Here is a 56,049-nt window from a genome sequence, read left to right as displayed (position 1 = left end):
CTATGAAGTGTTTATCGTACCAGGAGGACATATTTTTGATCATTTAGAAAATGAACAATTGTTATCTATCGTGAACGAATTACATAAGCAAAATAAATGGATAGCGGGTATTTGTGCAGGAACATCTTTACTACATGCGGCTGGAGTGCTTAATAAGAAGAAATTCTCAACATCATTAACATCTGGTGAAAAACACTTAGCGAATTTACATGAATGGGAATATAAACAAAATAAAGATGTAACTGTTGATGGAAAAATAATAACAGCGGTAGGGTCTGCGTACGTTGAATTTGCTACTGAAATAATGAAGCAACTCAATTTATTTAATGAAGGTGAAGCGAAGGAGAACCTGCAATATTTTAAAAATGTAACAGAGATTTGTGATAAAACTTTAGTATAAGTGAATAGTTTGATTGTTAATACCTAAGCCCAGAAAGTTGTTTATTCTTTCTGAACTTAGGTATTTTGTTTGTTATCATATACATAGAAATAAAAATTAATAATTTTTTACAAAAGTGATAGAAAATGAGAATGAAATGCCAATAGTAAGTAAAAGCAGCTGCTAAAGGGGAACGGAGGAAGGAAGAGGCTTATGATTTTCAATTCTGAAGAGGATTTAATTATAGCTATGAAAAAACATGATCAAGATGCTTTGAAAGAAGTGATTGATCAATATGGAAAATTAATTTTGTACATTATTCATAAATCATTAAGTACCCCTATTGAAAAACAATATGTGGATGATTGTTATAACGATGTATTTACTGTCATTTGGTTTAATATCGACCAATTTGATACAGACAAGGGAAACTTAAAATCTTGGATGAAAGGCATTGGAATATAAAAAGAAAGTATATAAAGAGAATACAATCGATAAAGACGTAGAAATAGATACAGGTGTACAGGATAGGTATGAAATAGAACAAGAAGAAGAGATTATGGAAATAGTTCAAGATTTAAATAAGAAATATCGATATATTTTTTTAAAGAGGTATATTGATGGATATTCCATTGACGATATTGCGAAAGAATTAAAAGTAACGGCGGATTATATATACAATCGAATTTCTCGTGGGAAGAGGAAACTTCAAAAACTGTGGAAAGGGAGTGTGTAATATGGATAAAAGATTATTATCGATGTTAAATGAGCTCCAATATTCAGAGGAAGAAATTACACGTTTAGAGAAAGAAGCAAATGAGTCCATCAATATAGATAAGTATTATGTGAAAAACGGGAAGTTATTGAAGAAATTAACGATGCAAATGTTGGAAGAATTAGTTCGTAAAGAGTTACAAGAAGGAGAAAAAATCGAATGTGAAATATTAGTAGAAGAGGGGAGTCTTGTAAATTCTAAAGTTATACCGAATATATTCACGACAGGTGCTACTTTTTATTATTACATTGTTTTAACGAATACAAGATTACGAATTAAATCGTTAGATTGTTATTTCAAAAAAATAAATGAGTACAATGTGCTAATTAGCTCAATTCAAGCGGTTTCGAGACATAAAAAAATGAAGAATGTATATGGAATTACTATAGATAATAACTATATACAATTAGGAAGTACCGAGCATGAACAAGAATTAAAAAACGTAATTGAGAAGCTAAAACAACGTGGAGTGAAAGAAGAGAGATATAAAGATTTTGAAAAAAGTTGGCTGATTTTTTTCAATATGTTTGTAATAGCGATAGGTGGGCTTCTAGTTTTAAAATATTTAATTTGAAAATAAAAAGCGGCATAATAGCCGCTTTTTATCGTTATCACGTTTAAAAATATAACGATACTTCATTTGAAACCTATCTGTTATGGCACAAACTAAAGCACCTTTTATAACAAATGCAAACTTTCAATAAGAAGATATATACCTGTGCAGCTCAAAAGAATATACGTAAATATTTTAAAAATTCGTTGATTAAGCCATTTGAAAATAATTTGACCTATAAACAAACCTAAAAATACAATTGGAATGGCATAAAAACTTGATTCCCAAATGGTTTTGTTTGTGCCAGTAAAGAGTATTTGAGTTACTAGACTAATGAAATATATAAACAGATAAAAAGCTAATGTAGTTGCTCTTAACTTCTCTTTTTCAGTATTAGTTCCTGTAAAATAAAGTAACAGGGGTGGACCTGGCATACCGATACTTGTCGTTAAAAGACCAGATAATCCGCCAACTATGAAATCTCTAGATTGTGTTGATCTAACCTTAACGTTGCATATTAGCAACAATGTTAATAGTAAGAGTAGGATGCTAACTGCTAATTTAAAAGTGTTTATGTTAACGGAAATGAAAATTAAAATGCCAAAAGGAACACCAACTATACTTCCAAAAATAAACCTTTTCAGTAGAACAAAATCAACGTCCATTCTTATTTTCCAAATAAGTGAAATGGAGATAATTAAAGATAAAATAATGTTTATTTGTATAGCTTCTTGTGGTAGAAATAACATAAGTAAGAAAGGGGTTGCCATTATGGAAAAGCCAAAACCTGTACTTGCTTGCAGAATAGAAGCTACTAATATAATACATATGAAAATGAATGTGATACCCAAAACAGCCCTCCTATTTAATCAAGTTTAACTAGTTAAAGTCTATTATTTAAGTGCAATGTTTCACAAATTTATTTGTATTTTAACATAAATATCTAGTTTTTTCTCAAATAGTGTTGCCATATAAGGCTCTTTAATTAAAAAATCTGACTTGTATTTTTAAACAATTTTATTATGGGGAAACAAATAAGGAATGGGATCAAAATTTATTGATTATCATTAAATTATTCACTGAGATCCCCGCGATAAAACAAGAACAGCCATATAAAACTTACAAAAATACAGCATGTAGCTAATAAACAGCCAATCATTTGAGGAGAAAGAATTTCTAACAGCCCTCCTGTAAAAAACATCGATAACTGAATAAGAGATCCGTAAATGGAATAATGGAATGAAAAAACTTTACCTATCATATTTTCGTGTGTGTAAGTTTGAAGTAATGTCGTATCAAGTGGAACGATGATTCCTCCTGCTATGCGCATACAGAATAAAGTAATGATACCGATAATAAGTTGATCGGATAGAATGAATCCGAGAAAGAAAATTCCTTGTAATAAGTAGGCCCAACCGAATACTTTTTTCATTTTTTCTTTATTATGGGATATATAAAGATTAACGAGAAGGCTTCCTATCATAAGCCCAGCCCCTTGAACCGTATATAAAATCCCAATGTTCGTATGGAAAATTTTTTCGGCATAGATCGTTAGAAGTAGTTGATAAGCGCCTCCAATAATCCCCCATGAAATGCCGACAAGAATTAATGTTAAAATGATTTTTGTTTGTAATATGTATGTATAACCACCTTTTATATCAGTGAAAAATGCTTTGTTCTTGTTACCAGTATCATGAGCAGGAATACTCATGTTATAAATAAAATAGGCTGAAATAAAGTATGATAGGCTATTTACTAAAAAAGCGAACTCAATATGTAAAGATTGTGCAATTACTCCGCCCAAAGAAGCCCCCATAATAGACATAAAACCATTAATTGTACTAGAAAGAGAGTTAGCAGTTACGAAATGATTTTGGTGTACGATATTTTTTAAGGTTGCTTGTTTAGCCGGTTCAAATAAACAAGAAAGTACAGATAAACATATATTAGCAATGAAAATAATCTCAATTTTATAGCCTGCGAGTAAGTATGTAAGGACTAGAATTCCCCGTGTAATATCGGTAAAAATCATAATATTCTTTTTAGAGAAACGATCTACAATTCCGCCTATGAATGGACTAAGAAGAAGCTGTGGTAAACTTTTACTTATAAAAGTAAGTGCGATCATAAACGGCGATTCCGTTATGCTGTAGACAAATGTTAATAAAGCTACCGTATGGAACGAATCCCCAAGTACACTTAATGTTTGCCCATAAAATAGTTTATTGAAGTTTTTATTTGTTTTAAGAAGTGTGGAATAAGAAACTGACATAAATAGATTAATCCTTATGTAATGACGATGTTTGAATTTGTTCTTTCCACTCACTTAAATACACTTTTTCCGCTGTGGGAAGTCCAACAGGTAATTGTGCAATCAATTCTAAACTATTTCCATCAGGGTCGTTAAAGTATACGGCTGCATGTGCTAATTCCGGAAAAACAATCGGTTCAATTGGTTCCATTCCAAAGTCTTTTCTTGCTGAAATTCCTTTTTGATTTAGCCAATGAATCGCATTTTCTAAATCATGTAAACTTACTTGAAAGGCGATATGTCGTAAAGAGGGGTGATAATTCACTTTGTATTCTGTGCCTTCCCAAAGGCCGAGCCAACTCTCATTTTCTTTAATCCAAAAGAAAGCAATATTATCTCCTCTTTTATATAATTTTAGCCCTAGTGATTCATAAAAAGGTATTGATACTTTTAAGTTGCGGACAGGTAAATGTGCTTCGTAAAGACCTCTAATCATTGTAATCCCCCTTAGTAAAAATGTTTCTTATTCCATAGTAAACAATATGTTGCTAGTTGAAATCGCAAATAAGAGGGATATAAATTCATACGAAAGTATGAAAAAAAACAGCTCATATTTGAGCTGTTTTTCTATAGTTTTTCGTTCATTTGTTAAGGATAGGATATATTAATATCCGTATCCGCCGCCACCCCAACAGCTACATCCGATGATGATTAGAAGGATGAATAGTACGATAAGCAAAGCAAATCCACCGCCGAAACCAGCGCAACTTCCACCATAACTCATATGTTTTCCTCCTTTTTAGTAAGTTAATCTATATGGTTCATGGACTACTATATACAGTATGTTTTTTGTATAGAAAACGAGCCAGTCTCATTTATAATTAGACAAATGCCTGTAGATTCATTAGGATTGCATGTTAGTGATTTGTAAATAAACCTTTACGTAATTCATAATTTAGGCATAAAAAATAAAAAATTGTAAAAAAAACCATTTTCTTATTTTTTTATGAGAGAATATGTACTATAATTTTACAAGTAATATTATGGGAAAAGGGAGTTTTAGTATAGAGATGGAGATGGGACAATTAAAAAATAAAATAGAAAACAAAAAGAAAGAGTTAATTCAACTTGTTGCGAGACACGGATTGGATCATGATAAAGTTTTGTTATTTAGTCGTGATTTAGATATACTTATTAATAAGTTTATGAACATAAAAGACAAAGTGCATAAATAAAAAATTTATAGTTTTTTATATTAAGATGTTTCACAGAAAGGAGAGGACAGTAATTGGAACATTTACAGGAAGAATTGTATAAACAAATAAAAGAAGAAAAAGGTACAGTTACAATTTTCTTAAAGAGTGGCGTTAGAATAATAGGAGAAGTTGTTGGAGTGGATAAATTTACAGTTTTAATCTTAGTGGATGGAAAACAACAGCTTATTTATAAGCAGGCTATATCAACAATAATGAAATAAGACACTCTTGTTGAGTGTCTTATTTCATTATTGCTTGCATGCCTCAACATCAATGCCGGCAGCAATTAACTTCTTTTCTCCATCTTGTTCAATAATTTTTTGTAATTTAGATAAGAAAGAATCAAAGTTTGTATGCTTTGCTACTTGGAACGTCATTTTATGTTCAATTGGTAGCCACGTATCAATATCAGCTTCGTTATGCTGGATTTTCACCTCAAGTTTATCGAGTGCATTAGCAACTTTTGCTTCGTACGTTTCTTTCGCTTCAAACTCCATCCATAAGTCATATAATTCCTCGCCGAGAGAACCTGTTAACGTTTGTTTAATATTTAAAATAGCCTCCAGTTCATTTTTTTGTTTTTGTAGCTGTAATTCGTGACTATTCATTGTATCAAAAGCAGGAATATCACCAGCTTCGGCTTCGACTAGGTCGTGAATAATAACCATTTTAAGTAATTTCTCAATACTTACTTTTTGATCCAAATAAGGTTCAACTAAAATAGCCATTAGAGACATCCGCCATGTATGTTCCGCAACACTTTCTTGACGTCCGTTGGAAAGCCAGCTATGTCGCATTTCATATTTTAGTTTTTCTGCTAATGCAATGACTTGTAAAATGTTGTGTTCCATCGTGATCCTCCTCATTTATTCATACCATAATTCTAATATAGAAATGAAATGTGTCAATTTCATGAGTATATTGCGATAAACAGATGATAAGCGTATAATACATGTTATATGTGAAAACGTATTATTAAAATAAAAAAATGTTATATAAAAATGGAAAGGAAAGGGCAGAAATATGGGAGAGAAAAATCAAGTATTAGCTAGACCACAAAGAAGAAAAAGGAAGTTTGATATTTCTAGCCCAGTGGGCATTATAGTAGGTTTCATTATAGTGATAGCGGCAATTATGCTTGGCGGCGGTGGAATAAAAGCTTTCAAAAACTTTTTAGATGTTTCATCTATTTTAATTGTCATAGGGGGAACAACAGCGACAATTGTTGTGGCATATCGATTTGGAGAAATAAAAAAATATACGAAAAGCATTTTTACTGTTTTACATAGAAGAGAAGAAGATTTAGAACAGTTAACGGATTTGTTTGTCGATTTTTCGAAAAAGTCTAAAAAGCACGGCTTGCTCTCTTTAGAGGTAGATGGAGAGCAAGTAGACAATCCTTTTATTCAAAAAGGAATTCGATTAATGTTAAGCGGTTACGATGAAGATGAATTAAAAGAAGTGTTATTGAAAGATATTGAAACGGAAGTGTATGAGTTAAGAAAAGGAGCAGCATTATTAGATAAAATTGGTGATTTTGCTCCAGCTTGGGGAATGATTGGTACGTTAATCGGTCTTATCATTATGCTCCAAAACTTACAAGATACATCGCAAATTGGTACAGGAATGGCAGTTGCGATGTTAACGACATTATATGGGTCTGTACTTGCGAATATGATTGCAATCCCTCTTGCGGAAAAAGTATATCGTGGTATTGAAGATTTATATACAGAGAAGAAGTTTGTAATAGAAGCAATTTCAGAATTGTATCGTGGACAAATCCCTTCTAAATTAAAGTTGAAACTGGATACATACGTATACGAAACAAAGGTAAAAAAGGTAAAAGGAGCAGCCTAATATTTCAAGGAGTGGTATGATGAGTAAAGGACCGCAAAAGGGATCGCCTCGTTGGATGACGACTTTTACAGATTTAACGATGTTATTATTAACTTTCTTTGTATTACTAGTTGCTACATCAAAGCAAGATGCAGTAAAATTGTCAAAGATGCTTGAAAAGTTCAGTGATACGGGGCAAGTAGATGCAAAAGTAATGGAAAATACAATACCGGATATTTCACATGAAAAAAATGATGAAAAAATGATTTCAAAAAAGAGAATGGATGAATTATATAAGAAGTTAAAAGCGTATGTAGATAATAACGGTATTAGTCAAGTGAATGTATATCGAGAGGATACAGGGGTAAGCGTCGTTATAGTAGATAATTTAATATTTGATACAGGCGATGCGAACGTTAAGCCCGAAGCGAAAGGGATAATAAGTCAATTAGTTGGATTTTTTCAATCCGTACCTAACCCAATTGTTGTAGAGGGACATACAGATAGTAGACCTATTCATAACGAGAAATTCCCTTCTAATTGGGAGTTATCTTCAGCACGAGCGGCAAATATGATTCACCATTTAATTGAAGTGTATAATGTGGACGATAAAAGGCTAGCTGCGGTAGGATATGCAGACACAAAGCCAATTGTACCAAATGATTCACCGCAAAACTGGGAAAAAAACCGTCGCGTTGTTATTTATATAAAAGAGTAGTATATTATTATTTTAATAATAAAATAATAAAAACACGAAAATTCTTTTAAAAAAATATTAAATTTTATCATTTTATTTTGTATAATGAGTGAGAATGATAAGGTGAAATATTAAGATATATTTATACATAGAAGGAGAGAATTAAAAAGAATGGCACATAAAATTTTAGTAGTAGACGATGCGATGTTTATGCGAACGATGATTAAAAACTTATTAAAAAGTAATGCTGAATTTGAAGTTATTGGCGAAGCAGAGAATGGGGTAGAAGCAATTCAAAAGTATAAAGAACTTCAACCTGATATTGTAACATTAGATATTACTATGCCAGAAATGGACGGGCTTGAAGCATTAAAAGAAATTATTAAAATTGATTCAAGTGCAAAGGTTGTTATTTGTTCTGCAATGGGACAACAAGGTATGGTATTAGATGCAATTAAGGGCGGGGCAAAAGACTTTATTGTAAAGCCATTCCAAGCGGATCGTGTAATTGAAGCTTTAACAAAAGTAGCAAATAGTTAATATAGAAGGGGTGCCACAAGGAATCAAAACAGTGATAGCGGATCGACGTGTGGCCCCCTTTTTTCTCATTGTAAAACACTAAATTGTTATACATAAATGAAATGTTTGTTAGACAGGTAGGGGATAAAAATGCAAACAGATCTATTAAATATATTTTTCGAAGAGTCAGAAGAACATTTACAGTCGCTAAATGAAAATGTGCTAGTGTTAGAACAAAATCCTGCTGATATGGATGTTGTAGGAGAAATATTCCGATCCGCTCATACATTCAAAGGTATGTCTGCGAGCATGGAATTTACGGAAATGGCTGATTTAACGCATAAGATGGAAAATGTGTTAGATGAAATTCGTCATGGAAATATAGTTGTAAATGCGGATATTATTGATGTGATTTTTGAGTGCATTGATAATTTGGAGAAGATGGTTGCAGATGTGCAACAAGGTGGAATGGGCAATATTGATGTAGCCTCAACTAAACAGAAATTAGAAGCATTATTGAACGGCAATGTAGAAACTCCTAAGGAACATATAGAGCAAAATCATATAGACACCGATGATGGAGTTTCGCATGAAGTGCATATAACAGTTGAACAGCAAGCGATTTTAAAAGCAGTACGTGCCATTATGTGTATTGAAGCATTGCAAAATGTAGGGAATATACAAAAAACAGCTCCGAGTATTGAAGAAATTGAAGCAGATGCTTTCGGATTTGAATTTACAGTATTTATGGATACTGATTGTAGTATAGAAGAATTGAAACAAGTAGTACTTCATGTTTCTGAAATTGAGAAAGTGGAAGTAAAGCAAGGAGAACCTATATCGAAGGAAGTAGCTTCTAAAAAAGTCGTGACACAAGAAGTTGTGCAAGTAGAAGAAAAGCTACAACCTGCTGTGGTTACGCAAGTAAAATCACCGATAGAGGCAACGAATCAACCTTCAAGTACTATGCCAGCTAAAAGTACTACAAAAACGAAAAATGCTAAAGTGGAGAATCGTTCAATTCGTGTTCAATTAGAGAAAATCGAAAGATTAATGAATATGTTTGAAGAAAGTGTAATTGAACGTGGGCGCATTGATGAATTGGCTCAAACGATTCAAAACAAGGAGCTAATTGAACATTTAAATCGATTAGGCGATATTTCAAAAGATATTCAAAATGTACTATTAAATATGCGTATGGTGCCGATTGAAACTGTGTTCAATCGTTTCCCGCGTATGGTACGTATGTTAGCGAAAGATTTAGGGAAAAAAATCGATTTACAAATTACAGGTGAAGATACTGAAGTAGATAAAATTGTTATTGATGAAATCGGTGATCCGCTCGTTCATTTAATTCGAAATGCAATCGATCACGGTGTTGAAACTGTTGAAAAACGACGTGATGCAGGTAAAAATGAGACAGGTACGATTAAATTAGAAGCCTTTCATAGTGGAAATCATGTCGTTATTCAAATTACGGATGATGGAAACGGTATTAATAAAGGGAAAGTATTAGAAAAAGCGATTAAAAATGGCGTTGTAACTGAAGCGGATGCGAATAGATTAACAGATCGTGAAGTGTTTGATCTTATTTTCCAACCGGGATTTAGTACAGCTGAAGTTGTATCAGATCTTTCTGGACGCGGTGTCGGATTAGATGTTGTAAAACATACGATTCATAGTTTAGGTGGACATTTAATTATTGATTCTGAGGAAGGAAAGGGAAGTACATTTAGAATTGAACTTCCATTAACGTTATCTATTATTCAATCTATGCTTGTTCAAACGAATGATAAGCGTTATGCTTTACCTCTTGGAAATATCGTTGAAGCAATTCGAATTAAGAGAGAAGACATCCAATCCTTACAAGGAAAAGATGTATTAAATTATCGTAATCAAATTATTGAAGTGAAACATTTAAGTACTGTATTTGGTGAAAAAACAGTAGATGAGGCGTTTGCGTCATATGATGGTCAAATGGTTCCTGTGTTAATTGTTCGTAACACACATCGCAGCTATGGACTTATTGTAAACACAATTATCGGTCAAAGAGAAATAGTCTTAAAGTCATTAGGTGACTTCTTTGCAGAGAGTTCTAACTATTTCTCTGGTGCGACGATTCTCGGTGATGGACGAGTGGTCCTCATTTTAAACCCAGAAGGTTTATAATAGGAATGAAGGAAAGCTCCCCACTTGTATACAATTGGGGAGCTTTTTGGCTAATCGTTACGAATCTAATAATGGGATACATACATAGTAACGTTTTATACTAATGAGTTTGCTAACATAAAATAAGAGTTTATATTATTTGATAGAAAAACAGAAATGAGGAGGCAGGGAAAATGCCTGAGCAACACACAAAAGGGGATACGAGCACGATTGTGCTAGAAAAAGAAAATGAGCATTTAACGCCCCAAGAATGCGATATTCTTGGCGAAATTGCAAATATATCATTTGGTTCAGCTTCGACTGTATTATCAACAATTTTAAATAGGCAAGTAAGCATTACTGCTCCTCGTATAGAGTTGGTAGATTTATATGATTCAAGAGATGTCGAAGTTCCACATGTTGTATTAAACATTCATTTTACAAAAGGATTAGATATGGAAAACCTTCTTGTTCTTAAGCAAGATGTTGCATTGTCCATTGCTGATTTAATGATGATGGGAACAGGTGAAGTCGAGGACGGAAAAGAACTTGGTGAATTAGAGCTAAGTGCTGTACAAGAAGCGATGAATCAAATGATGGGATTCGCAGCTACATCTATGTCGGAATTCTTCCAAGATACAGTAGATATGTCTCCGCCGACGATTAAAGTTGTAAAGTTATCAGAAGAAATGGAGAAAATCTCTGAAATCGATGGGAATCATACGATTGTTAAAGTATCGTTTGATTTAAAGATAGATAATCTTGTAAACTCTAAACTTGTACAAATTGTTTCAGTTGAGCATGCGAAACAAATGGTAAATAAATTAATGCAATTATCTGGTGGAGTAGAAGAAACAGACGAACCAGCAGAAGTAGTGGAAACTGAGATTGTAGAAGAAGTTGAAAAAGAGCATTTAACACAAGAAGAGAAAGATGTGCTTGGTGAAATTGCAAATATTTCAATTGGCTCCGCTTCAACAGTATTGTCAACGCTTTTAAATCAGCCAGTTACAATTAGTACACCAAATGTGGAAGCAATCAATGTTCGTCATTATGATGGAGTACCAGTACCATTTGTTATTTTAAATGTCGACTTTGTTGAAGGGCTAAAGAATGAGAATGTATTCGTATTTACGAAAGATGTTGCCTTAACAATGGTAGATTTAATGATGATGGGAACAGGGGAAGTTGACCCAGAAAAAGAGCTTACTGAATTAGAACTGAGCGGTATTAAAGAAATTATGAACCAAATGATGGGGCATGCTGCTACGGCGATGTCAGAAATGTTTCAAGAAAAAATGGACATGACGCCGCCAAATGTTAAATTTGTAACGTTAAAAGAAGAAATGGAATATTTGGGAGAGTCAATGGAAGTGGACGAACTCGTTCAAATTACGTTCAATCTTGAAATTGGCGATTTGCTTCAATCGAAGATGTATCAAATTTTGCCAATTTCCGAAGCGAAAGAAATGGTAAGGCGACTTCTGTATCCGATGGTGGAAGAAGAAGAGATTGCCACAGAAGAAATTGAAGAAGAAAAAATTGTAGAACCAGTTGTGCAACCTATTGAATTTAAAGAAGTAAAACAAATCGAACCAGTATATATGGACACGTCCATTCTACAAAATGTAGAAATGAACGTGAAATTTGTATTTGGAAGTACAGTGAAAACGATTCAAGATATATTAAGTTTACAAGAAAATGAAGCAGTTGTACTAGATGAGGATATTGATGAACCGATTCGTATTTATGTAAATGATGTATTAGTGGCGTATGGTGAACTTGTAAATGTAGATGGATTTTTTGGAGTAAAAGTGACGAAATCACTATAAGGCATTGAAATAGGAGTTTGAACTAGTAGATGAAAAACGTAAAGTTTTTTCTAATGAGTTGGCTATGCATACATGTGTGCTTGTTCTTCCCCTTGCAAAGTCAGGCTGAGGAACAAATTGAGTCAGATCAAAAAATAAATGAAGTGAATGTACAAGAAGAAAATAAGGAATCTCAAGAATCGTCAGAACAAGTGGAAACGAAGCAAGATGAAGAGAAACAAAAAGAAGTAGAGCAACAAGAAGTAGCAAATAAACAATCGAATGAAAGAAAGATAGAAACAGAACAGGGAATTATTACAGTAAATAAGCCGGAGCTTAAAGTTGGCGAAGAAGTGCGAATTGCTGTAGAACCAAATGGGAAAAACATTCAAAGCATGAAAGGTATATTGCAGTTACAAAAAAATGGCGAGCAATATGCGCAAGAAAGAATACTATCTTTTGAGTATGATGAAGAAACGAAGAGCTGGGTTGCTAACTATAAAGCAGGGGATTTTGATTTGCAAGGTGATTGGAATCTTCAGCTCGTTCAAAGTTACAAAGAGAATGAGAAAGAAGAGATCGTAAAAAATGAAGTGAAAGTTCCGCTCATTCGTATTAAAAATGAAACGCCAACTATAGATAAAGAATTGCCAAAGTTACAGAAAGTTACTATTGATGAAGTAAAAGAGAACTTAGTTGAACGAAAACAGGGAGATTCTATACATATACGAGTAAAAGCGTCAGATATAGAATCGGTTGTAAAAGAAGTGCGCGTTACATTAAAAGGGAAAGAAAATAAAGAGTTTTCGTTTTTATTAGACTACAACAAGCATGATATGGATTGGCAAAAAGTATTTGAAATAACAGAAGCATTGCCGGCTGGGCCATACGAATTACTTGTAGAGATAATAGATGCAGCAGGTAATAAACTTGTTGAGAAAAGTAAATATACCATTTCTGTTTTGGCACCAAAAAACGAAGATGATAAAAAGATAGAAGAGAAAGAGAAAGAAGATAAATTAGATAATAAACTAGAAAATGAATTAGAAGATAAGAAAGAAAATGAGAAGCAAAAAGATTTGAAAATCAAAAACCCGCTTCCAGAAGAAAAATTGCCAGTTGTTCAAATTCCGAAGCAAGATGAGAAAGTAAATAAGTTTATAAAAGAACCGTTGAAAGAGAAAGAGGAATTTACTTACGTTATAAAAGAGCCGTTCGAAGACAACAAGGAAGTACATAAGGCGAAGGATCAAAAAGAGAAAAATAACAAACAAGTTGCCTCTAAAAAGAAAGAACAAAAAGAAGAAACGAAAGACAAGGAAGAAGAAAAAGGTGAACAGGGAGTACAAGCTTCGGATGTATTTACTATCATGTCAGGTTTGTTCGTACTGTTTTTAGTTTTAAAGAGTAATAAAGAATGGGGCTAATTATTTCATAGTAGTGGAGGCGCTTAAATGGAGATTAAACGTACGACAATTGAAGATAAGACGCTACAACCATTAAAACAGCCTGCAGCTATTTCGGAGCATGAAATCCAGAAAGAACGAAAGCGTAGCAATTTAGTGTTTACTGGACAGTCTAAAATTATTTCGAAAAATAATGAAATAGGTATTTTACTTGCAAGTTTAAGTGATGGAAAGATTATGAAGGAAATGCTTTCTAAAGAGATGGATACAGTGTTACAACTTTTTAAAAAGTTACATACGTTATCTGGAGAAGGAAAGCAATCAGAAAAAGTATTTGAACAAGTAATTAGAAGCCTACAAGGACTTATTAAGCAGGCGCATATAAAAGAACTTCCTTTGTTAGATGGAACATATGATTTCGCTGAAGTACAACTATCATTTGGTAGAAAAGTACATATTCCTTTACTAGATGTAAGTGCACTTATCTCTAGAGTGGAAAGTGATTCTTCAGAAGGAAATATAAACTTGATGGTAACGGTTATTACTGCTTATATAACGAAATTATCTAACGAAACAATTTTAATTAGCGTTACAGACCGCATTGCTAAAGATCGGGATGTAAGTGTATGGAGAGCGCTTGCGGAAATGAACATGACACAATTATCACAGGCATTGAAACAAACGATGCAAGAACATAAATGGTCTATGACGTTTCTTTTTCTCTTCATATGGATTGTCGGTATTATTTTAATTCGAGTTATGTAAAAAGGTCGTCACTCCATTGTGACGACCTCTTTTATATTTTTTCGTAGAAGAATGTATCAAATCGCTGAAGATTGTAACGTTCGGGTGTTAAAATTTGTTCCGTACTACCAACAAATAGTACACCGCCTTTTCGTAAAGAACGACTAAATTTTTCATAAAGTTTTACTCTTGCTTCTTCTGTGAAATATATCATTACGTTACGACAAATAATTAAATCATAATTTGTATCGAACGACTGCATTAAAAGGTCGTGTTGTTTAAACGAGACGTTTTGTTTAATGTTTTGATGCAATGAATATAGATCATTCTCTTTTGTGAAATGACGTTCTTTCAAATCAGTAGGTAATTCCTTTAACGAACGTTCTGTATATTGAGCGCGTTTTGCGGTTTCTAAAATATGAAAATCAAGATCTGTTGCTTGAATTTCAAAACGAAATGGAGCTAGATGCTTTGATAAAATTAAAGAGAGTGTATACGGTTCTTCACCAGCAGCGCAAGCGGCACTCCATACCTTTAATTTTCCGCTATTTTGTTCGAGTAATTTTGGGAGTGCTTTCGACTCTAAAGTTTGCCATCGTTCTTTATTTCTAAAAAACTCTGAAACGTTAATTGTAATATAGTCAATAAAATTTAAAAATAAATTTTGATCAGCGCGTAATTTGTTTAAAAAATTAGTGTAGTTTTCGAAGCCTTTTCTCGAAATGAAAGCATCGATTCTACGGCGCATTCTATCTTGTTTATATGAAGCGATGTCCATATTGAATTGTTGTTTAAAACTCGCGATAAAATGATCGTAATCTTGTTCAATTATCATATTTACAATGGGCACAATAATGATATTGTGCCTCCCCCTTTACATCATACGAATTTTTTGTTCAAAGCTTTTTTTCATTTGCTTTTCATGTAATCCTGGTAAATCATAAATGACAGCATCAATACCTGCTTCTTTTGCAACATCGACAGGGATGACAGATGTATGTTTGTCCCCATTATAAAAACAGAGAACTAAATCAATGTCTTCAATAATTTGTTTAACAAAAAACATATAATCTGATCGGTAAATGGAGTCAGAAGGATGATCAAAAGCAACATATTCGGCTCCGTGTTTTTTTAAGTAATCAATGACTTCTTGAAATTCTTCTGTAATTGCTTGCAATGGTTGCAGCGTGTAAAGGCATAAATTTTGAGCGAGTCTTTCATTCTCAACGAAAAAACGAAGAACCTCATTTTCAATAGATTTATAACATAATATGTAAATTTTATGTTTGTGAGCATAGTCAGTTAAAAATTTTTTAATTTCTTCTTGATCTAATGCTGTTAATTGATTTGAACCACAAAGGAAAATATTCATAGAATTGTGCCACCTCATGCTAAATTGTAACATATCTTTTATAAAAAATAACTGCAAAATATTACTGTTCAGAGTATAATTATAAATAACTGGATTTTACGATTAAGTTTAGGAAGAAATAAAAAAATAAATAGGTGATATATATGCTACGTTCTATCTCGCATAATCCAATTTTATCGCATATACCGCCTGCTACTCAAATGCCGAAAGAAGCAAATGTCAGGACAGGACTTGCATTTTCGGATAATTTGCATGCAGATCCGAAAAAAGATAAATTACTAGAACAAATGGAAGCGTTTGTCGATAATATTGGAGAAATTAAAGAGAAAATTGAAATGGAATTAACGCTTGATAATGTAATGGAATACAAAAATACAGTAAAATCATTTTTGAATTTTTACGTTGATAATGTATTGCAGTATAAAGATGTCATGTCTCGTCACCCACGTTACGGATATTCACAGAAAATGACGATTGTGAAACAGGCAGAAATGGGATTGAATGAATTAGAAGATGTTATGAATTTAATTAACACGAAAACAGGACATTTAGAAATGTTAAATCAAATTGGAGAAATCCATGGCTTAATTGTAAATTTAGTCTTGTAAAAGGAAGGAAGCTATATGTACATACAATTATATGAAAAGCTTGTTATTATACAAAAAGCGTATGAAAATATTCAAGCGCTTGGAGAGCAAATATATGAGAATTTAAAAAATAAAAATGTAAATGCAGTTCAAAAGTTACAAGTAGAGCAATTGCAGTACATTGATGGTTTAAAAGGGTTATCAAGCTCATTTGAAGAAATGGTTGTTCAGTTCTGTAAAGAACAAGGAGTTGAATCGTTTCGTGTAAGTGCGTTATTTTCGTATTTTTCTCAAGAAGAAATTGAAAAAATGAAAGAATTACAAAAAAACGTAACTGAATTAGAAGAGAATGTAAAAATGATTCTTTTGAAAAATCAATATTACTTAAACGTACTATTAAAAACTACAGAAAGTATTGTGGATTCTGTTTCTGAATATAATTTAGAGCGAAACAATAATTCGCAAATCTTTATGAACGAACTATTGTAAAGGAGAAGTGAAGCTTTATGAGATTATCTGATTATAATACACCGCTATCGGGCATGTTAGCGGCTCAAATGGGGTTACAAACAACGAAACAAAACTTGTCTAACATTCATACACCGGGTTATGTGCGTCAAATGGTGAATTACGGATCTGTTGGAGCAAGCAATGGTCATACGCCAGAACAGAGAATTGGTTACGGTGTACAGACGCTAGGTGTTGACCGTATTACTGATGAGGTAAAGACGAAGCAGTTTAATGATCAATTATCTCAGCTCTCTTACTATAACTACATGAATTCGACTTTATCACGTGTAGAGTCTATGGTTGGAACGACAGGAAAGAATTCATTATCTAGTTTAATGGACGGTTTCTTTAATGCCTTTCGTGAAGTGGCGAAAAATCCAGAACAACCAAACTACTACGATACATTAATTTCTGAAACTGGGAAGTTCACAAGTCAAGTGAATCGTCTTGCGAAAAACTTAGATACAGTGGAAGCACAGACGGCAGAAGATATTGAAGCGCATGTTAATGAATTTAATCGTCTTGCTGCTAGTTTAGCAGAAGCGAATCATAAAATTGGACAAGCAGGTACACAAGTGCCGAATCAACTTTTAGACGAACGAGATCGCATCGTTACAGAGATGTCTAAGTATGCAAATATAGAAGTATCTTATGAATCTATGAATCCTAATATCGCGAGTGTTAGAATGAATGGTATTTTAACAGTAAATGGACAAGATACATATCCACTTCAATTAAATAAAGAAAAAGACCCAATGTCAGTTGAGATTTACGGTTCAGAAATCAATGTAACTAGCGGAGCGATAAAATCAGCGATTGACACGAAAGCGAAGATAGTTGATTATAAAAAAAATCTTGAAGACTTAATGAGTTCGATGAAAAATCAAGTGAATACAGTGATGGGAAAAGATTTCTTCGTTGGAGATCATGCGAAAGATATGAAGTTAAATCCAGAATTCCAAAAAGATATTTCGAAAATGAAAATATCTGCTGAAACAGCAAATAAACTAGCAGCAGTTACAGAGGACGATTATAAAGAAGGTCTTTCTTATAAACAAGCATTAGATCAATTTATAGTTCGTGTTGCATCTGATAAAAGTGCAGTAAATGGTTATCAAAAAATTCATGGCGACTTACTAGAAGGTATTCAACAAGAAAAAATGAGCGTTGAAGGTGTAAATATGGAAGAGGAAATGGTAAATTTAATGGCCTTCCAAAAATATTTCGTCGCAAACTCTAAAGCTATTACTACAATGAATGAAGTGTTTGATAGTCTATTTTCGATTATTCGATAAGTGATAATAATTGATTGGAAATATATAAGGAGGAGATAGAAATGAGAGTATCTACATTTCAAAATGCAAACTGGGCAAAGAATCAGTTAATGGATTTGAATGTGCAACAACAATACCATAGAAACCAAGTAACTTCAGGGAAGAAAAATCTTCTTATGAGTGAAGATCCACTAGCAGCGAGTAAATCATTTGCGATTCAACATTCATTGGCGAATATTGAACAAATGCAGAAAGATTTAGCTGACTCAAAAAATGTATTAACACAAACTGAAAATACTTTACAAGGTATTTTTAAATCTTTAACGAGAGCAGATCAATTAACGGTACAGGCATTAAATGAGCCAAATGGTGAAAAAGAATTGAAAGCCATCGGTGCAGAGATTGATCAAATTTTAAAACAAGTTGTATATTTAGCGAATACGAAAGAGCAAGGTCGTTATATTTTCGGTGGTGATAGTGCAGAAAAGTCACCATTTACAGAAGATGGTACGTACCAGGGCGGAAAAAATGATGTGAACTGGCAACTAAATGATGGTTATGAATTAAAAGCATTCCGTAATGGAGAAGCATTGTTATCCCCGGTAATAAAAACGTTAAAACAGATGAGCGAAGCGATGCAAAAAGGTGACCAAAAAGCGTTACAACCGTTATTAGGAGAAAACAAGAAAAACTTAGATGGCATCATTAACCGTACGACTGAAGTTGGTTCAACAATGAACACAATGGAGACGTTTAAAACAATTTTAAGTGAGCAAAACTTAGCGCTTCAAGAAAACCGTAAAGAAATTGAGGATGTTGATTTAGCGGTCGCAATTTCTGACTTGGCATATATAAATGCAACATATGAAGCGACGCTTAAAGCGGTTAGTACGATGAGTAAAACGAGTATTTTAGACTACATGTAATCTATAAGGAGTGAGAAAAATGGCAGGAACAACAATGACAGGTATTGGTGGTAGACAACAAATTTGGAACCTCGGAAATAATATGATCGATACTTCTAACTTCGTCGAATTAGAAATGAATGCTTTAGATATGAGGAAAACACCATATACGAAAGAAAAGAATGACCTTACAAATGATAAACTACTATATACAAGTTTAAAATCAGAATTTAGTTCTTTTACACAAACTTTTAAAAACTTAGCGGCTTTTAAAGGAAATGAGAAAAAAGTAACGACAACACAAGACGGTTATATTAATGTAAAAGCTGATGGTGGTGCGATTGCAGGAACTTTTAATATGACGATTACACAGCTTGCACAGCGTCATCAAATAGCTTCAAATGAAATTAAAGATATAAATGCAAAGCTTCCTAAAGATGAAACATTAAAACTAGGTGGTAAAGAACTAAAAGTAACAACTGATATGACATATAAAGATTTAATTAATAAGATTAATGATGGAGATTATGGCGTATCAGCTTATACACTTGGAAATAAAATTTTCATGACCTCGAAAAAAGAGGGAACAGATGGACAGATTAAGTTTGAGGCGAACACATCTACACTATTTCAAGATATGGGTTTAGCTAAGGCGGATGGCACAGCGCTCAATACAATCAATGAAGCACAAAATGCTATGTATACTATTAATGGTATCAAAGGGGAAGGTTCTACTAATACAATTGAAGCTCTTCCTGGTGTGAAAATTGAGTTGTTAAAGGTAACTGAGCCGAAAGTAGAAGGAGCGCCAGATGCTGGTACAACAACAGATCCAAAAGCAAAAGGTATAGATCTAAAATTTACAGTAAATGACTCAAACGTAACAGATGCATCGAATGTTATTAAAAAAATGGTAGCTGATTATAATAAAGCTGTTTCTACAGTAGATATCTTTGCTGGAAAAGGTGGAGCTTTCCAAGGTCAAGCTATTATGCAAAGTGTACGTCAGGCAATGAACAATGTCGTAACATTTTCTCAAGATGGTAATTATTTATTCACATTTGGTATTCAATTAAAGCAAGATGGAACGATGGAAGTTAATGATGAAAAATTAACACAAGCATTAAAAGAAAAACCCGATGCAGCGAAGCAATTTTTCTTTAGTTCTAACGGTTTAGGAAAAATGATGGAAGAACCGCTTGATAAACTATTCGGTGATAAAGGTGTAGTCGGCGAGAGAGTTAAAAACATTGACTCACGTGTAAGTGATTTAGATAAAAAGATTAAAGATATTGAGACGCAAAACTTGCAAAAGCAAGATGAAATCGTGAAGAAGTATCAAAAGCTAGAGAGTACATTGGCGGCGCTTGATAGCCAACTAAAAACAATTAAAGCAATGACAAAACAAAAAAGTGATGATTAATGAAAGTTGAGGAAGTGATTGTATGCAAGCATGGCAACGTTATATGCAAAATGATATTATGACGAGTAATCCGATTAAAAATACAATTTTTATTTATGAAAGATGTATTGTAGAGTTTCGTAATTTAGAAGAACTTTTACATACTTTTAAACTTCAAGAAGGGGACGCACTTCTTGAAAAATTAGAACGTATTTTTGAAGAGCTAAAGCTTCAATTAAATCCTGAAATTACGAAAGATTTATATGATAGTCTCTATGGTTTATATGATTGGATTAGCATTCAAATTCAAACGATGAAAGTAACGCGTGAAGCGAAAGATATTGATGCAATTGTGAAAGTGTTACAAGATTTAATAGACGGTTACCGCGGAGCACTTGAAAATGAACAATGATATTTATCGGACGTTTGTCAGCTGTTTTAATGAAATCGGTGAATTGCAAGTGTCAGACAGAGAGTTTGCTGAAAAGAGTGAGATGTTAAATCGCTGGATGATGACATTGGATGAAGAAACGCGTGCGCAAGTTGCAGCAGAAGTAAGCCCGTTCATTATTAAGGCAGCTCAGCATATTCGGGATAAGCAAAAGATTTTGGAAGAAATGATTATGACAAATGATGGGCGAATGAAGGCTAATTCATTTTACGGTAAATATTAATAATAACGTTTGGAAACAGATTCCCCTTTTAAAAGGGGGTCTATTCCTTCGTTTACATAAAGAACTCCGCTGATTGAGGTTTCATTTTATGACTGTGATGAAAAAATAATAGTAATCCAAATAATAGAAAAATGGAATTTAGTTTATAGTTTATATATTGAAATGTTCTATAGATTACTATGTGTATACAGTTTTTTGCATTCTTTTTTATATTTTTGTATTTTTCTAAAGACAACAATGAAAAAATGGAATAAAATATGTAAGGGTACATAATAGTAAATATTTTAATAAATGCATATAAGAAAATAAATAATGAAGTGAAACTTCTATCAGTGGATCATTACGTTAGAAAAGGAAGGGTGTGGAATATGCCAGATTTAGTGAGTGATGTAAGCCATTATATGAATTATTTAGTGACGAAACGAAATACTGTTTCTAGTAATATTGCAAATGCGAATACACCTGGCTATAAAGCACAAGATGTAACATTTGCTGAGCAGATGAATAAAAGTAGTGCCTTATATAAAAATAATGCGGCTGATTTAAAGAGCAATCCAGATTTATATCAAACGAATGAAATGCACTTACCGACAGTAAATACGAAAAATACATATGCAAAGATTCAAACAAAATCAATGCAAACGAATAAAGACGGAAATAGTGTGGATGTAACGACAGAAATGCTAGATTTAATGAAAGCAAATCAGTTATACGGTATTTCAGTTAACGCAATTAATACACAATATGCAATTAACCAAGCGGCACGCGGACGTTAAAAGTAGAAGGAGAGACAACGGATGTTTCAGGCAATAAATGCAAGTGGCTCAGGACTAACGACAGCGAGAAAGTGGATGGAAGTTACTTCTAACAATATTGTAAATGCAAATACGACGGCGGCTCCGGGGGCAGATTTATATGAGCGTCGTAGTGTGGTGCTAGAATCAAACAATAGTTTTGCAAGTATGCTAGATGGGGCTCCTACTAACGGAGTAAAAATAAAAAGTATTGAAGCAGACAAAACGGAAAATTTAGTGTATGATCCGACGCATCCGCACGCAAATGAAGAAGGATATGTACGTTATCCCAATATTGATGTAACTGCTGAAATGACGAATGTAATGGTTGCTCAAAAAATGTATGAAGCGAATACGAGTGTATTAAATGCGAATAAAAAAATGCTTGATAAAGATTTAGAAATCGGCCGAGGATAAGGGGGAAGATAGTAATATGAAAATTCAACCAATGTTACATACACAACCATTTGGAGCAATTCAGTCAATTGGTGCACCGAAAACTTCTCAAACATCGGTAGCTCCGGAGAAAAAGTTTATTGATTTATTGGAAGATATGAATCAAACGCAAAACAATGCGCAAACAGCAGTATATGATTTACTAACTAAAGGGGTAGGAGAAACACATGACGTTTTAATTCAGCAAAAGAAAGCTGAGTCTCAAATGAAAACAGCTGCTCTCGTACGTGATAATCTTATTGAAAATTATAAGTCACTAATTAATATGCAAATTTAGGAAAGTGGACGGGTGTGTTTAAATGGAAAAGATGAAAAATGTTATCCAATCGTTAAAAACGTGGCATAAGTTAGTAATCGGTGCTGCGCTTTTAGCGATTGTAACAGGAGCACTTTTATACTTCACCTTGCCAGATAAATATGTTGTTGTATATCAAAATTTAAATGATGCAGATAAACAAGAGATTACAGCAGAATTATCGAAGTTAGGTGTCGATTACCAATTAGCGGCCGATGGTTCAATTCGTGTGCAAAAGAATGATGCTCCATGGGTTCGAAAAGAAATGAATGGGATGGGCTTACCGTTTAATTCGAAAAGCGGTGAAGAAATTTTATTAGAAAGCTCTCTCGGTTCAAGTGAACAAGATAAAAAAATGAAGCAAATTGTCGGTACGAAGAAGCAATTGGAACAAGATATTGTAAGAAACTTTGCGACAGTTGAAACGGCAAATGTTCAAATTACATTGCCTGAAAAAGAGACAATTTTTGATGAAGAAAAAGCGAAAGGAACAGCGGCGATTACGGTTGGAGTGAAACGTGGACAATTGTTAACGGCTGATCAAGTTGCAGGTATACAGCAAATGATTAGTGCAGCAGTTCCTGGTGTGAAGGCAGAAGAAGTAAGTGTTATTGATAGTAAAAAAGGTGTTATCTCAAAAGGAGCAGATGAAGCACATTCTAGTAGTTCCTCTTCTTATGAGAAAGAAGTAGAGATGCAGCACCAACTTGAAGGTAAATTAAAGCAAGATATTGATGCAACGTTAATGACGATGTTTAAACCGAATGAATATAAAGTGAATACGAAAGTATCTGTAAACTACGATGAAGTTACACGTCAGTCAGAGAAGTATGGTGATAAAGGTGTACTTCGTAGTAAACAAGAGCAAGAAGAAAGCTCTACTGCGCAAGAAGGGGCAGATACGAAGCAAGGTGCTGGTATTACAGCGAACGGTGAAGTGCCAAACTACGGTACGAACAATAATCAAAATGGTAAAGTTGTCTACGATAATAAAAATGGCAACAAAATTGAAAATTATGAAATAGATAAAACAGTTGAAACAATTAAGAAACACCCAGAATTAACGAAAACGAATGTTGTTGTATGGGTAGATAATGATACGTTAGTAAAACGTAGAATTGATATGACAACTTTTAAAGAAGCGATCGGAACAGCGGCAGGACTTCAAGCTGATCCGAACGGTAACTTTATAAATGGTCAAGTTAACGTTGTAACTGTTCAGTTCGATCAGCCGAAAGCCGAAAAAGAGAAAGAGCCAGAAAAAAGTGGTATGAACTGGTGGTTATTCGGTGGAATTACAGCTGGCTTATTAGCAATCGGTGGTCTAGTATGGTTCTTATTAGCAAGACGTAAGAGAAAGAAAGAAGAAGAGGAATATGAAGAATACTTAGCAGAAGAGGAAATTGCTGCAAGTAATGAAAGTATCTTGGAAATTCCTGAAGAAAAAATAGTGCCAGAGCCAAAACCTGAACCAGAAGAACCGAAAGAACCAACGTTAGATGAACAAGTGCAGGATGCTACGAAAGAACATGTAGAAGGAACTGCAAAAGTAATTAAAAAATGGTTAAACGGACAGTAAGGGAGGAACAACGATGTTAGATGAAATCTCCTCCAAAGAAAAAGCTGCCATCCTCATTCGTACATTAGACGAAGGGGTGGCAGCAAAAGTCATTGAATATATGACAGCTGAGGAAAAAGAAGTATTACTTCGTGAAATTGCGAAGTTTCGTGTATATAAACCAGAAACGTTAGAGAATGTACTAGGAGAGTTCTTATATGAACTAAATGTAAAAGAATTGAACTTAGTCACTCCAGATAAAGAGTATATTCGTCGTATATTTAAAAACATGCCAGAAGACGAACTGGAAAAATTATTGGAAGACCTTTGGTATAACAAAGATAATCCATTTGAATTCTTAAATTCACTTACAGATTTAGAACCACTTCTTACAGTGCTTAATGATGAGTCACCACAAACAATTGCAATTATCGCTTCTTATATTAAACCGCAACTTGCGTCTCAATTAATTGAGAGATTGCCAGATCATAAGCGAGTAGAAACGGTAATGGGTATTGCGAAACTAGAACAAGTTGATGGTGAACTAATTAATCAAATTGGTGAGTTGTTAAAAACGAAATTAAATAATATGGCATTTAGTGCAATTAATAAAACTGATGGCTTGAAAACAATCGTAAACATTTTAAATAATGTTTCACGAGGTGTTGAAAAAACAGTCTTTCAAAAACTGGATGAAGTCGATTATGAGTTATCTGAGAAAATTAAAGAAAATATGTTTGTCTTTGAAGACTTACTTGGTCTTGAAGATCTTGCGCTTCGCCGTGTATTAGAAGAAATTACAGATAACGGTGTTCTTGCGAAAGCACTTAAAATTGCAAAAGAAGAAATTAAAGAGAAATTATTTACATGTATGTCTTCAAACCGTAAAGAGATGATTCTAGAAGAATTAGATGGCTTAGGACCGCTTAAGATGACGGATGCTGAAAAAGCGCAGCAAACGATCACTGGTACAGTGAAAAAGCTAGAGAAAGAAGGAAGAATTATCGTTCAAAGAGGTGAAGAGGATGTCCTTATTTAAAAACAGAATTCCGAAGAATTCTGTTTCTTTTTCTGAAGAAACGTATGAATTACAATTTCCAAAACCAGCTTCAGTCCAAATAGAAGAGGAAGAATTACAAGCAGATCATGCAGAGCTTCGCGCCCAGCAAGAATCATTACATATGGAAATGAATCAGCTAAGGCAAGAGCAGCAAATGCTAGAACGAGAGCGTCAGCAGTTATTACAAGATAAAGAACAATTTCAAATGCATATTCATGAACAAATGGAACAGATGGAAGCAGCGCGTGTGCAGTTTCAAAAAGAACAACAAGAAATAGCATATGAATGGACAGAGTTATTATGGGATCAATCATTTCATTTAGCAGAAAAAATCGTGAATCAAGCGGTAGATTCACGATTGCTTGATGTGCTACCTATTTTAACTGGCATCGTGCAAACATTGCCAACTTCGTTTGAAAAATTAATCATTACAGTACATCCAGAAACGTTTGAACGTATTCAAGAAGAGAAGGAGAATACGAAAGAATATTGGTTACTACAATTAGTAGAATGGAAATATGATTTCTCCCTGCAGTTTGGTGAATTTGTTCTGGAAGAAGAGAAAGAGTTCTTTGAATTTAAATTTGCACCTATATTTGCGAAACTTCGTCAGAAATGGGAAGAAGAGAAGTTATTTGAGGAGCAAAATGTATGAGCCGCCTGTTAATGAATGAGAACGAAAAATGGAATAAGTTCATTGAAACACCGCTGTATACGAAAGTAGGCAAAGTTCATAGTGTACAAGAACAGTTTTTCGTAGCAAAAGGGCCGAAAGCGAAGATCGGAGATGTTTGCTTCGTTGGAGAACATAACGTCTTATGTGAAGTGATTGCTATTGAAAAAGAAAATAATATGCTACTTCCATTTGAACAGACAGAAAAAGTATGTTATGGAGATTCAGTGACACTAGTTTCAGAAGATGTTGTTGTACCACGTGGTAATCACTTGCTCGGAAAAGTGTTAAGTGCAAATGGTGAAGTGTTAAATGAGAAAGCTGAAAACATTCCATTACAGAAAATAAAACTAGATGCACCGCCTATACATGCATTTGAACGTGAAGAGATTACCGATGTATTTGAAACAGGAATAAAATCAATTGATTCTATGCTAACAATTGGTATCGGTCAAAAGATTGGTATTTTTGCTGGGTCAGGTGTTGGTAAATCTACTTTACTTGGAATGATAGCAAAAAATGCAAAAGCTGATATAAACGTTATTAGCTTAGTAGGAGAACGTGGCCGGGAAGTAAAAGACTTTATTCGAAAAGAGTTAGGCGAGGAAGGTATGCGAAAAAGCGTCGTTGTTGTAGCGACGTCAGATGAAAGTCATCTTATGCAACTTCGTGCAGCGAAACTCGCAACGTCTATTGCTGAATACTTCCGTGATCAAGGTAATAACGTATTACTTATGATGGACTCTGTTACTCGTTTTGCCGATGCACGAAGAAGTGTTGATATTGCTGTTAAAGAGTTACCGATTGGTGGTAAAACACTATTAATGGAAAGTTATATGAAGAAGCTGTTAGAGCGGTCCGGTAAAACACAAAAGGGATCTATAACAGGTATTTATACGGTGCTTGTTGATGGGGACGATTTAAATGGTCCTGTACCAGATTTAGCACGTGGTATTTTAGATGGACATATCGTATTAAAGCGTGAGCTTGCAACGCTTAGTCATTATCCTGCAATTTCAGTATTAGATTCAGTAAGTAGGATTATGGAAGAAATTGTTTCGCCACATCATTGGCAACTTGCAAATGAAATGAGAAAGATTTTATCAATTTATAAAGAAAATGAATTGTATTTTAAGCTAGGAACGATTCAAGAAAATGAAGAAAATGCTTATATTTTTGAATGTAAAAATAAAGTAGAAGGCATAAATACATTTTTAAAGCAAGGTCGATCGGATAGTTTCCAATTTGATGATATCGTTGAAGCGATACAGCATATAGTATAAGGCCTCTGCATAAGAGGTCTTATTTTTTTGTTTTTTAATATTTCACAGATTTTTTTGGAAAAAAACTATATAATAGAAAAAGAGAACGTTATAATAGAAAGGGGTTATGAAAACAGGTGGATAAACAGCAGTACGACACAATAAAATTGCAAATAAATCAAGAAAAAGAACATATTTTAAAAGAAGTGTATGAATTAACAGCTGAAAAAAGAAAAATAGAACAAAAAAAAGAATATGATTTATATGTTGTGAAATCGCGTAGTAAAGTCGTACAAACTGGGCAACGTATTATGGCTGGTATGCTTTCTTCACATACGTTTTCACCTGAAAGAATAGAAGAATGGAATCGGAAAATTAAAAAAACGGAAGGTTTTATTCAAAAAAATGAAAGTCTTTTAGAGCAAGTAAAAGAAAAAGAACGTGTCATTGATGAGATGTATCAAGAAGATTGCAAAAAGCTTACGAAAGCACAAGAAAAGCTGGAAGAAAAAATGCTTCTGGATTTGAAAATGTGTATGAATGGATGAGGTGAATGTAGTGATACAGTCTGTATTACCGGTGCAACAAAGTTTACCTCCGCAAAAAGAAAAAGGGCTAGAAGTACAATCAAAAAATGAAGATTCTTCATTCGATCGTACGATGAGAATGGAAAATAAAAAACAGCCGCAAACGGAGAAAACGAAACGAGAAGAAGCACCAAAAGAAGAGAGAAAAGATTATATTCTTTCTAAAAAATCGGTAACGGAAGAAGAACCTATTGTAAAGAAAGAAGAAAAAAAAGAGACAGAACAGTTGTTATTAGCTGTATCTGAGCAAATGGTTGCAATTGAGCAATTACATGTGCAGCCGGAATTGTTATATCAATACATACAAAAAATACAAGAGCTATATAAAGAATATGGCAATATTAAACTTAATGAATTACCTGTAGCTGAATTACAACAATTACAAGAACTTCTTTCAAATATGAATATCAAAAATGCTATATGTTTAGAAGATACAATGCAAATGGTATTAGACAAAATGAAGATGCCAGAGCAAACGATGCAAGCATTGAAGGTTGTAGAAACAGAAACTTGTAATATTGCAAAGGAACAAGAAGAGTCTAAAGAGGTAGATCTTCCGAAACTTGAGAGCGATGATGCAAAGGTAGAGTTGCCAGAAGTTGATGCATTAAACGATTCGAGCTCTGCAGGTGCAGAATTATTAAATAAAACGACGAGTACCGAACAAATAGGGAAATCAAATAGTGGTGCTGAGAAAGTTTCATTACCTGACTTAGGAAAGAAAATGGAAGCGCAAGTAGAAGCGCTGCAAAAATTTGTAGTGAAACAAGAACGTGTTTTATTCCAGTTAAATCCAGAAAAACTTGGTACATTAACAGTGTTTATGAAAAAACACGGAGATCAAATTGACGTTCACGTAGAAATGGAAAAACACGATGCGAAAAAACGTGTTGAAATCATTTTTGATGAATTGAGATTAAAGTTAAAAGAAAAAGAAATCAATATTCAAATTAGCTATTCAGATAAAGATGAAAATCGCAAAGAACAGCGAGAACAAGAGCAAAGGCAAAAACAGAAATTAGCAAATACAAATCATGAAAAACAACAATCAACAGAATTTGCGGGATTATTGGAGGAATAAAGCGTGCCAACAGTTGGATTAAATACAACGAGTACAAATCATATTCCGTTACAAGCAGGAGCGCAAAAAAGTAATGTACCTGTTAATGGTGTACAATCGCCAGTGCAACAAAGTAATGGAGTTTCAGCAGGAGCGCAAAAGACTCCTGGGGTAATGGGGAAAGATGATTTCTTAAAATTGTTTTTATCAAGTTTCCAACATCAAGATCCATTTAATGCGATGGATATGAATCAAATGATGAATCAGACAGCGCAGTTATCTCTTATGGAACAAGTACAGAATATGACGAAAGCAGTAGATAAGCTGCAATCAACGATGTATTCAACAGCACTTGATGGTGGAATGAAGTTTTTAGGGAAATACGTAAGAGGTGTTGACGGGGACGGAAACAAAGTAACCGGTCAAGTAGAAACGGTTCGTCTTGCGGAAAATAACGATGTACAGCTCGTTATTAATAATAAAGTTGTCTCTCTTCGTTTCGTTGAGAGAGTGTCTGATAAACCGATTGGGGAAACGAATCCAGAAGACGCAAAGAAAGACGATCAAAAAGTAACTGAAGAAGTAAAAACTACAAATTCATAAGGAGTGTCCATACGTTATGATTAAAGCGTTATATACAAGTATTACAGGGATGAATGCAACACAAAATGCATTAAGTGTAACTTCAAATAATATTGCCAATGCACAAACAGTAGGTTATAAAAAACAAAAAGCAATGTTTGATGATTTACTATATAACAATTCGATTGGTGCAAAAGCCGATGATAAATATGCTGGAACAAACCCAAAAAGTATCGGTAACGGTGTAAAATTGAGCGGAACGGTTACCGATTATAGTGATGGTACAATTACGTTAACAGGTGGTAAAACACAAGCAGCAATGGAAGGTAATGGTTTCTTCGTTGTAGGTGATTCAAAAGGCGGAAATATGGAATTTACTCGTAAAGGTACGTTTGGGATATCTTCAGATTACTATATTACGAATACTGAAGGTCAATACGTATTTGCATACCCTGCAAATGAGGCAACTGGTGAAGTTGATTTATCTGGAATTCCAGGACCGTTGCAAATTCCAATGGGAACGGCAATTGGTGGTATTCGAACATCAAAAGGTGTAGTTGGAGGGAATATTCCAGCTGATGCAAAAGCAATCTCACAAGAGATACCTATATATGATAATGCTGGTAACACTTGGACGATGCGTGTGGAGTTTACACAAACGAGCGAACATAATTATTCATATAAAGTACAGATGCGCAATGATTCGAAAAAAGAAGGGTTTAAGGATGTTGAAGGTGCAGGCGGTAATATGGCATTTGATGCTGTTGGAAATCCAAGTCCGAAAGAGCAAGCAGCTAATATTCCATTTAATGGCGGCAATATAAAACTAGACTTAAGTAATTTAACGAATCATCCAACAGATAAAACATTATCAGTAACAGGTGTAGATGGTAGAGCGGCGGCGACTGTTAAAGATTGCTTCATTGCTGATGGTGGATATGTGATGGTAAAATATTCTGATGGAAGCATGAAAGCTGCTGGCCAATTAGCTGTTGCGATGTTCCCGAACGAAGGCGGACTAATGAAAACTGGTAATGGTAACTATACAGCGACGAATACGACGGGTATTTTAGCTCTTGGTGCATCTGGACAAAATGGAGCAGGAAAAGTACGTGGTAGTGCACAAGAAGGTGCAAACGTAGATTTATCTGTAGAATTCGTTGACTTAATGTTATATCAACGCGGATTCCAAGGAAATGCGAAAGTTATTAAAGTTTCAGATGAAGTATTAAATGAAGTTGTAAACTTAATTCGATAATATATATCGCATGGAAAAAATGTAATGGAGTAGAAAGGGTTTTTTATTCGTATGACAAGACAAGAGCGAATTTTACAATTGCCTTTTTTCGAAAATAAACGTGAACTTGCCGAGCAAGTATTAAAAATAGAACGAGAAGAGCATGTATATTTACCAGATCAATTTGAAATTAAGCAAGTGCCTCCGTATTCATTTGGCGAAAAACAAGCGATCATTGGCCGTATCCATGAGTTTTATTTCATAAGTGTTGGTAGCGATAGTGTTTGGAAGTATCAACTGTTTAAGGATGAGATGAAGTGTCGTGAGTTTTTTGTTATGTTGCCAAATATTACGGATCAGCAGATAGCGTTTTGGTTTAATAACATAGAGTTATTGAAAGGTTCTTAAAAGCACTTTTTAGGTTTTGAGAGAGGACCTGGCGATGTTTTGGAGCGGTTAGTGCCTAATAGAGTCCCGACCGATGTGTAAGACCAGAGATATGTAGCGTTACTAGAGTAGTGTGGTAGTGTAAGAAGTGGTAATATAAAATAGTTTTAAGTTAATTTAAGGTAGTTGTATATACGATTAGACTGAATTTCTATAAAAGGAGAGGTGAGGAGGATGGCGCAAAATAAGTATCGCGTTACATTCATTTCGCCGAGTGAGGTTGAGCAGCGGACTGTAATGGCGGCGAATAGTTTGCCAGATTTAATTCGTAAAGTAGAGAGTATTATTGCAGATCCAAACGGTTATTTTGTGAATGATAAAAAAAATAATTGTTATTTTAAAGTGATTAAAGAAAATGTTACGTTTATTCAATATGAGTTACTATTTTCGGATAAGGAAATTCATATTGAAAAATTAAAACATATAGCACCGGTAGTATTAAAGCGATTATTCGAAAAAATAAATGACCCGGAATTATATGCACTTGCGCTACTTGATGTTGATATAGCAACGAAAGAATATGTGTTAGCAGAAATGAATTCTGAACTGAGAATAAGAGTAGAGACAGAGCTTTCGAAAAAATGGGAAGCAATGCCGACGGAAATTGTAGGTGCACAAGAAGTTTTATTAGAGGCACTTGCTTCGTTTATACAAGATTAATTGTTTTTTTATAAAATGAATCGTTCGACTATCTATATTTTTTATATAGGTAGTTGACTTTTTCTCTTTTATAAAGCTTAATAATTAGATATACGGAATTAATGGAAGGGGAGCGACACCTTTATGTCACAAGCACAAAGTATTTTATTAGAAAGCGGAACAAATGAATTAGAGATTGTTACGTACACTGTTGGTGAAAACCTATTTAGTATTAATGTAATGAAAGTACGTGAAATCATTAATCCATTCCCTGTTACAACTGTGCCAGAATCTCATCATGCAGTTGAAGGTGTTGTTCAAGTACGTGGTGAAATTTTACCTGTTATTAACTTAGCGATGGCTCTTAATTTAAAGTCAACAAAGCCACTTGATCAAACGAAATTTATCATCTCAGAATTAAACCAAATGAAAGTTATTTTCCGCGTTGATGAAGTGCATCGTATTCAACGTATTTCATGGGAACAAATTGATGAACCAGCTTCATTATCTATGGGACTAGAAGAAACGACATCTGGTATTGTAAAACTAGATGGAAAAATCATCTTACTATTAGATTATGAAAAAATTGTATGTGAAATTAGCGGCACTGGTTATGACAATAAATCAATTGCAGGATTAGAACAAAAAACAGATCGAGCTGAAAAAGTAATTTACATTGCAGAAGATTCAGCGATGCTTCGCCAAATATTAGAAGAAACATTATCATCAGCTGGATATACAAAAATGAACTTCTTTAGCAATGGTGCAGAAGCGTTAGCGCAAATTGAAAAATTAGCGAAAGAGCAAGGCGAAAAAATGTTTGAGCATATTCACTTGCTAATTACGGATATTGAAATGCCAAAAATGGATGGACATCATTTAACGAAAGTGGTTAAGGATAGTGAAGTAATGAATCGTTTACCAGTCATTATTTTCTCTTCATTAATTACAAATGAATTATTCCATAAAGGTGAAGCTGTAGGAGCAAATGCTCAAGTAAGTAAGCCAGATATTCAAGAGCTAATTGGTTTAGTTGATAAGTTAGTGCTTTAAAAGCTTCTATTTAGCCGGAATAGAAGCTCTAGCTAAGTGTTGAGCGGTTAGTGCTTAATAGAGTCTCATGCGATGTGAGTTCAGAGGTATGAAGTAGTTTTAGGTAAGAAGAAGTGAGACTTTGATTGAGGATTTGAAGACTGGGTTTATAACTCTATTCTGTTAGAGAGAGGAAGGAATTAGCCAATGCTGCATATGGCTAATTCCTTTTTAGTATTCTATACTTTAAGTTGGTAGAAAAATGAAAGGTTTCTTGGGTGTTTGTCGCTGTATGTGTGAATAATCTTTATTTAGAGATTTTTGATTTAAAAATATAAGCAAACGTATTTTCGATTGTTATTTTAGTAATATTTCGTGGTAACGCAAATTTTTTCGGTGAAAAAACATTCAAAATACCATATAATATAATTAAATGTAATTAATATGCAATTTTGCATATTAATAAAAAAACATTTTCCAAATTTTTATACTTTCTATACATTTTTGTATGTTTATTATTTGACAGATAATTTCGAACTGTTATAATATGGATATGTAAAAATTGCTATTTTCTTAAAAGACATGGGAGTCAGATGAGAATTGTGAAAGGATGAGGGGGAGTGGCACAGATTATGTATCACCACACAGCAATTAATGTATTAGGTCTTTTGCAAAACATGTCAAATAATAAAATGAACGATATGCAACTAGAGGTGGAATTTAAAAAAATAGAAAAAGAATTCCAAGTAAAGTATGAAGAATTAGTTGATTTACATAATAGAATGGTATTATTTCAAATAGATATAGAAAAAAATGGCGGGATGCGAGCATATGAAAAATCAGTAATTACATGGCTCAAGTCTGAACTAGAGCTACTGTATGAAGTGTATCAATTTTGTCAACGTCACGGTTTAAACATTTTAAATATTTCAAAATACGTAAGTAAAAATGAACTAAATCTTTTTCCAAAAACAGAAAGTCAATTGCAAAATACGTATTATAAATTGAAAAAACGTGAAATACCGTTTGAAAATATTGAAAAACAAAAACCAGGACGAAAGCGAAAATATACACCAGTAAAAGAGACAATCGCTGCAAGAAAACAAGAAAACGAGTACGAATTAAAAGAAGAAATCCAGCATAAAGAGGATGAAAAAAATCTTGTAACAGTTATATCTGGTATCGTTGATAACTTTGAAACAATTAATCAGTGTAGTGAAAGGAAAGAAGACGAACTACATCAGTTTATGGAAGGTATTTATAAGCTTTCTAGCATGGCAGCAGGGCGTTCTAGAGAAGCAAAGAATACACGTAGTCTAGAAGATGAATTGCAGTCGTTACAACTAGAAAATGAAAGGCTAAAACGAGAGAAAGAAGAGCTTGTACAAGATATTAAAGGCATGACGCAGCTTTTAATTCATTTCATTACAAGTTCTGATATTGATCAAATTCGTAAATTACCAACTTTCGTACAAGATTGTAAAGTGGAATTACATAAACTTGGGCTATATAATGCACAAGACGGTAAAATGAAAATTATGGTTGATCGTAGCGGACAAGTTATGACCGTAACACAGTAATAAAATTTGGGTACAAAATAAAAGGGAGATACATAGTTTATATGTATTTCCCTTTTATTTTGTATGGAATCGTTCCAAAGATGGAAGATGAACTTTTACGATTGTAGTAGTTTAGAGACTATTTGCGGAATTTGGTTTGCTTGTGAAACCATACTAATTGCAACTTCAGTCAATAATTTGAACTTTAAAAAATCACTCATCTCCTGCGCCATGTCTGCATCTTCAATTAGAGATGCAGCATCTGTTAACGCCATACTTTGATTATTTAAATTTTCAATATTAAACTGTAAACGATTTATCATTGCACCAAGATCGGCACGATGAAGTGACACACTTTGCAAAGCCTCTTCGATTTTAAGAATCGCCGCTCTTGCTTCTTGTTCTGTTGAAATCTTGATGTCATGTTGTGTAGGGGAAGGGGGAATATGTTTCGTCATATTTACCGTATGATCGATATCGTCTAGTGTAACAGGGCGGTTTTGACCGTCAAATACGGATAAATCATTAAACTCAGTCGTTTCGCCAATATAGCCAATTTGTTCTGTTAAAGACTGAAACTCTTTATTTAGCGAATCACGATTTGCATTTGAATTTGTACCGTTTGAGGATTGAACAGCTAAATCACGCATACGCTGCAAAATATTCGTCACAGTTTGAAGGGCAGCTTCTGCCGTGCGAAGCATTGATATCGCATCTTCATTATTACGAATCGCCACGCGCATACCACTTGCTCTCGCATGCATTCGAGTCACAATTGCAACATTCGCTGGATTATCAGAAGCGTGGTTTAACTTCTTACCAGTCGCCAAATGCTCCATCGCCACATTCATACGTTTCTCATTCTCATACAACGACTGCCTAGCATTCATACTCAAAACATTCGTACCAATACGCATAATAGACACTCCTTATAGATTAATATAGTTAGTGTTCTGAAGCTAATAAAGGGTTATGAAAAGATAAAAAGGCTTATGCTTATTTGCTATTTGTGTTTTAGCATAAGAGGGGATCAAGATAAGTACTAACCGCTTCTATGTACCGCAGATACTCTCTTCCACATAAAAAAGAAAGTTTTATAAATAATCTATCTATATAGAAAAAATAAACCTCTCCGCAAGCAGAGAGGTTTATTCAGGAAAATAACTCAAATGGCTTATTGTAATAATTTAGAAACCATTTGTGGAGTTTGGTTAGCTTGAGAAAGCATGCTGATACCAGCTTCGTTCAAGATTTTGAACTTAGTCATTTCAGACATTTCTTTCGCCATGTCAGCGTCTTCGATTTGAGAAGCAGCTGAAGCCATAGAAGAAGATTGGCTCTTAAGGTTGTTTACGTTAAAGTCAAGACGGTTTAATGTAGCACCTAGAGTTGCGCGATTTGAAGCGATTGTTTCTAGAGCTTCGTCGATTGATTTAATTGCATCAGAAGCATTTGGTTTCATAACAGATTTAGTAATTGTTCCTTCAGCAGGTTTCATACCAGCTGTAAATGCATTTCCGATTTCCTTAGCCGCGTCTACATCTGGGCTACTAGCATCGAATGCTTCAATTTTTGCCTGAACTTTTGCAATATCTTCGTCATTCATGAATTTTTTGATTTTTTCGAATGATTGTGTAAAATCTGTAACAGCTTTGTTAATTGCAGCAGGAGTACTACCTGGTGTTTTTACAGTGCCATCAGCCTCTTTTACCTCTTTTACTAAGTCTGCTAGACCTTGTTGAGCTTTATCGAATTCTTTGATGTCTGCATCTGCAGCTTTAATGTCTTCAGCAGTAATTGTAACTGTTTCTGTTTTTCCAGCAATAGCTGTTGAACCACTAATTGTTAATTTGTCAATTTTTAATGCAGAAGTAGAAGAATCAGCTAAATTGATGTTGATTTGTTTAGTAGTATCTGCATTGTCTAAAGTTTGAATAGCAATAGTTTTATTATCACCATTTAATAACTTCTTATCGTTAAACTCTGTGTTTTTAGAAATATAATCGATTTGTTCTTTTAATGCAGAAAATTCTTTATCTAATGCTTTTTGGTTATCACCAGTGTTCGTACCATTTGCAGATTGGTTTGCAAGGTCACGCATACGAAGTAAGATGTTAGATACAGAGTTTAAAGCTGAGTCAGCTGTACGGATTAAAGACATACCGTCTTGTGTGTTGTTAGCTGCTACTCCTAAACCGTTTTCACGTGCACGCATACGAGTTGCGATTGCAAGACCTGCTGCATCGTCAGAAGCGTTGTTGATACGTTTACCGCTTGATAAACGGTCCATAGCGTTGCTCATTTTAGCTTGGTTTTGGCGCATGTACTCTTGAGTACGCATGCTGTTAATGTTTGTATTAATTCTCATGTTAAGAAACCCCCATTTTTTTATATTGACTTTTCTGCAAATTGAAAAACGGTAATATGCGAAAAAATCAATTTCGAGATTTATTGTAATCCTTGCCACAACGGGTGTCAACTAAAAATTCGAATTAATAAATATAAAAAAATAACAGTTTAACAATATATTCATTTTTTTATTACATAATTATTAAAAGGATTATTGCAAACTTTAAAAAAAAACTCTAATATTAGATTATCTTTGTTTACCGAAAAGGTGATATTATGATAGTTGGAAATATAGTAAAAGAAGTGCTTGCATATAAGAAAGGGCAAATTCAGCAAAAGCTAAGTAGTCCACAAGCATTCGTTAGTAGTCGTTTTCAAGAGAAGTTGCAGAGTGAACCTGCGAAGGAGACGAAAGAAACTACGCAGCCGGCAAAAGTAGAAGATATGAGTCAGCCGGTACAATCTACGAAAATAGAAGCGGTTGTTAATAAACCGGCAGAAACTATTAATAAAGTAGAGGAAGCGAGTAAGCCTGAAGAAAAGGCTGAAACGAAGAAAGCAGATGAAGTGCAAGTTGCGCAAAAAGAGTTTGAACGACGTTTCCCAGAAACGAAAAATGAGGCCGCTGATACGTGGGAATTAACGAAGAAGTATAATATTCAAAAAATACGTTCTTCCAATGAAGGGAAGTATGAGGATATTATTGATCGAGTAAGTCGTACATATGGAATTCCGAAAACGTTAATTCAAAAAATGATTGAAGTAGAGTCTAATTTTAATCCGAAAACGGTGTCACATGCCGGTGCGATGGGTCTTATGCAGCTTATGCCAGCGAATGTGAAGGAGATGGGTGTGAAGAATCCCTTTTCACCAGCTGAAAGTATTGAAGGTGGCGTGAAAGAGTTAAGCGGTTATTTAAAGAAAAATAACGGCGACTTAGTATTGGCGCTTGCTTCTTATAATGCTGGTCCTGGTAATGTGAGAAAGTACGGAGGCGTACCGCCATTTAAAGAAACGCAAGGATATATTAAAAAAATATTAAATATCGACGTTTCAAAATAAGAAGTTTCATATATAGAGAGAACATGAAATTTTCGTGAACATGATATGGGAGTTGGCTAGATTTGAAATTACAAGATGATATTCCGTTAACAATTTATTTTGAAATCGGAAATACGAAAAAGAAAATTGAAGATCTGCTTCATATTACGAAAGGTACATTGTATCGTCTTGAAAATTCAACGAAAAATACGGTGCGTCTTATGCTTGAGAATGAAGAGATTGGAACCGGAAAGATTTTGACGAAGAATGGAAAGATGTACGTTGAAATCGTTGAATTGAAAAGGTAGGGAAGGGGATTGTCATGAGTGGCGAAAAATTAAGCCAAGAGCAAATTGATGCCCTGCTGAAGGCGGTAAATGAAGGCGAGGAAATGCCAGCTTTCGCACAAGAAGCAGGAAAGCAAGAGAAATTTCAAGAGTATGATTTTAATAGACCAGAGAAGTTCGGTGTTGAGCATTTACGTAGTTTGCAAGCGATTGCTTCTACGTTTGGAAAACAGACGTCACAGACGTTATCAGCGCGTATGCGTATTCCAATTGAACTAGAGCCTTCAACAGTTGAGCAAGTTCCATTTACGAGTGAGTATGTGGAGAAAATGCCGAAAGATTATTATTTATATTGCGTAATTGATCTCGGTTTACCAGAGCTTGGAGAAATTGTTATTGAGATTGATTTAGCATTCGTTATTTATATTCATGAATGTTGGCTTGGCGGAGATAGTAAGCGTAACTTTACGATGCGCAGACCGTTAACAGCGTTTGAGTTTTTAACGCTTGATAATATATTCTTGCTTCTTTGTAAAAATTTAGAGCAATCATTCGAAAGTGTTGTTGCGATTGAACCGAAATTTGTAACGACGGAAACAGATCCGAATGCACTAAAGATTACGACAGCGAGCGATATTATTTCATTACTTAACGTAAATATGAAAACAGATTTTTGGAATACGACGGTGCGTATCGGAATTCCATTCTTATCTGTTGAAGAAATTATGGATAAGTTAACGTCTGAAAATATTGTCGAACATTCTTCAGATAAACGTAAAAAGTATACGTCTGAAGTGGAAGTGAAAGTAAATCAAGTGTACAAACCTGTTCACGTTGCAATTGGTGAGCAGAAAATGACAATGAGTGAGATTGAACAAATTGAAGAAGGCGATATTATTCCGCTTCATACGAAAGTTTCGGATGAATTACTTGGTTATGTAGATGGAAAGCATAAATTTAATTGTTTTATTGGAAAAGATGGAACGCGTAAGGCGCTCCTATTTAAAAGTTTTGTAGAGTAGGAGGATCCATATGAAGCATGAAGTATCTCCCGTGTCATTAATGGGATTAGAAGATTTTGCAGGAAAGCGAAATGAAGCAGGTAAGGCACATATTGATACTGTTTCAGATATTTCGATTGAACTCGGTGTAAAGCTTGGAAAATCATCTATTACACTTGGTGATGTAAAGCAGTTAAAAGTTGGCGATGTTCTGGAAGTAGAGAAAAACTTAGGACATAAAGTAGATGTGTATTTAAGTAATATGAAAGTCGGCATCGGTGAAGCAATCGTAATGGACGAGAAATTCGGTATTATCATTTCTGAAATTGAAGCTGATAAGAAACAAGCGGCGCTTATGAAAGCCCAAAGTCAAATGCAAGATAAAGAGTAGAGGAGGAGTCATATGTCGTATATGACGACCTTATTTCAAGTCGTTTTACTGTTTGGTGCGCTCGGTTACGGTGCATATTATATGACGAAAAAGACGCGCAAACAGCAGTTTTTTAAGCAGGGTGAAAATGGCCATATTCAAGTAAAAGACGGCGTGTATTTAAATCATCAAACGAGTGCCTTTTTATTTGAAGTGGACGGAAAGCAAGTGTTCACTGTTATTAGTAATAACGGTGTGCAGTCTGTGCAATTAACCGGAACAGGAAATCAGTTTCAACAAGCACTAGAAGACGCGGTGAAGACTGAAACGAAAAAAGTAGAGGATCCATCATGAGAATAAAGAAACAGTTATCATTATTAGCCGTTATTTTCGTATTTTCTATCGTTTTTTCAATTATTTTTGTAAATCCAGCGTATGCGGCCCCGAACGGTTTTATTAATTTCGAAAATGGAAAAGAGTTTACGAGTAATTCAAGTGTACAACTATTTGCGCTCGTTACCCTTTTATCATTATCTTCTTCTATCGTTCTATTATTTACACATTTTACTTATTTTATGATCGTTCTTGGGATTACACGTCAAGGACTTGGGGTAATGAATTTACCACCAAACCAAGTGCTTGTTGGACTTGCATTATTTTTATCACTCTTTACGATGCAGCCTGTACTCGGGCAACTGAAGAGCGATGTGTGGGATCCGATGACGAAAGAGAAAATAACAGTAAGCCAAGCTGCGGAAACGACAGCTCCTATTATGAAAGAATATATGTCAAAGCATACGTATAAGCATGATTTGAAAATGATGCTGAAAGTACGCGGAGAAGAGTTGCCGAAAGATTTGAAAGATCTTTCCTTATTTACACTTGTACCATCCTTTACGTTAACGCAAATTCAAAAAGGTTTACTAACAGGGATGTTCATTTATTTAGCGTTTGTATTTATAGATTTGATTATTAGTACACTTTTAATGTACCTCGGGATGATGATGGTACCGCCGATGATTTTAAGTTTACCGTTTAAAATACTCGTTTTCGTATATTTAGGTGGATATACAAAAATCGTCGACATTATGTTTAAAACGGTCGCCTGAAGCGTTTGATGCTATGTGATAGGAGTCATATAAATGAATACGTCACCAATTATAGATATTTTTCAAACCTTTTTTTATAAAGGGGTTATGATTTTAATGCCGGTTGCCGGCGTAAGTATGATTGTCGTTATTATCATCGCTGTCATTATGGCGATGATGCAAATTCAAGAGCAAACGCTGACGTTTTTACCGAAAATGGCGAGTATTGTCCTCGTTATTATCATTTTAGGTCCGTGGATGTTCCAAGAGTTAACGACGCTTATTTTAGATTTATTTGATAAAATCCCATCGCTATTGCGTTCGTACTAAGATAGGTGAACTGAAATGAATATGGAATTATGGGCGGCGACGTTTTTTGCGTTTTGCCGCATTACTTCATTTTTATATTTTTTACCGTTTTTCTCAGGACGATCTATTCCAGCTATGGCGAAGGTTACATTTGGGCTCGGTCTGTCGATTACAGTTGCCGATCAAGTTGATGTTTCTCATATAAAGACGGTTTGGGATGTAGCTGCTTATGCAGCGACGCAAATTGTCATTGGATTATCTCTTTCAAAAATTGTAGAAATGCTGTGGAACATTCCGAAAATGGCTGGACATATTTTAGACTTTGATATCGGTTTATCACAGGCGAGTTTGTTTGATGTGAATGCAGGATCCCAGTCTACTTTACTTTCAACACTTTTTGATATGTTCTTCCTCATTATTTTTATTTCACTTGGCGGCATTAATTATTTCGTTGCCACGATTTTAAAGTCGTTTCAATATACAGAGGCGATTTCAAAATTGCTGACGACTAGTTTTTTAGATAGTCTACTCGCAACGCTATTATTTGCGATCACATCAGCGGTTGAAATTGCTCTTCCGCTTATGGGAAGTTTATTCATCATTAACTTTGTTCTAATTTTAATTGCAAAAAACGCTCCGCAATTAAACGTTTTTATGAATGCATATGTAATTAAAATTACGTGCGGTATTTTGTTTATTGCGATGAGTGTACCGATGCTCGGTTATGTGTTTAAAAATATGACGGATGTATTACTTGAAGAGTATACGAAACTATTTAACTTTTTCTTAACGAAGTAGGGGGACGCGCATGGCAAAGGATAATAAAACAGAAAAGGCCACCCCGCAGAAGCGTAAAAAATCGCGTGAAGAAGGGAATATTGCCCGGAGTAAAGATTTAAATAATTTATTTTCCATTCTCGTATTAGCAGTTGTCGTTTATTTCTTCGGAGATTGGCTAGGGTATGAGATTGCAAATTCCGTAGCGGTGCTGTTTGATCAAATTGGAAAAAATACAGATTCAACCGAGTATTTTTATTTAATGGGGATTTTATTACTGAAAGTATCGGCTCCGATATTAATACTCGTATACGCTTTTCATTTATTCAATTATATGATTCAAGTCGGCTTCCTATTTTCTTCTAAAGTCATTAAACCGAAAGCGTCACGTATTAATCCGAAAAACTATTTTACGAGACTGTTTAGTCGTAAAAGTTTAGTAGATATTTTGAAATCACTATTTTATATGGGATTAATCGGTTACGTCGCTTACGTTCTCTTTAAAAAGAATTTAGAGAAAATTGTCAGCATGATTGGATTTAACTGGACTGCATCACTTACTGAAATTATTAGGGAGATTAAATTTATTTTCTTAGCAATTTTAATTATTTTAATCGTTCTTTCTATTATTGATTTCATTTATCAAAAATGGGAGTACGAGCAAGATATAAAGATGAAAAAAGAAGAAGTGAAACAAGAGCATAAAGATAATGAAGGGGACCCGCAAGTTAAAGGGAAACGAAAAAACTTTATGCATGCAATCTTGCAAGGAACAATTGCGAAGAAGATGGATGGCGCAACGTTTATTGTAAACAACCCGACTCATATTTCGGTCGTACTTCGTTACAATAAACACGTTGATGCAGCACCAATTGTCGTTGCAAAAGGGGAAGATGAGCTCGCGTTATATATACGAACGCTTGCTCGTGAACAAGAAATACCAATGGTGGAAAACCGTCCGCTTGCTCGTTCTTTATATTATCAAGTCGAGGAAGATGAGACGATTCCAGAAGATTTATACGTAGCTGTAATTGAAGTTATGCGCTATTTAATTCAGACGAACGAACTTGAAGTATAATAGCGCGTTTGGAGGAGATCTCTTTGTTTAAGATAGATTCTGCAAGAACCTATTTTTCTATCTTTTTAGCAGCGTCATTCGTAGTGGCGCTCTTAATTCCACTTCCACCATTTATACTTGATATCATTATCGTTTTTCTACTAAGTATGTCAGTACTTATTTATATGCGAGCGACAAGTATTAACGAGTGGGATGAATTAAAGTCATTTCCGACGATGTTGTTATTAATCGGGATTTTCCGCGTATCGATTAACGTTTCGACGACGCGAGCGATTTTGACAGACGGAAATGCCGGTCATGTTATTGAAGAGTTCGGCCAGTTCGTAATTGGCGGAAACTTATTAATTGGTATCGTTATTTTTACAGTATTAATCATATTCCAGTTTATCGTTGCAAACGGTGCATCGCGTACAGCTGAAGTAGCAGCTCGTTTTACACTTGATTCTTTACCAGGGAAACAAATGTCTATCGATGCTGATTTAAACCAGCGTATTATTTCAGAAAAAGATGCACAAGCAAAACGAAAAAAATTAAATATGGAAACAGAGTTTTACGGAGCGATGGATGGTGCCGGGAAGTTCATTAAAGGGGACGTTATTTTCGGGATTGTCATTTTATTCGTAAACATTATTTTCGGTTTAATTGTCGGAATGATGCAGCAAGGAATGAGCTTTGCAGATGCGGCTCTTCATTATACACAGTTAACTGTCGGTGACGGAATCGTAAACCAAATCGGTTCGTTAATGCTTGCGATTTCAACAGGTATTATCGTAACGCGTGTATTTGATGGTTCACCGGATACGGTAACGGAAGGAATCTTTAAAGAGTTATTAGCACATGAAGTTGTTGTATATGCGCTCGGTGGTTTGTTTATCGCAATGGGTATTTTTACTCCGCTACCGTTTCTACCATTCGCACTCGTTGGCGGAACGATTATCTTCTTGGGCATTCGTAATAAAAATCGAATAAAGAAAGAAAAAGAAGACGAGCTTCAAAAAGAAATAGAAATGATTCAAGGCGAAGATGAGCAACTGCAACAAGTGGAAGATTCATTTGGAGTATTTACGGATAAATATCCAATTATAGTAGAACTCGGTTTAGATTTAGCAGCACTTGTAAAGCAGAAAATTAACGGGGAAACAGCGCGTGATAAAGTTGTTCTTATGAGGAAGTCAATTATTACTGACCTCGGTATTAACGTTCCTGGAATTAACTTTAAAGATAATACGAGTTTTAGACCACGCGGACGTTACATTATTCGAATTAAAGGTGCGAAGGCGGCTGAGGGTGTTTTAAAATCAGGTTATTTATTAGCACTGAAAACACCAAACGTAATGGCTGATTTAGATGCAGAGCCAGCGAAAGATCCAATTTTCGGTGAAGATGGATATTGGATTTTAGAGCATATGGTGCAAGATGCACAAATGAAAGGCTATCAAGTGTTAGAGCCACTTAGCATATTAATTACACATTTAGATGTTGTCGTTAGACGTAATCTTCATGAATTAATTCAGCGCCAACATGTAAAAGACTTAATTAACTCGCTTGAAAATGATAATGGCGTTCTATTAGAAGAGATTAAGAAAAAAGAAATTGATTTATCACTTGTTCAAAATGTTATTAAACAACTTCTAAAAGAAGGTATTTCTATTCGTGATTTACCAACAATTATTGAAGGTATTATTGACGGCAAAGAAATTTATCAAAACCACGTGGATGGTGTAACATCATTTGTTCGTGAATGTATTTCAAAAGTTATTTGTGAAAATGCGAAAAATCCGGACGGAAAAATATATGCAGCGCTCTTCGCTGATTCAATCGAGTTAGATGCGGATGTTGTGAATAATTCATATCAAGGTTACTTATTAAACTGGGATTTAGATTTAGAAACACGTGTCGTTGAGCAAGTGCAGCGCGTCTTTAAGCAAGCACGTTTAATGGGAAGAGAACCAGTGTTATTAACACGTAGAAAAGATTTTAGATTTGCGATTGTAAGACTGCTAGAACGTTATCAAGTGGAAGCACAAGTACTTTGTATTAGTGAATTAGCACCAGAAATTGTTGTGGATCAAATTGCCTATATTGAATAGTAGGGGGTGAAGTAATGGAAAGTACAGAAAAGAAAGAAGCGTTAATGCGAATAAAAGCAGCTTCGAAAAATGAATTGTATCGAAAGTTATTTGACCAATATGGTACAGATTATTATTACGTTGTCGATGAAAGTGTAAAACGAAATATACCGTTTTTTTGGAAAAAGGATTATGAAATGTTAGTTGCATTTCCAGAAGAAAAACAGGAAGAAGTGAATGAAGGTACAGCTCAATTTCATGAACAATTAATGGATGTTGTGAATGATCCTTCAGAACAAATTGTGAAGGCGAATGGAATTCAATCAGTACTGCACAATTTAGAAAACGTAACGACTTCTATGTCATACGCGGCGATGCAAACAGGAAATAGTGAAGAATGGGCAAGAAAAAAAGAGAAACTATTAAAGCTGTTTGAAAAAGGAATCGTCGTTGTGAAACCGATGAAAGAAACGGAAGTAACGAAAAAGAAAAAAGTTGTGAAACAAGTCGTTCCAGTAAAGAAAGAAGAAGTAGCTCCAAAGAAAGAAAATCAAGAATCTGTACCGTTTATTATTCAAAAAGTAATTCGGATGCTAGAACAAAACGATGTGGAACAATATTTCATTCATGCATATGCTGAAAAGTTAAAAATAAAGTTTGAAAATGCAACGATGATTACGGAAGAAGAAGTTATCAGGTACATATTGGAAGATATAAAATCTCATTTTAATACGGAAAACGTCTTTGAAAAAGAAGTACAAACAATTGCATTAATAGGTCCAACTGGCGTTGGTAAAACGACGACACTTGCGAAAATGGCATGGCAATTTCACGGTAAGAAAAAAACAGTTGGTTTTATAACGACCGATCATTCGCGCATAGGGACAGTGCAGCAATTGCAAGATAACGTAAAGACAATTGGATCTGAAGTAATTGCTGTGCGTGATGAAGCTGCAATGACAAGAGCGCTTACGTATTTTAAAGAAGAAGCACGCGTCGATTATATTTTAATTGATACAGCAGGGAAAAATTATCGTACGTCAGAAACAGTGAAAGAAATGATTGAAACGATGGGACAAGTAGAACCAGATTATATTTGTTTAACGTTATCAGCTTCAATGAAAAGTAAAGATATGATTGAAATTATTACAAACTTTAAAGATATTCATATAGATGGTATTGTGTTTACGAAATTTGATGAAACAGCAAGTAGTGGCGAATTGTTGAAAATTCCAGCAGTATCATCAGCTCCTATTGTATTAATGACAGATGGCCAAGACATAAAGAAAAATATACATATCGCTACAGCTGAACATTTAGCAAAACAAATGTTACAAACATCGTAGAAAAGAGGTGAAGAATAAGGCGCTTGCCTTATTCAAACGAATATGAACGGTCTTTATATAGGTTCTATGGGCATGATGAATTACATGCAGCGCATTAATGTTCATTCGAATAACGTTGCAAATGCTCAAACGACAGGATTTAAAGCAGAAAATATGACGTCTAAAGTATTTGATGTACAAGACACATATCGCCGCGGAGATGGGGCGGTAACAAATATCGGTTCGGTCGATTACGCTGTAGTACCAGCTGCAACGCATGTGAATTTAGTACAAGGAAATATACAAATGACAAATAGCGCTACAGATTTCTTTTTAGATGACGGCGTGGCCGGCACAACATCATTTTTCGTTACTTCTAAAAATGATGAAACGTTTTTAACGAGAGATGGTAGTTTCACATTAAATAGTGATCGTTATTTACAAACGTCATCTGGTGCTTTCGTAATGGGAGAGAATAATGAGCGTATTCGTATTCCAGAAGGAGCAAAGGTTGCTGTACAAGCAGATGGTACATTATATGATGAAGTAACACAAAATAATATTGCTCGTTTGCAAACAAAAACAGTAGATGCCGAAACGAATGCTCGTCTTGTGCAAAGAGAGAACAAAAGCTTTACACTAGCAGAAGGAAACATTGCTAATTTACCGAACGGAACAGGAATAGTAAAAAATCATATGCTAGAAAATTCAAATGTAGATATGACGAAAGAGATGGCAGATCTTATGACAGATCAAAAGATGATTCAAGCATCACAGCGCGTTATGACGTCATTTGATAAAATTTATGAAAAAGAAGCGAATGAAATATTGAGATAGTGGACTCCTAATAAAGGAGTCTTTTATTAATTTAAAATTTCAGAATTATCAATTGACTTCACGGAGTTTCTTTTTTATATTAGTAGGTATAACTATAACTACTAAAGAGGTGAGAGTATGACAACGGCATTATATTTAGAAGATGCATACAAAACGAGTTGCGAAACAGAAGTGATAAGAGTAGAAGGGAATAAAGTATTTGTAAAAGAAACAATTTTTTATCCAACTGGTGGAGGACAGGAATGTGATACGGGTGTCATTGTACAAGATGGGTCTGTATTTGAAGTTGAAAAAGTAAAGAAGGAGCAAGGAGAAATAGTTCACTATATAAAAGACGAAGCACAAGTAAAGTTAGGTCCAGTTAAATTAGAGATAAATTGGGAAAGACGTCATAATTTAATGCGTCATCACTCTTTACTGCATCTTATCGGAGCTGTTGTTTATGAAAAGTATGGAGCTCTATGCACCGGAAATCAAATTTATCCTGATAAAGCACGTATCGATTTTAATGAGTTACAAGAGTTATCGAGCGTGGAAGTAGAAGGAATTGTTGAGGAAGTGAATAAACTTATTAAGCAAAATAAAGAAATTTCCACTCGTTATATGAGCCGCGAAGAAGCAGAAAATGCTGTAGGAATGATTAAAACAGCAATAAATCTCCTGCCAACTACTATCCAAGAAATCCGCATTGTTACAATTGAAAATTTAGACGAACAAGCTTGTGGAGGCACACATGTGAAAAATACGAGTGAAATAGGAACACTTGTTATTGATAAAGTAAAAAGTAAAGGGAAGCAAAATCGTCGTTTTGAAGTAAGGGCGATTTAGATTGTGAGGGGTTACCGATGGATGAAATTATAAAGGAATTACAAAAGTTAGGATTTTCTCAGTATGAATGTAAAGCGTATATTGGACTACTAAAACATTCCCCAGTAACGGGCTATGAAGTGAGTAAACAAACAGGAGTACCTCGTTCTATGATTTACGAGGTACTCGGTAAGTTAATGGATAAAGGAGCAGTGCATATTGTACCTTCTGAACCAGTTAAATATGTACCAGTACCAGCTACCGAATTAATGAATCGAATGCGAAAAGACTTTGAAAAGTCCTTTGAATTTTTAGATGAGAAATTAAATTGTTTAGAACAAGAGCGACAAATAGATGTAATTTCGCATATTCGTTCAAATGATCGTGTTTTGAAAGAAATATGCAATATAATTAGTAGAGCTAAGGAAGAGTTATGGGTTTCTGTATGGGAAGAACAAGTGCATGAAATTGAACCATACATTCATCAAAAGGAAGAGGAAGGCGTACATATATTTTCAATCTTATTTGGAGCTCCAGAAACAAAAATAGGAGCGACGTTTCATCATAATTATATGACGCCCCACGTTGTTGAAAAGAGAATGGGTGGTCATTTAACTGTTATTGCTCGTGATGGAGAGGAAGTATTAATTGCGAACTTCTCAAATGATAGCACTTCATGGGCCGTTACAACGTATGACCCAGCGCTAGTTCTCGTTGCTACAGAGTATGTGCGGCACGATATTATGGTTGAAGAAATCACAAAGGAATTTGGAGCTGATAAGTTAGATACGTTATGGCGTGAAAATATAGATTTAGTTCATGTCGTAACAGGAAAACGAACTTTAGAAGGAATGGAGGATGATAGAGATGAGTAAAGTTCAGGCACATGTAGCTTTGCAGAGTGACGATACATTTCAGCAAGGAGTAAAAGATTGTTTACCAACTGTATTTGGTTACTTGAGCATCGGTATAGCAGCTGGTGTAATTGCAAAAACAGCTGGTTTCTCCATCATTGAAATTGCATTTATGTCCACTTTAATTTATGCAGGTTCTGCCCAATTTATATTAGCTGGTATGTATGCAGCCGGTGCTCCTGCTTCCGCAATTATTTTTACTGTATTTTTTGTTAACTTGCGCCACCTTCTTATGAGTGCTGCACTTGCACCGTACTTTACGAAAATTCCTCTATTTAAAAACCTAATCATCGGTTCGCAAATTACAGATGAAACTTTCGGCGTTGCAGTGCAGCATGCTGCGCAAAAAGGATATTTAGGTGAAAGATGGATGATAGGGCTTAATGTAACAGCGTATTTAAATTGGATTCTTGCTACTATCATTGGCGGGCTATTTGGTGAGTGGATACCAGATCCACATACATACGGGATGGATTATGCATTACCAGCGATGTTTATCGGATTATTTGTTCTTCAGCTCATAAGTAGTAAACCGAAACTAGCAATTCATTTAAGTGTTGCAATTGTAGCGATTATTATCGCATACGTTTCACACCTATTTATGCCAGATAGTATAGCGGTTATTATCGCAACCTTACTAGCTGCGACGATTGGAGTGTTGATTGAAAAATGGAAATGAGATTAGATGTATTATTACTTTTACTAGCAGCAGGAGCTGTTACACTCGTGCCACGTATTTTACCTCTACTCGTATTTAGCAAACTACAAATTCCTGACTGGGGTTTAAAATGGTTAAATTACATACCAATTGCGATATTAGCAGCGCTTTTAGCACAAGTTTTATTTATGCATGAAACGATGCAGTGGGATTATCTTATTGCAGCAATTCCAACATTTCTTGTAGCGATATATACTCGTAGTTTATTAGGTACAGTATTAACGGGAGTGATTGTGATTATTTTGTTACGTTTCCTTTTCTAAAAAGGATTACGCTCATATCATAGCGAAAAGTGTAATAACATGAAAAATATAGGGGTGGTGTTATGATACTTTTAACGATAGGAGCAATTTTGTTAACGTTATTTATTTTCTTTATTATCGGCTTTATTACGTTTATGATGTTTGTTGATAAGGCGACACCTCAAATATATTATACACCTTGTGAATCAGTGACAGTGAAAACTAAAGGTAAACATAGAAGGAAGAAAAGTTGAAAGTTGGCTTTTCTTCCTTCTTCTATTACATTCCCGAAATAACTAACAACAATAATCCAAATAAAAAACTAGTCAAGGAAAGAAAACCGATACATATGGAGAATACACGATTATTTCCCCATTCGCGCCAGAAAGTTATAAAACCTAAAATACAAAGGAAAAACCAAATGGGTAAGAATATGAACTCACTAACTTTCTCGGGGAGTAACGAATAAAAAGTTGTTACATATAAGATCCAATTAGTAAAAAATAAAATGCAAACGATAATAGATTGTAAGTAGAGGCGGTTGAAAAATCTCCCTTTTTTTACGGTTATAAAAATGATAGTTAGCGCTGAGATAAAGGCAATGAGTATGAAAATAAGTAAGAGTAATGTCAGCGTCATTCGAGTCTCCTTTATAAGATTGTTTTTATCATGCATTAACGGACAGTAAGACCCCCGCCTCAAAATTCAGCGTAAGAAAAGAGGTTATGTGGGGGATGAACAACCCCCACTGATTAAAGTTTCACTTTATAAGAAATGAATCTATTAAATTGTATGCTTGTTTTGTAGAGTGCTCGTTATATTTTTCAGTGTACGGATTTAGAAATCCATGTTCACCGTGTAGTTGTTTGATTTCTAATAAAGGATTCTTTTGTTGCTGCAATGTGTGAATGAAAGAGGATACTGAAAAACTAGATTCTTTTTCAGGGAATATAAGTAATGTAGCGCATGTAGGCTTTATGTGGACATAGTCGCGTATACGAGAACCGTAACATCCGATAATAAAATCTATTTTCGGATTGTTACTACATAGCCATGAGACGGTAGCTCCAACACTAAAGCCGATAAGTCCAATATGTGTATAACTACTAGAAAGATGAGAAATGAATTCTTCAATTTGCTTTTTTCCATCATCAAATCCAATATGATTTACAAAATGTTCATATGCTTTTTCTTCATCACTGTAATGAAATGCATGTTGTAAGTGTAGAAGATTAGGACAGAATACATCTATATGAGATGAAGTAAAGTGCTGGGTAACGTGATGCATATGGTCGTTCACACCATATATTTCATGAACAATAACGAGAGCTAATTTTTCCTTCATAGTTATAAAGTACCTCTATGAAACTTAAATTCTTTCTCAACAAGACAAATACGCAGGTGGAAGTTTTCATACCATTGCTCACGACCTCTTTTTTTCGCTTCTTTATGTAAGGTGTTCTTCTTCCAATTTTCAATCGCATCAAGTGATTCCCAATAAGAAATTGTTATTCCAAGTCCAGAATTACCTCGTGCACTTTCTACACCTAAAAATCCAGATTGTTGCTTTGCAAGTTTCTCCATTTCTTCGGCAACGGTATTATAGTCAGTTGTATCATTTGATAAATTAGAAGTGAATATAACTGCATAATAAGGCTTGTTTTTTTCTAAATTAGATGCCATTATTTTTCCCCCTTAATGTATAGTACGAATAATTAATCCATAGTTTGTATTTTAGCAGGTCACAAAAAGAAAAGAAGTAGAAAATTCTTATTTTTTCAGCTCATGTAAAATAAAGGATTGAAGAAATTTATAATAAGTAATCTGAAAGAAGAAAAATGCCACTTCAAAAGAGAAGTGGCATTTCTTATATTTCCTCTAAGCTATTAACTGGAACAGTTAATTCGCGTCCTGGGTTTTTTACTTCATATATGCGGGCGGTTTCATTGCTTTCATCGACGTGTTGAATCATAACAGGCATGCCTTGAAAATTGACATTGGCTTGTTCTGCTGACATAGAAAGCTCTATTGCACGTTGTATATTCATTTATATTCCTCCCATCATTATTATCTTTGCTAAAAAAGAGGAATAATATACCATTTAGAGACATTCTTAAAGTTTTTGTATTATTTGTAATGTTTCTTTAATAAATGAAGAAAAGATGGAATCAGGATAACCATCTATCGCTTGAACTGCTTCTTTTGCTTCTTTCAGAGCAGCTGTTTTATCTTGAAGTTTTATATGACACAGGGCACGATAAGACCCAGCTGTTAATACCCACGATTGATCAAGTGGATGACTCATATAATCTGGTATGGTAGCGTGTTTTAATATTGCCAAAGCTTCCTTATAACGTTTTAAGCCATACAAAGATTTTCCTTTTTCAAGATAATATAATCCATCGTCTTGAAAGATTGGTTCATCTTTTAGTTTTTCTCGGAATTGTTCTAGATGTTCTAATGCGATTGTATATTCATTAGTAATTGTGTTGTAGTAGTAAGCTTTTAAAATATCAATAATCGCAATGGATAGAATATCTTCTGTAAAAATGGCAAATTGCTCTGATTTTTTTATGTAATATAAATACTGTTCTTTATCAGCTGTAATGACTTTTTGGTAAGATAAAATGCGATAAAATTCATCTGTTTTATAATACACTTGATGTTTTTTTGAAAATGCAAGTGCATCTAAAATGACTTTTTCACATTTTTTATAATTGCCGTATGCGAGTAAAATAATGGCTTCTTTTAAGTATAATTGTATATGTGTAATCAGATCCATTTCTAAATTCTTTGCTTTATATTCATCACGAATTGTAGCAATCATCTGTAAACATTCTTTATATTTTTTACGTTTGAAGAGCATATAGTAAAACAGTAGTTTCGTTTCAGTGCTTTCTCGATATAAAGTATATTTTTCAAATATAGAAACAGCAGTTTCAACGTAATATTCAATATGATAATCGTTCATAATAACTGCTCCTGTTAGGAACTGTTTATATAAGCGAGCTGTATTTAAAGTAGAAGGTAGTTCTGTTTGAACGATAGGTAGTAAAGTCTTGTATACTTCATCGCATTTATTTGCTTTTATTAATGGCTCCATTTTTTGAATGAGTTCTACAATTTCTCCTTCATCTTCTTCTAATAAAAAGCTCATTTCACATTCAAGTTTTTCAGCAATATATTGTAATGTTTTCATAGAAGGTGTAGCTTTTCCATTTTCAATTTGACTTAGCATACTTTTTGTGAGTTCTGAACCTGCTAGATCAGTTTGAGTAAGCTTTTTTTCTTTTCGTAACGTTTTAATTTTTTCACCGAGAGTAGCCATATAATTGCTCCTTTATAGTTAGAAAGTTAAATGTCATTAAACTTTTTGTTGTAAAAATTGGAAAGTTAATTATATAATAAGTTTAACACAATTTAACTTTTAAGGGGAGAGAGTCAAAAATGGAAGATATAAGTATAGGACAACATGATTCAAGAATGAAGATTGCAACGAGAAATATCATTTTAATGATGATTGGAAAAATGACGTCTTTATTAGGCGCAGGTATTTATACGTTCGCAATGGGGTTATATGTATTAAAGACTACTGGTTCAGGGATGGGGTTTGCAACTACGCTCGTTTGCGGATCACTTCCAAGGATGATCTGTGGCCCAATTGCTGGTGCTGTAGCAGACCGTGTGAATCGAAAATGGCTTGTCATTGGTACTGATTTATTAAGTAGTTTAACGATGCTTAGTATGTTTATTCTTGCTACTATATTTGGACCATCACTTCTTTTTATTTATATTTCAGCAGCATTATTATCAATTTGTGCAAGTTTTTATTCCGTTGCATTAACTTCGTCTATTCCGAGTTTAGTAGATGAAGGACGTATTCAAAAAGCGAGTGCTTTAAATCAAACGGCGGCTTCTTTATCAAATATTTTAGGACCGATTATTGGCGGAGTTGTATATGGTTTCTTTTCAATTAAATCGTTTTTCCTATTAAATAGTATTACGTTCTTTTTAGCGGTTATTTTGCAATTATTTATCGTATTTGATTTATATAAAAAAGAAGTGGCTGAGAGTACAGAGCATTTCTTGACGAGTATAAAAGAAGGTTTTTTATATGTAAAAAGACAACATGAAATATATGGTTTAATGAAAATAGCATTGTGGGTAAACTTTTTTGCGTGTGGTCTAACAGTTGCACTTCCTTACATTATCGTCCATACATTGCATTTATCTTCAAAGCAACTCGGTACTGTAGAAGGAATGTTAGCAGTCGGGATGCTAATGGGAGCGATTGCTTTATCAGTGCGTAAAGAAGTGAATAATCCGTTTCGTTCTATTTATACTGGACTGTTTTTGTTTGCAGGTTTAAGTTTATGTACAGCCTTTCCGTTGTTAGTTATCATTCCAAAAGTAGCAAGTTTTATTTACTATATTGCTTTTATGATGTTAACTGGTATAGCAATTATGATTGTAAACATTCCAATGCAAGTACATATGCAAAAAACGACAGATCCGAGCTACCTAGGGCGTGTGTTTGGCCTACTTGAAACAATTGCGACTGCAATCGCACCGCTTGGTATGATTGTATATGGACTACTATTAGATATGTTGCCAACTAGCATTGTTATGATGACAATAGGTGGAGGGTTATTGTTAGTTGTATTAGTTGGAGTAAAGCAACATATGGCGAAAAAACAAGTAGATGTGTCCGCTTAAAAATAAGAAAATAATAAAAATTTGACTTATCATTATAAAAATGACTAAATTAGTATTTTAGTTTTTGAAACTCTTTTTCATGTATGTTAAAGTAAAGTGAGCTTGCAAAGAAAAGGAGACAACAGCATGAAAAAATTAAGTTTTGTTATGCTTTTTCTATTAGTCGTAATGGCTGGATGTAGCAATTATGACACATATATTGAAACAGGTATGCAATCATTGAAAGATGAAAAGTATAGTGATGCAACAATGTGGTTCGAAAAAGCAGAAAAAGAGAAATCAGGAAATGAAGCGAAATCATATAAAGAAGTTGCTGAGAGAATGGATCACGGAGCAACAGCATTAAAAGACGGTAAGTATTTAGAAGCGAAAGACATTGCAAATGAAGTGTTACAAAAGAAAAAAGATGATGAACTTGAAAAAGCTGTAACATCAAATGCAGAGAATATGCTTCAAAAAGCAAAAGATGTGGAAGAGAAAGTAAATGAAAGAGTGGCAAAGCGTAGAAAGGTAGAAGAAGAAGGAATCGATAAACTTATTAAAGCTGTCGATAGTATAGATGAAGTGAAAGAAAAAGAGAAGAAAGTATCAGAAGCATTAGATAAGGCTGAAGAGGCGCAAGCAAAAATTGAGGCAAAGAAAAATAAATAGATTTATAGTTTAAAAGGCTGTCGTGCATAACGACAGCCTTTTAATTTTTTGTTGCAAATGAAGTGATGCTCTGTAGTAAAAAAGAAATGATTTTAGAATTCCATCTGTCCTCATGATGAATCGTATAAATATTACGCTGAAATTCAAATTCAGGGATTGGTATATAGCATAGCTCATTTCGTTGTATTTCTTGCTCGATAGCAAGTTTAGAAATAAAGGCAATTCCATTACCATATTTTAAAATTTGTTTCATCGTTTCTAATGAGTCTAATTCAATTTCAGATTGGAATGTAATGTTGTGCGCCAACGTCCATTGTGTAAGTAAATCTCTCGTTGTAGATGGATTACGATGCAATAGTATGCGTTCCTTTTCGATATTTTGTAACGATACATTGTCTTTCTTTGAAAAATGATGTTCTTTGGAAAAGGCAAGAACAAGTGTATCGGGCATTATATTCGTTTGTTTTAAAAGTGGTTCATCAAATGGAGCAGCGGAAATTATCCCAAGATCGATTTCGTGATTTTGTAGCATCATTCGAATTTCAGGGGCTGTTTTCACTAGTAGCGTTATTTTTATATTGGGAAATTCACATTGAAATTGATGAACGACTTCTGGCAAAAGATAAGTCGCTGGTACATAACTAGCGCCGATTGTTATAGCACCTTTATGAAAATCTTTAAACTCTTGCGTGACACGTCTAGCTTCTTTCATAAGTGCATCTATTTTACAAGCATAATGGTGCAAAGCCTCACCAGCCTCTGTTAAGAAATACCTTCCAGAACGTAATTCGAATAGAGATACACCGAGTTCTTCTTCTAAGCTTTTTATATGAAATGTAATAGTTGGTTGTTTAACGCCAAGTTTTTCTGCAACGATTGTAAGCTTTTTGTATTTCTTAATAAGTACTACAATTTCTAATTTTAAGAGATTCATTATGAATTGCCGCCTTTTTTATTTTAACTATAGAAAAAATCTATAGAAATAAATAGTTTATTAGAAGTTTTTTAATTTAATCTTTACAGTACATTAACATTCAGTATAAATCTTCCATATAGAATGAAAGCAGGTTAAGAATGAGGGGAGAGAGGTGAAGCAATGGATATTACAATTAGTGGATTAGAAAAGGCAT

The 56,049-nt window shown here is 34.2% G+C and carries 68 protein-coding genes and 1 pseudogene (2 of these 69 only partly in view); 54 read left to right on the top strand and 15 right to left on the bottom strand.

Translation table 11 applies throughout. The features are described 5' to 3' along the window. The 3 genes and pseudogenes from MKY38_RS13860 to MKY38_RS13850 all read left to right on the top strand — a co-directional run. Positions 1-400 carry the 3' portion of a type 1 glutamine amidotransferase family protein gene (locus tag MKY38_RS13860; protein WP_065224013.1) on the top strand. The gene continues 185 nt to the left of window position 1, outside the view, so the window shows 400 of its 585 coding nt (coding positions 186-585); the start codon falls outside the window, past its left edge; it ends in the stop codon at positions 398-400. Positions 401-592: 192 nt separating this feature from the next. Next, positions 593-1,115, top strand: a pseudogene (locus MKY38_RS13855) (sigma-70 family RNA polymerase sigma factor). A 1-nt stretch (position 1,116) separates the two neighbouring features. Then, positions 1,117-1,728, top strand: coding sequence for a flagellar motor switch protein FliG (locus MKY38_RS13850; protein ID WP_065224015.1), 612 nt, complete (start codon positions 1,117-1,119; stop codon positions 1,726-1,728). 104 nt (positions 1,729-1,832) lie between these two features. On the opposite strand, the gene MKY38_RS13845 is transcribed toward MKY38_RS13850, so the two are convergent. From MKY38_RS13845 to MKY38_RS13830, 4 genes are all read right to left on the bottom strand, one after another. After that, on the bottom strand, positions 1,833-2,558 hold the full coding sequence (locus MKY38_RS13845) for a sulfite exporter TauE/SafE family protein (protein ID WP_006922654.1): 726 nt from the start codon (positions 2,556-2,558) through the stop codon (positions 1,833-1,835). Positions 2,559-2,779: 221 nt separating this feature from the next. Continuing rightward, complete coding sequence (locus MKY38_RS13840; protein ID WP_000117052.1) at positions 2,780-3,979, bottom strand: MFS transporter; 1,200 nt, start codon at positions 3,977-3,979, stop codon at positions 2,780-2,782. A 7-nt stretch (positions 3,980-3,986) separates the two neighbouring features. Further along, positions 3,987-4,454, bottom strand: coding sequence for a VOC family protein (locus MKY38_RS13835; RefSeq protein WP_000617953.1), 468 nt, complete (start codon positions 4,452-4,454; stop codon positions 3,987-3,989). Between the two features lie 168 nt (positions 4,455-4,622). Further along, the gene (locus MKY38_RS13830) at positions 4,623-4,742 is read right to left on the bottom strand and encodes a YjcZ family sporulation protein (protein WP_000120179.1); all 120 of its coding nucleotides are present in this window, start codon (positions 4,740-4,742) and stop codon (positions 4,623-4,625) included. A 232-nt stretch (positions 4,743-4,974) separates the two neighbouring features. Between MKY38_RS13830 and MKY38_RS13825 the strand changes: the two genes are divergently transcribed. Continuing rightward, positions 4,975-5,193, top strand: coding sequence for an aspartyl-phosphate phosphatase Spo0E family protein (locus MKY38_RS13825; RefSeq protein ID WP_000291688.1), 219 nt, complete (start codon positions 4,975-4,977; stop codon positions 5,191-5,193). A 53-nt stretch (positions 5,194-5,246) separates the two neighbouring features. After that, entirely contained in the window at positions 5,247-5,435 is a 189-nt protein-coding gene (hfq, locus tag MKY38_RS13820; protein WP_000400664.1) for an RNA chaperone Hfq, read from the top strand. A gap of 27 nt (positions 5,436-5,462) precedes the next feature. Here the strand turns inward: hfq and MKY38_RS13815 are convergent, their stop codons facing one another. Then, positions 5,463-6,065 (bottom strand): HD domain-containing protein, encoded by a 603-nt coding sequence (locus tag MKY38_RS13815; RefSeq protein ID WP_000400780.1) that lies wholly within the window; start codon positions 6,063-6,065, stop codon positions 5,463-5,465. A 172-nt stretch (positions 6,066-6,237) separates the two neighbouring features. On the opposite strand from MKY38_RS13815, the gene MKY38_RS13810 reads away from it, so the two are divergent. The 7 genes from MKY38_RS13810 (at position 6,238) to MKY38_RS13780 (ending at position 14,396) form a co-directional block, all read left to right on the top strand. Continuing rightward, positions 6,238-7,071 carry a flagellar motor protein MotP gene (locus MKY38_RS13810; protein ID WP_000504191.1) on the top strand — a complete coding sequence of 278 codons (834 nt, stop codon included), beginning with the start codon at positions 6,238-6,240 and terminating at the stop codon, positions 7,069-7,071. 19 nt (positions 7,072-7,090) lie between these two features. Beyond that, positions 7,091-7,768, top strand: a complete 678-nt coding sequence (locus MKY38_RS13805) for an OmpA family protein (protein ID WP_000033627.1) — start codon at positions 7,091-7,093, stop codon at positions 7,766-7,768. A 150-nt stretch (positions 7,769-7,918) separates the two neighbouring features. Beyond that, positions 7,919-8,287 carry a response regulator gene (locus MKY38_RS13800; protein WP_000940568.1) on the top strand — a complete coding sequence of 123 codons (369 nt, stop codon included), beginning with the start codon at positions 7,919-7,921 and terminating at the stop codon, positions 8,285-8,287. Positions 8,288-8,416: 129 nt separating this feature from the next. Next, positions 8,417-10,435, top strand: coding sequence for a chemotaxis protein CheA (locus MKY38_RS13795; RefSeq protein WP_070180000.1), 2,019 nt, complete (start codon positions 8,417-8,419; stop codon positions 10,433-10,435). 173 nt (positions 10,436-10,608) lie between these two features. Next, positions 10,609-12,246, top strand: coding sequence for a flagellar motor switch protein (locus MKY38_RS13790; protein ID WP_114555612.1), 1,638 nt, complete (start codon positions 10,609-10,611; stop codon positions 12,244-12,246). Positions 12,247-12,275: 29 nt separating this feature from the next. Beyond that, positions 12,276-13,652 (top strand): DUF4625 domain-containing protein, encoded by a 1,377-nt coding sequence (locus MKY38_RS13785; RefSeq protein WP_070180001.1) that lies wholly within the window; start codon positions 12,276-12,278, stop codon positions 13,650-13,652. Between the two features lie 27 nt (positions 13,653-13,679). After that, on the top strand, positions 13,680-14,396 hold the full coding sequence (locus MKY38_RS13780; protein ID WP_065224020.1) for a hypothetical protein: 717 nt from the start codon (positions 13,680-13,682) through the stop codon (positions 14,394-14,396). Between the two features lie 31 nt (positions 14,397-14,427). Here the strand turns inward: MKY38_RS13780 and MKY38_RS13775 are convergent, their stop codons facing one another. Both MKY38_RS13775 and MKY38_RS13770 read right to left on the bottom strand, forming a co-directional pair. Then, a complete protein-coding gene (locus MKY38_RS13775) occupies positions 14,428-15,210 on the bottom strand; it encodes a CheR family methyltransferase (protein ID WP_000582873.1) in 783 nt (260 codons plus the stop codon). A gap of 39 nt (positions 15,211-15,249) precedes the next feature. Then, positions 15,250-15,747 carry a flagellar motor switch protein FliG gene (locus tag MKY38_RS13770; RefSeq protein WP_065224021.1) on the bottom strand — a complete coding sequence of 166 codons (498 nt, stop codon included), beginning with the start codon at positions 15,745-15,747 and terminating at the stop codon, positions 15,250-15,252. A gap of 143 nt (positions 15,748-15,890) precedes the next feature. Between MKY38_RS13770 and MKY38_RS13765 the strand changes: the two genes are divergently transcribed. From MKY38_RS13765 to MKY38_RS13660, 22 genes are all read left to right on the top strand, one after another. Then, positions 15,891-16,355 carry a YaaR family protein gene (locus tag MKY38_RS13765; RefSeq protein ID WP_000946323.1) on the top strand — a complete coding sequence of 155 codons (465 nt, stop codon included), beginning with the start codon at positions 15,891-15,893 and terminating at the stop codon, positions 16,353-16,355. Between the two features lie 15 nt (positions 16,356-16,370). After that, positions 16,371-16,823: a hypothetical protein gene (locus tag MKY38_RS13760; protein WP_000275879.1), complete on the top strand. Its 453-nt coding sequence runs from the start codon at positions 16,371-16,373 to the stop codon at positions 16,821-16,823. Positions 16,824-16,840: 17 nt separating this feature from the next. After that, entirely contained in the window at positions 16,841-18,139 is a 1,299-nt protein-coding gene (gene flgK, locus MKY38_RS13755; protein WP_016082184.1) for a flagellar hook-associated protein FlgK, read from the top strand. Positions 18,140-18,180: 41 nt separating this feature from the next. Further along, positions 18,181-19,044 (top strand): flagellar hook-associated protein 3, encoded by an 864-nt coding sequence (locus MKY38_RS13750; protein WP_001266403.1) that lies wholly within the window; start codon positions 18,181-18,183, stop codon positions 19,042-19,044. A 19-nt stretch (positions 19,045-19,063) separates the two neighbouring features. Further along, a complete protein-coding gene (locus MKY38_RS13745; RefSeq protein WP_070180002.1) occupies positions 19,064-20,446 on the top strand; it encodes a flagellar hook-associated protein 2 in 1,383 nt (460 codons plus the stop codon). Positions 20,447-20,468: 22 nt separating this feature from the next. After that, complete coding sequence (locus MKY38_RS13740; RefSeq protein WP_001149516.1) at positions 20,469-20,837, top strand: flagellar export chaperone FliS; 369 nt, start codon at positions 20,469-20,471, stop codon at positions 20,835-20,837. Further along, positions 20,827-21,099, top strand: a complete 273-nt coding sequence (locus tag MKY38_RS13735; RefSeq protein WP_001058088.1) for a hypothetical protein — start codon at positions 20,827-20,829, stop codon at positions 21,097-21,099. The genes MKY38_RS13740 and MKY38_RS13735 overlap by 11 nt, the downstream gene beginning before the upstream one ends. 317 nt (positions 21,100-21,416) lie before the next feature. Continuing rightward, positions 21,417-21,875, top strand: coding sequence for a flagellar basal body rod protein FlgB (gene flgB / locus MKY38_RS13730; RefSeq protein WP_372588481.1), 459 nt, complete (start codon positions 21,417-21,419; stop codon positions 21,873-21,875). Between the two features lie 21 nt (positions 21,876-21,896). Then, a complete protein-coding gene (gene flgC, locus MKY38_RS13725) occupies positions 21,897-22,310 on the top strand; it encodes a flagellar basal body rod protein FlgC (RefSeq protein ID WP_000484680.1) in 414 nt (137 codons plus the stop codon). Positions 22,311-22,326: 16 nt separating this feature from the next. Next, complete coding sequence (fliE, locus tag MKY38_RS13720; RefSeq protein WP_000701670.1) at positions 22,327-22,626, top strand: flagellar hook-basal body complex protein FliE; 300 nt, start codon at positions 22,327-22,329, stop codon at positions 22,624-22,626. 22 nt (positions 22,627-22,648) lie between these two features. Further along, positions 22,649-24,223, top strand: coding sequence for a flagellar M-ring protein FliF C-terminal domain-containing protein (locus MKY38_RS13715; protein ID WP_053514213.1), 1,575 nt, complete (start codon positions 22,649-22,651; stop codon positions 24,221-24,223). Between the two features lie 13 nt (positions 24,224-24,236). Beyond that, positions 24,237-25,241 (top strand): flagellar motor switch protein FliG, encoded by a 1,005-nt coding sequence (fliG, locus tag MKY38_RS13710; protein ID WP_000883356.1) that lies wholly within the window; start codon positions 24,237-24,239, stop codon positions 25,239-25,241. Further along, positions 25,228-25,917: a FliH/SctL family protein gene (locus MKY38_RS13705; protein ID WP_000051695.1), complete on the top strand. Its 690-nt coding sequence runs from the start codon at positions 25,228-25,230 to the stop codon at positions 25,915-25,917. The genes fliG and MKY38_RS13705 overlap by 14 nt, the downstream gene beginning before the upstream one ends. Then, entirely contained in the window at positions 25,914-27,218 is a 1,305-nt protein-coding gene (gene fliI, locus MKY38_RS13700; RefSeq protein ID WP_086404332.1) for a flagellar protein export ATPase FliI, read from the top strand. Before MKY38_RS13705 ends, fliI begins: the two co-directional genes overlap by 4 nt. Before the next feature lie 116 nt (positions 27,219-27,334). Then, a complete protein-coding gene (locus MKY38_RS13695) occupies positions 27,335-27,745 on the top strand; it encodes a cytoplasmic protein (protein WP_341049134.1) in 411 nt (136 codons plus the stop codon). Positions 27,746-27,755: 10 nt separating this feature from the next. Next, positions 27,756-28,865 carry a flagellar hook-length control protein FliK gene (locus tag MKY38_RS13690; protein WP_137049681.1) on the top strand — a complete coding sequence of 370 codons (1,110 nt, stop codon included), beginning with the start codon at positions 27,756-27,758 and terminating at the stop codon, positions 28,863-28,865. Between the two features lie 3 nt (positions 28,866-28,868). Continuing rightward, positions 28,869-29,447 carry a flagellar hook assembly protein FlgD gene (locus MKY38_RS13685; protein WP_001143462.1) on the top strand — a complete coding sequence of 193 codons (579 nt, stop codon included), beginning with the start codon at positions 28,869-28,871 and terminating at the stop codon, positions 29,445-29,447. A gap of 16 nt (positions 29,448-29,463) precedes the next feature. Then, positions 29,464-30,684 (top strand): flagellar hook protein FlgE, encoded by a 1,221-nt coding sequence (locus tag MKY38_RS13680; protein ID WP_058839178.1) that lies wholly within the window; start codon positions 29,464-29,466, stop codon positions 30,682-30,684. Positions 30,685-30,735: 51 nt separating this feature from the next. Then, positions 30,736-31,071: a DUF3964 family protein gene (locus MKY38_RS13675; protein ID WP_000198166.1), complete on the top strand. Its 336-nt coding sequence runs from the start codon at positions 30,736-30,738 to the stop codon at positions 31,069-31,071. Positions 31,072-31,284: 213 nt separating this feature from the next. Continuing rightward, positions 31,285-31,770, top strand: a complete 486-nt coding sequence (locus MKY38_RS13670) for a hypothetical protein (RefSeq protein ID WP_000068301.1) — start codon at positions 31,285-31,287, stop codon at positions 31,768-31,770. Positions 31,771-31,893: 123 nt separating this feature from the next. Continuing rightward, positions 31,894-32,802 (top strand): chemotaxis protein, encoded by a 909-nt coding sequence (locus MKY38_RS13665; RefSeq protein WP_000075943.1) that lies wholly within the window; start codon positions 31,894-31,896, stop codon positions 32,800-32,802. A gap of 611 nt (positions 32,803-33,413) precedes the next feature. Beyond that, entirely contained in the window at positions 33,414-34,361 is a 948-nt protein-coding gene (locus MKY38_RS13660; RefSeq protein WP_341050310.1) for a DNA-binding domain-containing protein, read from the top strand. Positions 34,362-34,456: 95 nt separating this feature from the next. Here the strand turns inward: MKY38_RS13660 and MKY38_RS13655 are convergent, their stop codons facing one another. Together MKY38_RS13655 and MKY38_RS13650 are read right to left on the bottom strand one after the other, a co-directional pair. Then, positions 34,457-35,257 carry a flagellin N-terminal helical domain-containing protein gene (locus MKY38_RS13655; RefSeq protein ID WP_341049133.1) on the bottom strand — a complete coding sequence of 267 codons (801 nt, stop codon included), beginning with the start codon at positions 35,255-35,257 and terminating at the stop codon, positions 34,457-34,459. A 257-nt stretch (positions 35,258-35,514) separates the two neighbouring features. Beyond that, positions 35,515-36,708, bottom strand: coding sequence for a flagellin N-terminal helical domain-containing protein (locus MKY38_RS13650; RefSeq protein ID WP_078385177.1), 1,194 nt, complete (start codon positions 36,706-36,708; stop codon positions 35,515-35,517). 257 nt (positions 36,709-36,965) lie between these two features. On the opposite strand from MKY38_RS13650, the gene MKY38_RS13645 reads away from it, so the two are divergent. From MKY38_RS13645 to MKY38_RS13565, 17 genes are all read left to right on the top strand, one after another. Further along, positions 36,966-37,751 carry a lytic transglycosylase domain-containing protein gene (locus MKY38_RS13645; protein WP_078385178.1) on the top strand — a complete coding sequence of 262 codons (786 nt, stop codon included), beginning with the start codon at positions 36,966-36,968 and terminating at the stop codon, positions 37,749-37,751. Between the two features lie 62 nt (positions 37,752-37,813). Further along, positions 37,814-38,038 carry a flagellar motor switch protein FliN gene (locus tag MKY38_RS13640; protein WP_000775712.1) on the top strand — a complete coding sequence of 75 codons (225 nt, stop codon included), beginning with the start codon at positions 37,814-37,816 and terminating at the stop codon, positions 38,036-38,038. 14 nt (positions 38,039-38,052) lie between these two features. Continuing rightward, a complete protein-coding gene (gene fliM / locus MKY38_RS13635; protein ID WP_000012360.1) occupies positions 38,053-39,039 on the top strand; it encodes a flagellar motor switch protein FliM in 987 nt (328 codons plus the stop codon). 10 nt (positions 39,040-39,049) lie between these two features. Then, positions 39,050-39,409, top strand: a complete 360-nt coding sequence (gene fliN, locus MKY38_RS13630) for a flagellar motor switch protein FliN (protein WP_000680010.1) — start codon at positions 39,050-39,052, stop codon at positions 39,407-39,409. Positions 39,410-39,421: 12 nt separating this feature from the next. After that, the gene (locus MKY38_RS13625) at positions 39,422-39,742 is read left to right on the top strand and encodes a hypothetical protein (protein WP_000121178.1); all 321 of its coding nucleotides are present in this window, start codon (positions 39,422-39,424) and stop codon (positions 39,740-39,742) included. Then, positions 39,739-40,497: a flagellar type III secretion system pore protein FliP gene (locus tag MKY38_RS13620; RefSeq protein WP_001220582.1), complete on the top strand. Its 759-nt coding sequence runs from the start codon at positions 39,739-39,741 to the stop codon at positions 40,495-40,497. The genes MKY38_RS13625 and MKY38_RS13620 overlap by 4 nt, the downstream gene beginning before the upstream one ends. A gap of 33 nt (positions 40,498-40,530) precedes the next feature. Continuing rightward, positions 40,531-40,806 (top strand): flagellar biosynthetic protein FliQ, encoded by a 276-nt coding sequence (locus MKY38_RS13615; protein ID WP_001098085.1) that lies wholly within the window; start codon positions 40,531-40,533, stop codon positions 40,804-40,806. A gap of 15 nt (positions 40,807-40,821) precedes the next feature. Next, positions 40,822-41,583 carry a flagellar biosynthetic protein FliR gene (locus MKY38_RS13610; RefSeq protein WP_001055706.1) on the top strand — a complete coding sequence of 254 codons (762 nt, stop codon included), beginning with the start codon at positions 40,822-40,824 and terminating at the stop codon, positions 41,581-41,583. Between the two features lie 10 nt (positions 41,584-41,593). Next, positions 41,594-42,640, top strand: coding sequence for a flagellar type III secretion system protein FlhB (gene flhB / locus MKY38_RS13605; protein WP_001030111.1), 1,047 nt, complete (start codon positions 41,594-41,596; stop codon positions 42,638-42,640). A gap of 23 nt (positions 42,641-42,663) precedes the next feature. Then, positions 42,664-44,730 carry a flagellar biosynthesis protein FlhA gene (gene flhA / locus MKY38_RS13600; RefSeq protein WP_078385179.1) on the top strand — a complete coding sequence of 689 codons (2,067 nt, stop codon included), beginning with the start codon at positions 42,664-42,666 and terminating at the stop codon, positions 44,728-44,730. A gap of 14 nt (positions 44,731-44,744) precedes the next feature. After that, positions 44,745-46,055 (top strand): flagellar biosynthesis protein FlhF, encoded by a 1,311-nt coding sequence (flhF, locus tag MKY38_RS13595; RefSeq protein WP_114555609.1) that lies wholly within the window; start codon positions 44,745-44,747, stop codon positions 46,053-46,055. Positions 46,056-46,097: 42 nt separating this feature from the next. After that, on the top strand, positions 46,098-46,871 hold the full coding sequence (locus tag MKY38_RS13590) for a flagellar basal-body rod protein FlgG (RefSeq protein ID WP_098291619.1): 774 nt from the start codon (positions 46,098-46,100) through the stop codon (positions 46,869-46,871). A 117-nt stretch (positions 46,872-46,988) separates the two neighbouring features. Further along, positions 46,989-47,699: an alanyl-tRNA editing protein gene (locus tag MKY38_RS13585; protein ID WP_114555608.1), complete on the top strand. Its 711-nt coding sequence runs from the start codon at positions 46,989-46,991 to the stop codon at positions 47,697-47,699. Between the two features lie 17 nt (positions 47,700-47,716). Continuing rightward, positions 47,717-48,553: a TrmB family transcriptional regulator gene (locus tag MKY38_RS13580; RefSeq protein WP_000343362.1), complete on the top strand. Its 837-nt coding sequence runs from the start codon at positions 47,717-47,719 to the stop codon at positions 48,551-48,553. Next, the gene (locus MKY38_RS13575) at positions 48,546-49,271 is read left to right on the top strand and encodes an AzlC family ABC transporter permease (protein WP_114555607.1); all 726 of its coding nucleotides are present in this window, start codon (positions 48,546-48,548) and stop codon (positions 49,269-49,271) included. The genes MKY38_RS13580 and MKY38_RS13575 overlap by 8 nt, the downstream gene beginning before the upstream one ends. Next, the gene (locus MKY38_RS13570) at positions 49,262-49,573 is read left to right on the top strand and encodes an AzlD domain-containing protein (protein WP_000425943.1); all 312 of its coding nucleotides are present in this window, start codon (positions 49,262-49,264) and stop codon (positions 49,571-49,573) included. The genes MKY38_RS13575 and MKY38_RS13570 overlap by 10 nt, the downstream gene beginning before the upstream one ends. Positions 49,574-49,635: 62 nt before the next feature. Next, entirely contained in the window at positions 49,636-49,806 is a 171-nt protein-coding gene (locus tag MKY38_RS13565; RefSeq protein ID WP_000602236.1) for a DUF3951 domain-containing protein, read from the top strand. A 25-nt stretch (positions 49,807-49,831) separates the two neighbouring features. Here the strand turns inward: MKY38_RS13565 and MKY38_RS13560 are convergent, their stop codons facing one another. The 5 genes from MKY38_RS13560 to MKY38_RS13540 form a co-directional block, all read right to left on the bottom strand. Continuing rightward, positions 49,832-50,191, bottom strand: coding sequence for a hypothetical protein (locus MKY38_RS13560; RefSeq protein WP_080476094.1), 360 nt, complete (start codon positions 50,189-50,191; stop codon positions 49,832-49,834). 121 nt (positions 50,192-50,312) lie between these two features. Beyond that, positions 50,313-50,897, bottom strand: coding sequence for a dienelactone hydrolase family protein (locus MKY38_RS13555; RefSeq protein WP_065224035.1), 585 nt, complete (start codon positions 50,895-50,897; stop codon positions 50,313-50,315). A gap of 2 nt (positions 50,898-50,899) precedes the next feature. After that, entirely contained in the window at positions 50,900-51,235 is a 336-nt protein-coding gene (locus MKY38_RS13550) for an antibiotic biosynthesis monooxygenase family protein (RefSeq protein WP_003312864.1), read from the bottom strand. Between the two features lie 184 nt (positions 51,236-51,419). After that, positions 51,420-51,599, bottom strand: a complete 180-nt coding sequence (locus MKY38_RS13545) for an H-type small acid-soluble spore protein (protein WP_001025731.1) — start codon at positions 51,597-51,599, stop codon at positions 51,420-51,422. A 66-nt stretch (positions 51,600-51,665) separates the two neighbouring features. Then, positions 51,666-52,880 (bottom strand): helix-turn-helix transcriptional regulator, encoded by a 1,215-nt coding sequence (locus MKY38_RS13540; protein WP_341049132.1) that lies wholly within the window; start codon positions 52,878-52,880, stop codon positions 51,666-51,668. A gap of 119 nt (positions 52,881-52,999) precedes the next feature. On the opposite strand from MKY38_RS13540, the gene MKY38_RS13535 reads away from it, so the two are divergent. Both MKY38_RS13535 and MKY38_RS13530 read left to right on the top strand, forming a co-directional pair. After that, positions 53,000-54,268, top strand: a complete 1,269-nt coding sequence (locus tag MKY38_RS13535; protein WP_065224037.1) for an MFS transporter — start codon at positions 53,000-53,002, stop codon at positions 54,266-54,268. A gap of 126 nt (positions 54,269-54,394) precedes the next feature. Further along, a complete protein-coding gene (locus tag MKY38_RS13530) occupies positions 54,395-54,919 on the top strand; it encodes a DUF4398 domain-containing protein (RefSeq protein WP_000736443.1) in 525 nt (174 codons plus the stop codon). Positions 54,920-54,959: 40 nt separating this feature from the next. On the opposite strand, the gene MKY38_RS13525 is transcribed toward MKY38_RS13530, so the two are convergent. Then, entirely contained in the window at positions 54,960-55,853 is an 894-nt protein-coding gene (locus MKY38_RS13525) for a LysR family transcriptional regulator (RefSeq protein ID WP_001050611.1), read from the bottom strand. A 162-nt stretch (positions 55,854-56,015) separates the two neighbouring features. Between MKY38_RS13525 and MKY38_RS13520 the strand changes: the two genes are divergently transcribed. After that, a protein-coding gene (locus MKY38_RS13520; protein WP_065224038.1) for an ABC transporter ATP-binding protein crosses the window boundary here: on the top strand, positions 56,016-56,049 show its 5' end (the start). It continues 959 nt past the right edge of the window; only the first 34 of its 993 coding nucleotides appear in the window; it begins with the start codon at positions 56,016-56,018; the stop codon falls past the right edge of the window.

It is taken from the genome of Bacillus sp. FSL R5-0585 (assembly GCF_038004545.1).
GTDB lineage: Bacteria > Bacillota > Bacilli > Bacillales > Bacillaceae_G > Bacillus_A > Bacillus_A cereus.
Note: the sequence above shows the minus strand (reverse complement) of the source record. Positions and strands in the feature narration are given on the sequence as shown.

What these genes read in the sequence shown, in the direction of transcription:
- MKY38_RS13555 (WP_065224035.1), bottom strand. Translation starts at nt 50,897, where the DNA reads ATGAAGGAAAAATTAGCTCTCGTTATTGTTCATGAAATATATGGTGTG.
- MKY38_RS13560 (WP_080476094.1), bottom strand. Translation starts at nt 50,191, where the DNA reads ATGACGCTGACATTACTCTTACTTATTTTCATACTCATTGCCTTTATC.
- MKY38_RS13550 (WP_003312864.1), bottom strand. Translation starts at nt 51,235, where the DNA reads ATGGCATCTAATTTAGAAAAAAACAAGCCTTATTATGCAGTTATATTC.
- MKY38_RS13675 (WP_000198166.1), top strand. Translation starts at nt 30,736, where the DNA reads ATGACAAGACAAGAGCGAATTTTACAATTGCCTTTTTTCGAAAATAAA.
- flgC (WP_000484680.1), top strand. Translation starts at nt 21,897, where the DNA reads ATGTTTCAGGCAATAAATGCAAGTGGCTCAGGACTAACGACAGCGAGA.
- fliN (WP_000680010.1), top strand. Translation starts at nt 39,050, where the DNA reads ATGAAGCATGAAGTATCTCCCGTGTCATTAATGGGATTAGAAGATTTT.
- flhF (WP_114555609.1), top strand. Translation starts at nt 44,745, where the DNA reads ATGGAAAGTACAGAAAAGAAAGAAGCGTTAATGCGAATAAAAGCAGCT.
- MKY38_RS13775 (WP_000582873.1), bottom strand. Translation starts at nt 15,210, where the DNA reads ATGATAATTGAACAAGATTACGATCATTTTATCGCGAGTTTTAAACAA.
- MKY38_RS13575 (WP_114555607.1), top strand. Translation starts at nt 48,546, where the DNA reads ATGAGTAAAGTTCAGGCACATGTAGCTTTGCAGAGTGACGATACATTT.
- MKY38_RS13580 (WP_000343362.1), top strand. Translation starts at nt 47,717, where the DNA reads ATGGATGAAATTATAAAGGAATTACAAAAGTTAGGATTTTCTCAGTAT.
- MKY38_RS13795 (WP_070180000.1), top strand. Translation starts at nt 8,417, where the DNA reads ATGCAAACAGATCTATTAAATATATTTTTCGAAGAGTCAGAAGAACAT.
- MKY38_RS13615 (WP_001098085.1), top strand. Translation starts at nt 40,531, where the DNA reads ATGAATACGTCACCAATTATAGATATTTTTCAAACCTTTTTTTATAAA.
- MKY38_RS13735 (WP_001058088.1), top strand. Translation starts at nt 20,827, where the DNA reads ATGAACAATGATATTTATCGGACGTTTGTCAGCTGTTTTAATGAAATC.
- MKY38_RS13590 (WP_098291619.1), top strand. Translation starts at nt 46,098, where the DNA reads ATGAACGGTCTTTATATAGGTTCTATGGGCATGATGAATTACATGCAG.
- MKY38_RS13850 (WP_065224015.1), top strand. Translation starts at nt 1,117, where the DNA reads ATGGATAAAAGATTATTATCGATGTTAAATGAGCTCCAATATTCAGAG.
- MKY38_RS13830 (WP_000120179.1), bottom strand. Translation starts at nt 4,742, where the DNA reads ATGAGTTATGGTGGAAGTTGCGCTGGTTTCGGCGGTGGATTTGCTTTG.
- MKY38_RS13525 (WP_001050611.1), bottom strand. Translation starts at nt 55,853, where the DNA reads ATGAATCTCTTAAAATTAGAAATTGTAGTACTTATTAAGAAATACAAA.
- MKY38_RS13610 (WP_001055706.1), top strand. Translation starts at nt 40,822, where the DNA reads ATGAATATGGAATTATGGGCGGCGACGTTTTTTGCGTTTTGCCGCATT.
- MKY38_RS13790 (WP_114555612.1), top strand. Translation starts at nt 10,609, where the DNA reads ATGCCTGAGCAACACACAAAAGGGGATACGAGCACGATTGTGCTAGAA.
- MKY38_RS13780 (WP_065224020.1), top strand. Translation starts at nt 13,680, where the DNA reads ATGGAGATTAAACGTACGACAATTGAAGATAAGACGCTACAACCATTA.
- MKY38_RS13840 (WP_000117052.1), bottom strand. Translation starts at nt 3,979, where the DNA reads ATGTCAGTTTCTTATTCCACACTTCTTAAAACAAATAAAAACTTCAAT.
- MKY38_RS13750 (WP_001266403.1), top strand. Translation starts at nt 18,181, where the DNA reads ATGAGAGTATCTACATTTCAAAATGCAAACTGGGCAAAGAATCAGTTA.
- MKY38_RS13770 (WP_065224021.1), bottom strand. Translation starts at nt 15,747, where the DNA reads ATGAATATTTTCCTTTGTGGTTCAAATCAATTAACAGCATTAGATCAA.
- MKY38_RS13585 (WP_114555608.1), top strand. Translation starts at nt 46,989, where the DNA reads ATGACAACGGCATTATATTTAGAAGATGCATACAAAACGAGTTGCGAA.
- MKY38_RS13535 (WP_065224037.1), top strand. Translation starts at nt 53,000, where the DNA reads ATGGAAGATATAAGTATAGGACAACATGATTCAAGAATGAAGATTGCA.
- MKY38_RS13680 (WP_058839178.1), top strand. Translation starts at nt 29,464, where the DNA reads ATGATTAAAGCGTTATATACAAGTATTACAGGGATGAATGCAACACAA.
- fliM (WP_000012360.1), top strand. Translation starts at nt 38,053, where the DNA reads ATGAGTGGCGAAAAATTAAGCCAAGAGCAAATTGATGCCCTGCTGAAG.
- fliG (WP_000883356.1), top strand. Translation starts at nt 24,237, where the DNA reads ATGTTAGATGAAATCTCCTCCAAAGAAAAAGCTGCCATCCTCATTCGT.
- MKY38_RS13835 (WP_000617953.1), bottom strand. Translation starts at nt 4,454, where the DNA reads ATGATTAGAGGTCTTTACGAAGCACATTTACCTGTCCGCAACTTAAAA.
- MKY38_RS13745 (WP_070180002.1), top strand. Translation starts at nt 19,064, where the DNA reads ATGGCAGGAACAACAATGACAGGTATTGGTGGTAGACAACAAATTTGG.
- MKY38_RS13660 (WP_341050310.1), top strand. Translation starts at nt 33,414, where the DNA reads ATGTATCACCACACAGCAATTAATGTATTAGGTCTTTTGCAAAACATG.
- MKY38_RS13785 (WP_070180001.1), top strand. Translation starts at nt 12,276, where the DNA reads ATGAAAAACGTAAAGTTTTTTCTAATGAGTTGGCTATGCATACATGTG.
- MKY38_RS13810 (WP_000504191.1), top strand. Translation starts at nt 6,238, where the DNA reads ATGGGAGAGAAAAATCAAGTATTAGCTAGACCACAAAGAAGAAAAAGG.
- MKY38_RS13565 (WP_000602236.1), top strand. Translation starts at nt 49,636, where the DNA reads ATGATACTTTTAACGATAGGAGCAATTTTGTTAACGTTATTTATTTTC.
- fliE (WP_000701670.1), top strand. Translation starts at nt 22,327, where the DNA reads ATGAAAATTCAACCAATGTTACATACACAACCATTTGGAGCAATTCAG.
- MKY38_RS13625 (WP_000121178.1), top strand. Translation starts at nt 39,422, where the DNA reads ATGTCGTATATGACGACCTTATTTCAAGTCGTTTTACTGTTTGGTGCG.
- MKY38_RS13705 (WP_000051695.1), top strand. Translation starts at nt 25,228, where the DNA reads ATGTCCTTATTTAAAAACAGAATTCCGAAGAATTCTGTTTCTTTTTCT.
- MKY38_RS13545 (WP_001025731.1), bottom strand. Translation starts at nt 51,599, where the DNA reads ATGAATATACAACGTGCAATAGAGCTTTCTATGTCAGCAGAACAAGCC.
- MKY38_RS13815 (WP_000400780.1), bottom strand. Translation starts at nt 6,065, where the DNA reads ATGGAACACAACATTTTACAAGTCATTGCATTAGCAGAAAAACTAAAA.
- MKY38_RS13800 (WP_000940568.1), top strand. Translation starts at nt 7,919, where the DNA reads ATGGCACATAAAATTTTAGTAGTAGACGATGCGATGTTTATGCGAACG.
- MKY38_RS13570 (WP_000425943.1), top strand. Translation starts at nt 49,262, where the DNA reads ATGGAAATGAGATTAGATGTATTATTACTTTTACTAGCAGCAGGAGCT.
- MKY38_RS13740 (WP_001149516.1), top strand. Translation starts at nt 20,469, where the DNA reads ATGCAAGCATGGCAACGTTATATGCAAAATGATATTATGACGAGTAAT.
- MKY38_RS13715 (WP_053514213.1), top strand. Translation starts at nt 22,649, where the DNA reads ATGGAAAAGATGAAAAATGTTATCCAATCGTTAAAAACGTGGCATAAG.
- MKY38_RS13645 (WP_078385178.1), top strand. Translation starts at nt 36,966, where the DNA reads ATGATAGTTGGAAATATAGTAAAAGAAGTGCTTGCATATAAGAAAGGG.
- MKY38_RS13655 (WP_341049133.1), bottom strand. Translation starts at nt 35,257, where the DNA reads ATGCGTATTGGTACGAATGTTTTGAGTATGAATGCTAGGCAGTCGTTG.
- MKY38_RS13825 (WP_000291688.1), top strand. Translation starts at nt 4,975, where the DNA reads ATGTACTATAATTTTACAAGTAATATTATGGGAAAAGGGAGTTTTAGT.
- MKY38_RS13650 (WP_078385177.1), bottom strand. Translation starts at nt 36,708, where the DNA reads ATGAGAATTAATACAAACATTAACAGCATGCGTACTCAAGAGTACATG.
- MKY38_RS13665 (WP_000075943.1), top strand. Translation starts at nt 31,894, where the DNA reads ATGTCACAAGCACAAAGTATTTTATTAGAAAGCGGAACAAATGAATTA.
- MKY38_RS13765 (WP_000946323.1), top strand. Translation starts at nt 15,891, where the DNA reads ATGCTACGTTCTATCTCGCATAATCCAATTTTATCGCATATACCGCCT.
- MKY38_RS13760 (WP_000275879.1), top strand. Translation starts at nt 16,371, where the DNA reads ATGTACATACAATTATATGAAAAGCTTGTTATTATACAAAAAGCGTAT.
- flgK (WP_016082184.1), top strand. Translation starts at nt 16,841, where the DNA reads ATGAGATTATCTGATTATAATACACCGCTATCGGGCATGTTAGCGGCT.
- MKY38_RS13540 (WP_341049132.1), bottom strand. Translation starts at nt 52,880, where the DNA reads ATGGCTACTCTCGGTGAAAAAATTAAAACGTTACGAAAAGAAAAAAAG.
- flhB (WP_001030111.1), top strand. Translation starts at nt 41,594, where the DNA reads ATGGCAAAGGATAATAAAACAGAAAAGGCCACCCCGCAGAAGCGTAAA.
- MKY38_RS13530 (WP_000736443.1), top strand. Translation starts at nt 54,395, where the DNA reads ATGAAAAAATTAAGTTTTGTTATGCTTTTTCTATTAGTCGTAATGGCT.
- MKY38_RS13670 (WP_000068301.1), top strand. Translation starts at nt 31,285, where the DNA reads ATGGCGCAAAATAAGTATCGCGTTACATTCATTTCGCCGAGTGAGGTT.
- fliI (WP_086404332.1), top strand. Translation starts at nt 25,914, where the DNA reads ATGAGCCGCCTGTTAATGAATGAGAACGAAAAATGGAATAAGTTCATT.
- MKY38_RS13805 (WP_000033627.1), top strand. Translation starts at nt 7,091, where the DNA reads ATGAGTAAAGGACCGCAAAAGGGATCGCCTCGTTGGATGACGACTTTT.
- MKY38_RS13620 (WP_001220582.1), top strand. Translation starts at nt 39,739, where the DNA reads ATGAGAATAAAGAAACAGTTATCATTATTAGCCGTTATTTTCGTATTT.